This window comes from Streptomyces sp. NPDC055099 (assembly GCF_053607685.1).
In genome coordinates this window covers 112,919-170,589 of sequence record NZ_JBSGUA010000016.1, presented here as the reverse complement: position 1 = coordinate 170,589, position 57,671 = coordinate 112,919, and the positions used below count along the sequence as shown (strand labels likewise).

Here is a 57,671-nt window from a genome sequence, read left to right as displayed (position 1 = left end):
GGCCTGGGTGCGCACGGGCAAGGAGCACTACCTCAGGGCGACCAAGTTCTGGGGAAAGCTGTTCCTGATCAACATCGCGATGGGCGTCGTCACCGGCATCGTCCAGGAGTTCCAGTTCGGCATGAACTGGTCCGACTACTCGCGCTTCGTCGGTGACGTCTTCGGGGCGCCGCTCGCCTTCGAGGCCCTGATCGCGTTCTTCTTCGAGTCGACCTTCATCGGCCTGTGGATCTTCGGCTGGGACAAGCTCCCGAAGAAGCTGCACTGCGCCACGATCTGGATCGTCTCCATCGGGACGATCCTGTCGGCGTACTTCATCATCGCGGCCAACGCCTTTATGCAGCACCCGGTCGGCTACAAGATCGTGGAGCGGGACGGCACCAAGCGCGCGGAGCTCACCGACTTCGCGAAGGTGCTCTTCCAGGAGACGACGCTGGTCAACTTCTTCCACGTCATCTCGGCGGCCATCCTGGTCGGCGGCGCCTTCATGACCGGCATCGCGATCTTCCACCTCCGCAAGAAGCAGCACATCCGCACCATGCGGATGTCGATGCGGCTCGGCCTGGTCACCGCGTTCGTCGGCACCCTGCTCACCGTGGTCAGCGCCGACACCCTCGGCAAGGTCATGTACGAGCAGCAGCCGATGAAGATGTCGGCCGCCGAGGCACTGTGGGAGTCGGAGAAGCCGGCGCCGTTCTCGCTCTTCGCGTACGGCGATGTCTCCGAGGGCCACAACAAGGTCGCCATCGAGGTCCCCGGGGTGCTGTCCTTCCTCGCCAAGAACAACTTCAGCGCCGAGATCCCCGGCATCAACGACCTCAACAGGGAGGCGCAGGAGAAGTACGGGCCCGGCGACTACCGGCCCAACATCCCCACCGCCTACTGGTCCTACCGCTGGATGATCGGCTTCGGCGGGGTCTCGATGGCCCTGTGCACCGCCGGCCTCTGGCTCACGCGGAAGAAGTTCTGGCTCGCTCCGGAGCACCGTACGGGCGCCGACGACGTGCCGAAGCTGATGCTCACCAAGAACAGGGAGCTGGCGCCCAAGCTCGGCAACTGGTGGTGGCGGCTCTCCCAGTGGACGCTGATCTTCCCCCTCATCGGCACGGCCTGGGGCTGGATCTTCACCGAGACCGGGCGGCAGCCCTGGGTGGTCTACGGCGTCCTGAAGACCCAGGACGCGGTCTCGCCGGGGGTCTCGCAGGGTGAGGTGATCACCTCGCTGGTCGTCTTCACCGGGATCTACGCGATCCTCGCCGTGATCGAGGTGAAGCTGCTGCTCAAGTACATCAAGGCGGGTCCGCCCGAGCTCACCGAGGCCGACCTCAATCCGCCCACCAAGATCGGCGGCCCCGGCTCGGGATCGGGCTCCGATGACGACGCCGACGCCGACCGGCCCATGGCCTTCTCGTACTGAGGGAGTTGATCGACATGGAACTTCACGACGTCTGGTTCGTGCTGATCGCAGTCCTGTGGATCGGCTACTTCTTCCTGGAGGGCTTCGACTTCGGGATCGGCATCCTCACCAAGCTGCTCGCCCGTGACCGGACCGAGAAGCGGGTCCTCATCAACACCATCGGTCCCGTCTGGGACGGCAACGAGGTGTGGCTGCTCACGGCGGGCGGCGCGACCTTCGCCGCCTTCCCCGAGTGGTACGCGACGCTCTTCTCGGGCTTCTATCTGCCGCTCCTGATCATCCTGCTCTGCCTGATCGTGCGCGGCGTCGCCTTCGAGTACCGGGCCAAGCGGCCCGAGGAGAAGTGGCAGCGCAACTGGGAGCAGGCCATCTTCTGGACCTCGCTGATCCCGGCGGTGATGTGGGGCGTGGCCTTCGCCAACATCACGCGCGGCGTGAAGATCGACGCCCACAAGGAGTACGTGGGCAACTTCTGGGACCTGCTGAACCCGTACGGCATCCTGGGCGGCCTGGTCACCCTGACGCTGTTCACCTTCCACGGCGCGGTCTTCGCCTCGCTCAAGACGGTGGGGGACATCCGGATGCGGGCGCGGAAGCTGGCGCTGGGGCTCGGCCTGGTGACCGCTGTCCTGGCGCTCGGATTCCTGCTCTGGACGCAGGCGGACAACGGCGACGGCAAGAGCCTGGTCGCGATGGTCGTGGCCGTGGTCGCGCTGGTCGGTGCCATCGGGGCGATCAGGATGGGGCGCGAGGGCTGGTCGTTCGCGCTGTCGGGCATCACGATCGCGGCCGCCGTCGCGATGCTCTTCCTGACGCTCTTCCCGAACGTCATGCCGTCGTCGCTGAACGAGGAGTGGAACCTCACGGTCACCAACGCCTCGTCGAGCCCCTACACCCTGAAGATCATGACCTGGTGCGCGGGCATCGCGACGCCGATCGTGCTGCTCTACCAGTCGTGGACCTACTGGGTGTTCCGCAAGCGGATCGGAACGCAGCACATCGCGGATGCCGCGCACTGAGTGCTTGAGCCTCTGTCCCTGAGGCTTGCGTTCTGATCCCTGAGTTCTTCGGCAGTCTTCTTCCGGTCCCTCGGAGGGTGTGTTTCACGTGAAACCAATCGACCCGCGTCTGCTTCGGTACGCCCGCGCCACTCGGTTCTTCCTGGCCGCGGTGGTGGTCCTCGGCGTCGCCGGGGCGGGCCTGGTCGTCGCCCAGGCGATGCTCATCGCCGAGATCGTGGTCGGGGCCTTCCAGAAGGGGCTCGCCCTCGGTGACCTGCGGACACCGATCGTCCTGCTCGTGGTCGTCGCGGTGGGGCGGGCGTTCGTCGCCTGGCTGACCGAGCTCGCCGCTCACCGGGCGAGCGCCGCGGTGAAGTCGGAACTGCGGGGGCGGCTGCTCGACCGGGCGGGGCAGTTGGGCCCCGGCTGGCTGAGCAGCCAGCGGACGGGTTCGCTGGTGTCGCTGGCCACACGCGGCGTGGACGCACTCGACGACTACTTCTCGCGCTATCTGCCGCAGTTGGGGCTCGCGGTGGTGGTCCCGGTGGCGGTGCTCGCGCGGATCGTCACCGAGGACTGGGTGTCGGCGGCGATCATCGTCGTGACGCTGCCGCTGATCCCGGTCTTCATGATCCTGATCGGCATGGCGACCCAGAACCGGATGGACCGTCAGTGGCGGCTCCTCTCACGTCTGTCGGGACACTTCCTCGACGTGGTGGCGGGCCTGCCGACCCTGAAGGTGTTCGGGCGCGCGAAGGCCCAGGCCGAGTCGATCCGGCAGATCACGGGCGAGTACCGGCAGGCGACGATGCGGACGCTGCGCATCGCCTTCCTGTCGTCCTTCGCGCTCGAACTCCTCGCGACCCTGTCGGTGGCGCTGGTAGCGGTGACCATCGGGATGCGGCTCGTCCACGGCGACATGGATCTGTACGTGGGCCTGGTGATCCTGATCCTCGCGCCCGAGGCCTATCTGCCGCTGCGCCAGGTCGGAGCGCAGTACCACGCGGCGGCGGAGGGGCTCTCCGCCGCCGAGGAGATCTTCGAGGTTCTGGAGGCTCCCGTACGGGTCACGGGAGACGCCGCCGCGCCTTCGGGGACGCTGAGCGTGGAGGGCGTGACGGTCCGGTATCCGGGGCGGTCATCGGACGCGGTGTCCGGGGTGTCGTTCGCGGTGGAGCCCGGTGAGACCGTGGCTCTGGTCGGGCCCAGCGGGGTGGGCAAGTCGACGCTGCTCGACGTGATCCTCGGGTTCGTCGAGCCTGCCGAGGGGCGGGTGCGCGTCGGGGGCGTCGACCTGGCCGAGGTCGCGCCGGAGCGGTGGCGGGAGCGGATCGCCTGGGTCCCGCAGCGACCGCACCTGTTCGCCGGGTCCATCGCGGAGAACGTACGCCTCGCGCGGCCGGACGCGGACGATGCTTCCGTGCGCGACGCGTTGGAGTCGGCGGGGGCCTGGGAGTTCGTGTCCGCGCTGCCGGGTGGCGTGGGGACGCCGCTCGGGGAGGACGGTGCCGGCCTGTCCGCCGGGCAGCGGCAGCGGCTGGCCCTGGCGCGGGCGTTCCTGGCCGACCGTCCTGTGGTCCTGCTGGATGAGCCGACGGCCGCTCTGGACGGGGAGACCGAGGCCGGGGTCGTCGAAGCGGTGCGGCGGCTGGCCGTGGGGCGGACCGTGCTGCTCGTCGTGCACCGGCCGGCGCTGCTGGCGGTGGCGGACCGGGTCGTACGGCTCGGCGCTGCCCGGCAGGGTGAGCCTGAAGTGGCGCTTTCGCGGGCAGCGGTGGTGGCGGAGGTGGGCGACGGGTCCTTGGGGCGCCCCAAGGCGTCCGCAGGGGCCCCGGAGCCGCAGGGCGCCCCGGTGGACGCGTACGAGAGTCCCCGGGCGAAGGGTGACGTCCTCGCTCGGGTGCGGGGTGCCGCGCAGGCGCGTAAGGGCAAGCTCGCGCTCGCCCTGCTCCTGGGTGCCCTGGCGATCGGCAGCTCCGTGGGGCTGATGGCCACCTCCGGGTACCTGATCAGCCGGGCGTCGGAGCAGCCGCCGGTGATGTACCTGATGATCGCCGTGACGGCGACCCGCGCCTTCGGCATGGGCCGTGCCGTCTTCCGCTACGCGGAGCGCCTCGTCTCGCACGACGCCGTCCTGCGGATGCTGGCCGACACCCGCGTGGCCGTCTACCGGCGCCTTGAGCGCCTGGCCCCGGCGGGGCTGAGGAAGACCCGCCGCGGTGACCTGCTCTCCCGCCTGGTCGCCGACGTGGACGCCTTGCAGGACTACTGGCTGCGCTGGCTGCTGCCCGCGTCGGCCGCCGCGGTGGTGGGTGCCGGAGCGGTCGGCTTCACCGCCTGGCTGCTGCCCGAGGCCGGCGCCGTCCTCGCCGTCGGTCTGCTCCTCGCCGGGGTGGGCGTACCGCTGCTCTCCGGAGCCGTCGCCCGCCGGGCGGAGCGCAAGCTCGCCCCCGCGCGCGGGGCACTGGCCACCCGCGTGGCCGATCTGCTCACCGGTACCGCCGAGTTGACGGTCGCGGGCGCCCTGACCCGGCGCACGGCCAAGGCGAAGGAGGCCGACGCCGAGCTGACCCGGATCGCGTCACGGACGGCCACGGCCACCGCGCTCGGCGACGGGTTCGGCGCGCTCGCCACCGGACTCACCGTGACCGCCGCCGCTGCCGTCGGCGTACAGGCGCTGCACGACGGTCGGCTCAGCGGCGTGGCGCTCGCCGTGGTCGTCCTCACTCCGCTCGCCGCCTTCGAGGCCGTCCTGGGGCTGCCGCTCGCCGTCCAGTACCGCCAGCGCGTCAGGAAGAGCGCCGAGCGCGTCTACGAGGTCCTCGACGCCCCCGAACCCGTACCCGAGCCCGCCGAGCCCGCGCAGCGCCCGCAGACGCCCTTCCCGCTCCGTGTCGAGGGGCTGCACGCCCGGTACGAGGGGCAGGACCGGGACGCGCTCGCGGGTGTCGGCCTGACCCTGGAGCGCGGGCGGCGCATCGCGGTGGTCGGCCCCTCGGGTTCCGGCAAGACGACGCTCGCCCAGGTGCTGCTGCGCTTCCTCGGGGCGAGCGAGGGGACGTACAGCCTGGGCGGCACGGACGCGGCCACCCTCGACGGGGACACCGTGCGTGAACTCGTCGGGCTGTGCGCCCAGGACGCGCACATCTTCGACAGCTCCGTACGCGAGAACCTGCTCATCGCCCGGAAGGGTGCCACCGACGACGAACTGCGCGGCGCACTCACGCGGGCCCGTCTGCGGGAGTGGACCGACTCGCTCCCGGAGGGGCTCGACACCCTGGTCGGTGAGCACGGGTCCCGTCTCTCCGGAGGCCAGCGCCAGCGCATCGCCCTGGCCCGCGCGCTGCTCGCGGACTTCCCCGTCCTCGTCCTCGACGAGCCGGCCGAACATCTCGACCTGCCGACCGCCGACGCCCTCACCGACGATCTCCTCGCCGCCACCGAGGGCCGGACGACGCTGCTCATCACGCACCGGCTCGCCGGGCTCGACGCGGTGGACGAGGTGATCGTCCTGGACGCGGGGCAGGTGGTGCAGCGCGGTGCGTACGCCGACCTCGTCCTCGTGGACGGGCCGCTGCGGCGCATGCTGGAGAGGGAGCGGGCGGCCGACCTGCTGATGACGGCCGCCGCATAGGGAGCGAGAGTGAGGGGGCCCGTGCCAGGCCGCGTGCCCAGCTCGGAGTATGCCCCGACTTTCCTCGCCAAATAGGACTAACTACTCTCAAAGGCATGTCAGCGCCCTCGGCCTCCGCAGCCTCCCCGCAACCCGACGGCTCATCGGACGCCATAGAGGCCGCGAAGAAAGCGACCCGCAGCCTGCAGGGCCTCTCCCCCGAGCTCACCGCGCGCGTGCCGCAACTTCTGGAGGCGATGCGCTCCGTAGGCGCCGGGCTCGAACTGCACACCACGCTCGACCGCATCTGCGAGACGGCGGCCGAGCTCGCGGACGCCCACTACGCGGCGATCGGCGTCGTCTCCGAAGACGGCAAGGGGCTCTCCGACTTCGTCCACGTCGGCATCGGCGAGGAGGCCGCCGAGCGGATCGGGCGGCTGCCCGACGGGCACAAGGGGCTGCTCGGCGCCCTCATCCACCAGCCGGAGACCCTGCGCCTCGCGGATCTCTCCGCCGACCCGCGCTCATGCGGCTTTCCGGCACACCACCCGCCCATGCGGACCTTCCTCGGCGTCCCCATCCGCGTACAGGGTGAGATCTTCGGCAACCTCTACCTGACCGAGAAGCGAGGCGGCGGCGACTTCAACGAGTACGACGTGCACATGGTCCGCGTCCTCGCGACGGAGGCGGGCATCGCCATCGGCAACGCCCGCCTCTACGAAGCGGCCATGCAGCGCGAACGCTGGATCGACGGCTCCGTGGCGGTCACCACGGCACTGCTCGCGGGCAGCGACTCGGAGGAGGCGCTCGCCGTCGTGGCCGAACAGGCCCGCCATCTCGCCGACTCGGCCGCCGGGATCGTGCTGCTGCCCGACGAGGAGGGCGGCATGGAGATCGTCGCCGTCTCCTCCGACGAACCCTCCGGAGTGCTCGGCGTGGTCGTCCCCCCGGAGAGCCGCATCATCACCGATCTGCTCGCCGGGGACTCCGTGTTCCTCGACGACGCCGCCACGGACCCGCGCGTCATGACCGACCTGGCCCGCGACTACGGACCCGTCATGATGCTGCCGCTGCAGAGCGACGGCCGCGTCATGGGGACGCTCGTCACGCCACGCGCGCGTGGCGCCCGGCCGTTCAGCGAGACCGAGCGGACCCTCGCCACCCAGTTCGCCTCGCAGGCGGCGCTCGCGCTGATGATGGCCGAGGCGCAGCGCGACCGGGAACGGCTCGCGGTGTACGAGGACCGCGACCGGATCGCACGCGACCTGCACGACCTCGTGATCCAGCGCCTGTTCGCCACCGGGATGATGCTGGAGAGCGCGCAGCGCAGGTCCGTCGTGCCCGAGGTGCAGACGGGGGTGGGCAAAGCCGTCGACGAGCTGGACGTGACGATCCAGGAGATCCGGACGGCGATCTTCGCCTTGCAGCAGGGTCCGGCCGAGGCTCCTTCGGGGCTGCGTACGCGGGTCCTTCGCGAGGTCAACATGGCCGCGGTACCGCTCGGCTTCAAGCCCACGCACCACTTCGTGGGCGCCGTCGACACCGTGGTCGGCGAGCTCACCGGGAAGAACCTCATCGCGGCCCTGCGCGAGGCGCTGTCCAACGCGTTCCGGCACGCGCGGGCCGATCGCATCGACGTGGTGGTCGACGCGACGGTGACCCTGCCCGACGGGCAGCAGGGCGTACGCCTGACGGTCTCGGACGACGGCGTCGGCATCGCGGAGGGCGGCCGGCGCAGCGGCCTGAAGAACCTCAAGAGGCGCGCGGAGTCGCTCGGCGGGGACAGTTGGTACGGGCCGGGCATCGGCGAGGACGGCGGGGGCACGGCCGTGGTGTGGCAGGCGCCTTACTAGGAGGGGCGGGGGTCCCTGACCAGGAGGGGCGGGCGCCCCTGATCAGGAGGGGCGGGGGTCCCTGTTCTGATGATCCAGCCCAGGGACCGGTCCAGTCGTGGGTCTCGCTACAGGTCCTGCTGTTCGCTCAGGATTCGTTCGATGACGACCGCCACGCCGTCCTCGTTGTTGGCGACCGTACGGCCGGACGCGGCGGCGAGCACGTCCGGGTGCGCGTTGCCCATCGCGAACGACGTGCCCGCCCAGGTGAGCATCTCGATGTCGTTCGGCATGTCCCCGAAGGCGACGACCTCCGCGGGCGTGATGCCGCGCTCGGCGCAGCACAGCTCCAGCGTGCTGGCCTTGGAAACTCCCGGACCGCTGATCTCGAGCAGGGCGCTCGGGCTCGACCGGGTGATCTCGACCTGGCCGCGCACGGCCTCACGGGCCACGACCAGGAAGTCGTCGGGCGCGATCTCGGGGTGGAAGGCGAGGACCTTCAGGATGGGCTGGGTCGCGTTGTCAGAGTCCTCGGCGAGCAGTTTCTCCGCGAGGGCGACGCTCTCGCCCGGCTCCAGGTGCAGGGGCGGGTAGGTCGGCTCGTGGTGCAGTCCGCCGGTCCGCTCGACCGCGAAGGACGTGCCGGGGGCCGCCGCGCGCAGCAGCCGGACGACGTCGAGCGCGTCCTCGCGCCGCAGTTCCCGTACCTTCACGAAGCGATGGCCGCCCGACCCGTCGTGCAGGTCGACCACGGCCGCGCCGTTGCCGCAGATGGCCAGCCCGTGGCCGTGCACGTGAGCGCTGACGACGTCCATCCAGCGTGCCGGGCGGCCGGTCACGAAGAAGACCTCGATCCCGGCCCGTTCGGCGGCGGCGAGTGCGGCGACGGTGCGGTCGGACACGGACTTGTCGTCACGGAGAAGGGTGCCGTCCAGGTCCGTGGCGATCAGCCGGGCCTTGGGCCGGTGGGGGGCGGAGGCGGCCGGGGTCTTGGGCCGTGGGGTAGCTGAGGTCACGCCACCGATTGTCCCGCACCTGCCTGCACGGGCGTGCGCTGGGGCGCACATCTGAGTGCCTTTATGCCCCTGCTGTGCTGCCTCCCAACTGCACGAGCGCCTCCGTGGCGATCCGCTCGAAGAGCTTCTCGTCGGCCGCGAAATCCGTTCCCGGCAGCGGCCAGTGGAGCACGACCTCGTTGAAGCCCAGCTCAGCGTGGTTGCCGGCGAAGTCGACGAAGGCGTCGAAGGAGTCGAGGGGGCGGTCCGGGGTGAACCCGGTGAGCAGGATCTTGTCGAGTTCGGCGACGTCCCGGCCGATCGCGTCGCAGGCCGCGGCCAGCTTGTCGGCCTGTCCGCGGATGGCTTGAAGTGATTGCTCCGGGGTGCCGTTCTCGAAGAGCTTGGGGTCGCCCGTGGTCACCCACGCCTGCCCGTGGCGCGCGGCGAGCTTCAGGCCGCGCGGTCCGGTGGCGGCGACCGCGAAGGGCAGCCGGGGGCGCTGGACGCAGCCCGGGATGTTGCGCACCTCGGATGCGGAGTAGTACTCGCCCTCGTACGAGACGACGTCCTCGGTGAGAAGGCGGTCGAGCAGCGGCAGGAACTCGCCGAAGTGATCGGCCCGTGCGCGCGGGGTCCAGGGCTCCTCGCCCGCCTTGAGCAGTGCGGTGGCGTCGAAGCCGTTGCCGCCCGCGCCGATGCCGAGGGTGATCCGGCCGTCGGACACGTCGTCCAGCGTGATCAGGTCCTTGGCGAGGGTCACCGGGTGCCGGAAGTTCGGCGAGGTGACCAGGGTGCCGAGGCGCAGCCTGTCTGTGGCGGCCGCGGCGGCGGTCAGGGTCGGCACCGCGCCGAACCAGGGCCCGTCGCGGAAGGTCCGCCAGGAGAGGTGGTCGTAGGTGTACGCGGTGTGGAACCCCAGCTCCTCCGCCCGCTGCCAGCGCTCCTTGCCCCCCTCGTGCCAGCGGCGGACGGGCAGGATCACGGTGCTCAGACGCAAACTCATGTATCAGAGCGTAAGCCCCTGGAAACCGCGTCCTCGCAGCTCGGCCGGGTCGGGCCGGTGTCTGTGGGGGGAGGTCAGTGCCCGGCCGGGAAGCGGAGATATTCGGGGGGCACGGCGTCGGTGAGCCAGACGCCGTTGGCGCTGACCTGGAAGACGTGTCCGTCGCGGTGCATCGCGCCCGTGTCGACGGAGAGAACGACAGGCCGTCCACGGCGGGCGCCGACGCGGGTGGCGGTCTCGCGGTCGGGCGACAGGTGCACGGCGTGACGGTTCATGGGCCGCAGGCCTTCGGCGCGGATCGCGGCGATGTTGTGGACCACCGTGCCGTGGAAGAGATACGCGGGCGGGGTGGCCGGAGGCAGGTTCAGGTCGACGTCGACGGAGTGGCCCTGACTGGCACGGATACGGCTGCCCTCGATCGCGAAGCGCTGTTTGTCGTTCGTGGCCACCACGTGGTCGAGCTCGCCGCGCGTGAAGCGGAAACCGTGGGCCGCGGCTGCCGCGACGAGGGCGTCGATCTCCACCCAGCCGTTCTCGTCGAGCGTGAGACCGATTCTCTCCGGCTGATGGCGCAGGTGCTTGGAAAGGTATTTCGACACCTTCACGGTGCGCCGCTCGTCCGGCGCGTCCGCGGAGGGGGCTTCTCTAATCATCCGTTCAGCCTCGCGTCGAACCGTTCTCCCCGCACTTCATTTTCGTCCACCGACTTTTCATCCGACTCTTTTGGTCCACAGGTTTGATCCACAACCAAGTCCGGTTATCCACAGGGGTATTGGCGATTCTGTGGACAACTCACAGCTGATTCACACCTTTTGATCAACAGGGGTTGCATTGCCCCGACTTGCCGCAAGTGCGTCCAACGTCCTGGCCTGAACCTCGCGTTCAGCGGCGGCTGCTACGAAGGCCGCAGCGTTCTCCCGGCCAACCAGCGCCTCCACAGCCTGCATTGTCGTCGCCGGCAGGGCTACCGGCAGCGGCTCATTCGTACGTTGAGCCGGTTGCCCCGCGGCTAGGTGGTGCTGCAGGTGTCGCGTGGCGAACAGGCGCATGGCGCGGGCAAGTTCGGCGTCGACGGATTGCTGGGCCAGCGGCCTCAGACGCCGGACGAGAGCGGCCGCCTCCGCCGCATCCGCCTCGCTCGGCGGGTGCTGACCGAGATAGCGCGCGAATACATGCTCGGTGGTGAACTCCAAGAAACGGGCGGCTATGTGCTCGACCTGCCCCCTCAACTCCCGCAAATGGCCCGAGATCGCGGACAGCGGAACCCCGGCGGCGTGCAACTCCACCGCCACCGCCAGCTCTTGAGGGCTCGGGACCAGGAATTCGTCGTCGCGTCCCGGCACGGGCTCAAGCACGCCGAGCGCGATCGCGTCGGCCACCGCGGCCTCGTCCGGCTCTCCGCCGAACGCCGCGTCCAGCTCCGCCCGGGTCATCCGGTCGGCCTTCTCGTCCGTCCACGGACCGCCGACCTCGGCCACGAGGCCCAGGACGCCACCGAGCCCCCGGCCCGCGTCCCAGGCCTCGAGCAGCTCCTTGATGGAGGCCAGGGTGTAACCCCGCTCCAGCAGGTCGGCGATCTGTCTCAACCGGGCCAGATGCGTGTCGCCGTACACATTGGCCCGGCCGCGCCGCTCGGGCCGGGGGAGCAGGCCGCGGTCCTGGTAGGCGCGGATCGTGCGGACCGTGGCGCCGCTGCGGTGCGCCAAGTCCTCGATGCGGTACTCCGCCGGCCTGGGCGCGGTGCCGTGATCCACGAGTCCCTGCCCGGCGTCCGACTGCTCGTCCACGCTCCCCGCCTCCGTAAACCCTCGTGCTAGGCGATGGCCGCTCGGCCGACCGCACCGGCCGCGGCCCGTGCCGCGGGCGACTCCGCCAGATATTCGACGGCCTTGCGCAGCGAGCCTTCCTGCGAGGGATGGTACGACCGCCGCAGGTAGCGGGGTATGGCCGTGCCGATCTCCCGCCAGGTGGGCAGCAGCCCCTTCCTGACGGCCTTGTTGTGCTCCGCCAGGGAGTAGCGGACGCGCCCCGCGAGCTGGGGGTCCCGGCGCATCAGGTAGGCGGTGCCCCAGAGCCACAGGTACAGCATCACGGGCGCCGTGACCGTCATGCCCGCGATGCGGCGGGCATAGCGGGGCAGACCTTCGCCGCCGCAGTGCTGGTACATGTCGAAGGCGACCGAGCGGTGCTCGACCTCCTCCGCGCCGTGCCAGCGCAGCAGGTCGAGCATGACTTCGTCGGCCTCCGCGCGGTCCAGACCCTCGGCGTGCAGCACCCAGTTCCCCAGGACCGCCGTGAACTGCTCGATCGCCGCGACGACCGCGAGGCGGAACCGCAGCCACTCCCGCGTCGGTATCGGAGCGCCCAACGGCGGCGTCTCGCCGAGGAGTTTCTCGAAGAGGAAGTCGACGTACTTGGTGAACGCGGCGGTGTCGAGCCGCTGCGCCGCCAGGTGGTCGAGCACATGCGCGTGCTGCACGCTGTGCGTGGCCTCCTGGCCCATGAAGCCCTTGACGTCCTTCAGCAGCTGCGGATCGGTGACCAGGGGAAGGCCTTCCTTGAAGACCTTCACGAACCACCGCTCCCCCGCGGGGAGAAGCAGATGCAGCACGTTGATCACGTGGGTGGCGGTGGGCTCGTCCGGTATCCAGTGCAGCGGGGTCCGCTCCCAGTCGAACGAGACCCGGCGCGGAACGATCGTGTAGTGCTCTTCGAGGTCGTGCTCCTCGGTGTTCGTGCCGGTGCTCTTCTCCATGCTCACAGCGGCGGCTCCAATCGGGCTATCGCGCGCAGGGCCCTGGGCGTGAAGCGGGACATGAGGTGGGCGCCACGGGCCTCCGGGGTGACCGGGACCACGGCCTGGTTCTTGACGACCGCGCGCAGGATCGCGTCCGCGACCTTCTCCGGCGGGTAGTTCCGCAGGCCGTACAGGCGCGAGGTCTTCTTCTGGCGGCGCTTCTCCTCCTCGGCGTCGACGCCGGCGAAGTGCGTGGTCGCCGTGATGTTCGTGTTCACGAAGCCCGGGCATATCGCGGAGACCCCGATGCCCTGGCCCGCCAGCTCCGCGCGCAGGCACTCGCTGAGCATCAGGACCGCGGCCTTGGAGGTGCTGTAGGCGGGCAGGGCCTTGGACGGCTGGAATGCCGCCGCGGACGCGGTGTTGACGATGTGGCCGCCCTGGCCGCGTTCGGCCATCTGCTTGCCGAAGAGCCGGCACCCGTGGATCACGCCCCACAGATTGACGTCGAGGACCTTCTTCCAGTCCTCGGCGCTCGTGTCGAGGAACGATCCGGAGAGCCCGATCCCCGCGTTGTTCACCAGGACGTCGACGATGCCGTACTCCCGGGCGACCTTCTCGGCGAGCTTCTCCATGGCCTGCTCGTCGGAGACGTCGACCGCCTCGCCCCAGGCCTCGGGGGCCCCGATCAGGCGCGACATCTCCGCCGTGCGGGCCGCGCTCTCCGCGTCCCGGTCGACGGCCACGACGCGTGCGCCCGCCTCGGCGAACGCGAAGGCCGTGGCCCGGCCGATGCCGCTGCCCGCCCCGGTGACCAGGACCAGCTGGCCGCCGAAGCGATCGGCGTGCTTCCCCGTGGCCACACTGTCGTTCGTGGGCACGCCGTCCTCGTTCGACGTCACGAAGTCGGTGATCCAGGCGGCCAGTTGGTCGGGGCGCGTGCGGGGCACCCAGTGCTTGGCGGGGATGCTGCGGCGCACCAGCTCCGGGGCCCACAGCTCCAGCTCGTCGTAGAGCCGCTCCGACAGGAAGATGTCGCCGGACGGCGTGATGAGCTGGACGGGGGCGTGCGCGTACGCGTCGGCGCGGGGCCTGCGCATCCGGGCGCGGACGTTGTCGCGGTAGAGCCATGCTCCGTGCGCGGCGTCCGACGGCAGCGACGCCGTCGGGTAGTCGCCCGCGGGCACCTTCTCCATGCGCTGGAGGATCTTCGGCCACTGCTTGCCGAGCGGCCCGCGCCAGACGAGTTCGGGGAGCACCGGCGTGTGCAGCATGTACACGTACCAGGACTTGGCGCCCTGGCCGAGGAGCTGGCCGACCTTGCGGGGCGTGGGCCGGGTCATCCGCTTCTTGATCCAGTGCCCGAAGTGGTCGAGCGAGGGCCCCGACATCGAGGTGAAGGACGCGATGCGCCCCTCGGTGCGCTTGACCGTGACGAACTCCCAGGCCTGTACCGAGCCCCAGTCATGACCGACCAGATGCACCGGCTTGCCCGGGCTCACCGCGTCCGCGACGGCCACGAAGTCATCGGTCAGCTTCTCCAGGGTGAAACCGCCGCGCAGCGGCTTCGGAGCCGTCGACCTGCCGTGCCCACGCACGTCGTACAGCACGACGTGGAAGCGGTCGGCGAGGCGCTCGGCCACCTCCGACCAGACCTCCTTGGAGTCCGGATAGCCGTGCACGAGCAGCACCGTGGGCTGCGTCGGGTCGCCGAGCTCGGCGACGCACAGCTCCACCCCGCCCGTGCGCACCCAGCGCTCGCGGGCGCCCTTGATCCCCTTGGTGATTCCTCCCGTGGTCATGCGGCGGCCCTCTCTTCAGCCCAGCGCCGCACATGCGGCAGATCGTCGTCCAGCCAGAACGCGCTCTGCTCGGGGTCCCTGGAGTCGGTGACGACCAGGATCTCCTCGAACTTCGCGCCCGTACCCCTGAATCCGAGGTGCGGTTCGACCGCCCAGAGCCCCTTCTGGGGCGGGTGGTCGGAGAATTTGTACGGCGACCAGAGCGGCGACCAGCCGTCCCGGTGGCCGTGGATCGCATCGCTCGCGAGGCCCTTCAGGGACTGCGTGCCGAAGCCGAAGACGTTCGGCGACAGCCGGCGCTCCTTGACCCGGTCGACCTTGTGCGCGATGACGCCGAAGGGATACGCGCGATGACGGTTGGCATAGCCCTGGCGCACCATGAGCCGGTCCACGTCCTCATAGATCTCGCGCAGCGGGCGGCGCTCACGCACCTCGCGCAGGAGCAGCTCGCGGTGCGCTTCCAGGTCGGCGAGCAGCTTGTCGTGCACGGGGTTGAGGCCGAGGCAGCCCGAGTAGCCGATGTCCGCCGTGTAGCCCTTGTAGACCGGGGCCATGTCGAGGATGAAGGGCATCCCCGGCTCGAGCCGGCGGTTGGTGGGGAAGAACTGCAGCGGTATCCGGAAGTTCACGAACGCCGTGCGGTCCCCGAACCAGGCGAAGGGCAGGTGGAACCAGTCCCGCACACCCCGCTCACGCAGCCAGTCACGCTGCATGCGAGCGGCCTCGCGCTCGGTCACCCCGGGCCGGAGCTGCGCCGCGACCGCCTCCGCGCATTCATACGCGAGGGTCTGGACTTCCCTGAACCCCCGCAGTTCCGCGGAGAGTTCACCTGCCACTGCTGAGGTCATGCCACCGTCCGTCCGTGTCCGGTCCATCGCAGTACGCGTCCGTAACTTGACACTGATGAATGTGACAATGCTCGGCGGCTACGTCAATAGCTGTGCACGAGCCGGGCCCGACTCCAGGGTCGGCTGCGGGACATCCCCCAGGGGTCGACCTCAGGAGGACCCCTACGGGCCCGTAATACCGGAGAGTGAGGTGAGGACAAGACCCTGGTCTGACGCTCGATGTGGCCTGCGCCACTACCTTCGAATCGTGACTGTGATCGCGACCGAAAGCCTGAGCAAGCGGTTCCCGAGGGTGACCGCGCTTGACCGGCTCTCCATGGATATCGGGCCCGGTGTGACCGGCCTCGTCGGAGCCAACGGAGCCGGCAAGTCCACACTGATCAAGATCCTGCTGGGTCTGTCCCCCGCCACGGAGGGGACCGCCGCCGTGCTCGGCCTCGACGTCGCCACCAGTGGGGGCCAGATCCGTGAGCGCGTCGGCTATATGCCCGAGCACGACTGCCTGCCGCCCGACGTCTCGGCCACCGAGTTCGTCGTCCACATGGCGCGCATGTCCGGGCTGCCTCCCACGGCGGCCCGCGAGCGCACCGCGGACACCCTGCGGCACGTCGGTCTGTACGAGGAGCGCTACCGCCCGATCGGTGGCTACTCGACGGGCATGAAACAGCGCGTCAAGCTCGCGCAGGCCCTCGTCCACGACCCCGACCTGGTCTTCCTGGACGAGCCGACCAACGGCCTCGACCCCGTGGGCCGCGACGAGATGCTCGACCTCATCCGCCGCGTCCACACGGACTTCGGCATCTCCGTCCTGGTCACCTCACACCTCCTCGGCGAGCTGGAGCGCACCTGCGACCACGTCGTCGTCATCGACGGCGGCAAGCTCCTTCGATCCAGCTCCACCACCGACTTCACCCAGACCACCACGACGCTGGCCGTCGAGGTGACGGACACCGACGAACACCCCGAGGGCACCAAGGTGTTCCGCGACGCGCTGCAGGGACGGGGGGTCGCCACCCACGAGGGAAGCGGCCTGCCCGGCGCCGGGCACACCGTGCTGCTCGAAGCGACCGGCGACGAGACGTACGACCTGGTCCGCGACCTGGTGGCGGACCTCGGCCTCGGCCTGGTCCGGATGGAACAGCGCCGGCACCACATCGCCGAAGTCTTCCAGTCCGAACAAACCGAGCAGCCCGAGCAAACCCAGCAACCCGAGCAGACGGATGCGCGGAAGGAGGCGGTCCGCCATGGCGGTTGAGCAGCCCCCGGCACACGCCGGTCAACAGACACAGATCCACAACATCGGCTATCGCAACTACGACGGCCCGCGCCTGGGCCGCGCCTACGCCCGCCGCTCGCTCTTCTCACAGAGCCTGCGCGGGGCGTACGGACTCGGCCGCTCAGCCAAGTCCAAGGTCCTCCCCATGATCCTCTTCGCGGTGATGTGCGTACCCGCCGCGATCATGGTGGCGGTCGCCGTGACCACCAAGGCGAACGAACTCCCCGTCGAGTACACCCGATACGCGATCCTGCTGCAGGCCGTCATCAGTCTCTACCTCGCCGCCCAGGCTCCCCAGACGGTCTCCCGCGACCTGCGGTTCAAGACCGTCCCCCTCTACTTCTCCCGCCCCATCGAGCACAGCGACTACGTACGCGCGAAGTTCGCGGCGATGGCCTCGGCCCTCTTCATCCTCACGGCCGCACCACTGCTCGTCCTCTACGTGGGGGCGCTGCTCGCCAAGCTCGACTTCGCCGACCAGACCAAGGGCTTCGGCCAGGGGCTCGTCTCCGTGGCACTCCTCTCGCTCCTGTTCTCCGGCATCGCACTCGTCGTCTCGGCCGTCACTCCCCGCCGCGGCTTCGGGATCGCCGCCGTCATCGCCGTACTGACCATCAGCTACGGAGCGGTGTCCACGGTCCAGGCCATCGCCCACGAACAGGGCAGCACCGACGCCCTCGCCTGGCTCGGCCTGTTCTCGCCGATCACGCTGATCGACGGCGTACAGTCCGCCTTCCTCGGCGCGACCTCCGCCTTCCCCGGAGGGGAAGGCCCCTCGTCCGGCACGGGCGCGGTCTACGTGATCGTCGTCCTCGCCCTCATCGCGGGCTGCTACGGCGCACTGCTGCGCCGCTACCGAAAGGTCGGGCTGTGAGCACGATCAACATCGACCACACCAGCCGCTGGTTCGGCAACGTGGTGGCGGTCAACGACATCACGATGAACGTCGGACCGGGCGTCACCGGCCTCCTCGGTCCGAACGGCGCGGGGAAGTCCACCCTCATCAACATGATGGGCGGATTCCTCGCCCCCTCCACCGGCAGCGTCACCCTCGACGCCAAGCCGATCTGGCGCAACGAACAGATCTACAAGGACATCGGCATCGTCCCCGAGCGCGAGGGGATGTACGACTTCCTCACCGGGCGCGAATTCGTCGTCGCCAACGCCGAGTTGCACGGCCTGGACAAGCGGGCCGCGCACAAGGCCCTCGCCACCGTCGAGATGGAGTACGCGCAGGACCGCAAGATCTCGACGTACAGCAAGGGCATGCGGCAGCGCGTGAAGATGGCGTCCGCCCTCGTCCACGAACCCTCCGTGCTCCTGCTCGACGAACCGTTCAACGGCATGGACCCGCGCCAGCGCATGCAACTGATGGACCTGCTGCGGCGCATGGGGGACGAGGGCCGCACGGTCCTGTTCTCCTCGCACATCCTCGAAGAGGTCGAGCAACTGGCCTCGCACATCGAGGTGATCGTGGCCGGACGGCACGCGGCGAGCGGTGACTTCCGCAAGATCCGGCGCCTGATGACCGACCGCCCCCACCGCTACCTCGTGCGTTCCAGCGACGACCGTGCCCTGGCCGCCGCCCTGATCGCGGACCCGTCGACGGCGGGAATCGAAGTCGACCTCAAGGAAGGCGCCCTGCGCATCCAAGCCATCGACTTCGGACGCTTCACCGCCCTGTTGCCACGCATCGCCCGCGATCACGACATCCGGCTCCTCACGGTCTCGCCCTCGGACGAGTCCCTCGAGTCGGTCTTCTCCTATCTCGTCGCGGCCTGAAGGGAGCCATCGTGTACGACCCCACTGTCGCCCGGCTCACCTACCGGGCCCTGCTCGGCCGCCGCCGGGCACTGATCCTCCTGGCCCTGCCCGTCCTGCTGGTCGTCATCGCCGCCGCGGTCCGCGGATTCAACGGCGCCGACGACCAGGTCGCCTCCGACCTCCTCGGCGGCTTCGCGCTCGCCACGATGGTGCCGATCATCGGCGTCATCGCGGGCACCGGAGCCATCGGCCCGGAGATCGACGACGGCTCCGTCGTCTATCTCCTCTCCAAACCGGTCAAGCGGCCCACGATCATCACCACCAAGCTCACCATCGCCATCGCCGTCACCATGGCCTTCTCCGCGATCCCGACGTTCATCGCGGGCATGATCCTGAACGGCAACGGTCAGCAGATCGCCGTGGCGTACACGATCGCCGCCCTGGTCGCCTCCATCGCGTACGCGGCGATCTTCCTGCTCCTTGGCACGATCACCCGGCACGCGGTCGTCTTCGGGCTCGTCTACGCCCTCGTGTGGGAGACCCTCTTCGGGTCGCTGGTCCCTGGCGCACGCACCCTCAGCGTCCAGCAGTGGTCGCTCGCCGTCGCCCAGAAGACGGCGGGCGGCGACCTGGTCACCTCGGACGTCGGACTGCCGGCCGCCACGGCCCTCCTTGTCGGCGTCACGGTCCTCGCCACCTGGTACGCCGGACAGAAGCTGCGGTCGCTGACGCTGGCCGGGGAGGAGTGAGTAATTCGGTGGCGGGCAAAACGGGGCGCGGGCACAGTAGTTGTGTCACCGCGCCACGACCCTGGCGCCCGCCGACCGGGAGAGGAGCCGACGTGTCCTTCACCAGTCCGTCGAGTTCCCGGCAGGGCAGCCCGCGGCAGGCTTCGGAGTAGTCACTCGCTCCGTAGAGCCCCGCCCACGGGGGAGCTGCCCGGGGCGGCCGCTTCGAGCGCGCACCTCGCTGCGCGGGCCGCCCACCCGACCACGCAGCGAGCCGGGCACCGCCATGCGGTGCCCGGCTCACTGCGTACTGCCCGCAAGCGCTAGCCGAGAAGCTTCTCCAGCACCGCCGCGATGCCGTCGTCCTCGTTCGACGTCGTCACCTCGTCGGCCACCGACTTGAGCTCCTCATGGGCGTTGGCCATCGCCACGCCATGGGCCGCCCAGCCGAACATCGGTATGTCGTTGGGCATGTCCCCGAAAGCGATCGTGTCCGCGGCCTTCGCGCCGAGGCGGCGTGCCGCGAGAGACAGGCCCGTCGCCTTGGAGAGGCCGAGGGGAAGCAGCTCGACGATGCCTTCGCCGGCCATCGTCACGCCGACCAGGCCCCCGGCCACCTGACGCGCCACCGAGGCGAGCTCGTCGTCGCTCAGGCCCGGGTGCTGGACGTACACCTTGTTCAGCGGAGCGGCCCACAGCTCGGCGACATCCGTGAACGGGACGGCGGGCAGCGGGCCGTCCTGCACCACGTACCCAGGGCCGACGATCACTTGGCCGTCGAGGCCGTCACGGCTCGCGGCAAGGGCCAGCGGACCGATCTCCGCCTCTATCTTGGCGAGGGCGATACCGGCGAGCTGCCGGTCGAGCGTGACCGACGTGAGCAGCCGGTGCTCGCCCGCGTGATAGACCTGCGCGCCCTGCCCGCACACCGCCAGGCCGTCATAGCCCAGGTCGTCGAGGATGTGCCGGGTCCAGGGCACGGCACGGCCGGTGACGATGATGTGCGCGGCGCCCGCCGCGGTGGCCGCGGTGAGCGCGTCGCGCGTACGCGCCGAGACCGTGTCGTCGGAGCGCAGGAGCGTTCCGTCGAGGTCGGTCGCGACGAGCTTGTACGGGAAGGACGGCGTGGCGGGAGCAGGGTGGCTCACTTGTTGATGGGCTCCAAGATCTCTCGTCCCCCCAGGTACGGACGCAGCACCTCGGGCACCCACACGGAGCCGTCGGCCTGCTGGTGGTTCTCCAGAAGGGCGACGATCGTGCGCGGGACGGCGCAGAGCGTGCCGTTCAGCGTCGCGAGCGGCTGCGTCACCTTCTTGCCGTCGCTCTCGTCGCGCATCCGGATCGACAGACGGCGCGACTGGAAGCTGTCGCAGTTCGACGCGGAGGTCAGCTCGCGGTACTTGCCCTGCGTCGGGATCCACGCCTCGCAGTCGAACTTGCGCGAGGCCGAGGCGCCCAGGTCACCCGTGGCCACGTCGATCACCTGGAAGGGCAGGCCGAGGCCCGTCAGCCACTGCTTCTCCCACTCCAGGAGCCGCTGGTGCTCGTTCTCCGCGTCCGCCGGGTCGACGTACGAGAACATCTCGACCTTGTCGAACTGGTGCACACGGAAGATGCCGCGGGTGTCCTTGCCGTACGTACCGGCCTCGCGGCGGAAGCAGGGCGAGAAGCCCGCGTACCGCAGGGGCAGCTTGTCGGCGTCGATGATCTCGTCCATGTGGTAACCGGCGAGCGCGACCTCGGAGGTGCCGACCAGGTAGTAGTCGTCCTTCTCCAGGTGGTAGACGTTCTCGGCGGCCTGGCCGAGGAAGCCCGTGCCCTCCATGGCGCGCGGGCGGACCAGGGCGGGCGTCAGCATCGGGATGAACCCGGCCTCCGTCGCCTGCGCGATCGCCGCGTTCACCAGGGCCAGTTCGAGCAGGGCGCCGACACCGGTCAGGTAGTAGAAGCGCGAGCCGGAGACCTTCGCGCCGCGCTCGACGTCGATGGCGCCGAGCAGCTCGCCGAGCTCCAGGTGGTCCTTGGGCTCGAAGCCCTCGGCCGCGAAGTCGCGCGGGGTGCCGATCGTGTCGAGGACGACGAAGTCCTCCTCGCCGCCGACCGGGACGTCCGGGTGGACCAGGTTGCCCAGCTGGCCAAGGAGGCGCTTGGTCTCCTCGTCGGCCTCGTCCTGCGCGGCGTTGGCCGCCTTGACGGCGGCGGAGAGTTCGCCGGCCTTCTTCAGGAGCTCGGCCTTCTCGTCACCCGAGGCCTTGGGGATGAGCTTGCCGAGCGCCTTCTGCTCGGAACGGAGCTCGTCGAAGCGGAGCCCGGACGACCTGCGCCGCTCGTCGGCGGAGAGCAGGGCGTCGACAAGCGCGACGTCCTCTCCACGGGCGCGCTGGGAGGCGCGAACACGGTCGGGGTCCTCACGGAGCAGGCGAAGGTCAATCACCCCACCAGGCTACCGTCGAGCGGTTCCGGCTCTCGACTCGATATTCCCCTGCGATGCGTTATGACCGATTTGCCGGAATGGGAATTCCCGTCGCGGTCCATCCCGTGACGTGCCTCGCGAGTGCCGGGCCCAGAGTCAATGAAAAGGGTCCCATTCCCCGAAATGGGGCAGAGGGGACTCGCCCCCTTGACTCGATCCCCTTGTGGGAGGCGGGACTTGGAGCCTCGTTGTCCACAGGAATATCCCCTGCCGAAAAGTTATCCACAGGCTGTGCGAAAGATCTGTGGATGCCGGAAGAGATCGTTCCGAAAGCCGCATGCACGACGAAGGATTCCCGACCCAAACCACCCTCACACCCACTTTCGAGTGGAAATGGTTCGCTCCAAAGAGTTGATCAATGGAAAAGGGTGGACGAGGGGTGACGTGCGTGACTGTGGACGGAGTTGTGGGTTGTAGGCCGATTTGTCGACCATGTCACGCTTCGTTGTCGACTTGTCCCCAGGTCGAGAACGACCCCTGTGGATAACTTTGTGGACAACGTAAATCAGCAGGTAAGACCGCCCGCCCGACCCGATCGCCCGACCCGATCGCCCGACCCGAGGGTCGGCTCAGAACCGGCCGTCCTGGCACTGGGTCAGCCAGTCCGACGCCGCGAGGAACTCGCCGTCGGTGGTACCCGGCCGCGGCGGCCGCAGATCGGCGGGTGACACTCCCGCACGCGGGTACGACCCGAGGAACCGCACCTGCGGGCAGATCCGCTTGAGGCCCATCAGCGCCTCGCCCACACGACGGTCCGTGATGTGGCCTTCGGCGTCCACGGAGAAGCAGTAGTTGCCGATGCGCTGGCCGGTGGGCCGCGATTCGATCCGCATCAGGTTGACGCCGCGTACGGCGAACTCCTGGAGCAGTTCGAGCAGGGCGCCGGGATGGTCGTCGCCGAGCCAGATGACCACCGAGGTCTTGTCCGCGCCGGTCGGCGCCGCCGGGCGCGCCGGACGGCCGACCAGGACGAAGCGGGTCTCGGCGGTCGCCGCGTCGTGGATCTCGCTGACCAGCGGTTCCAGGCCGTACGTCGCCGCCGCGAACTCGCCCGCGAAGGCCGCGTCGTAACGGCCCTCCTGGACCAGGCGCGCACCGTCCGCGTTCGAGGCCGCCGACTCCCACAGGGCGTCCGGCAGGTTCGCGGCCAGCCAGTTGCGGACCTGCGGCTGGGCCACCGGGTGGCCGGTCACCGTCTTGATGTCCTTGAGCTGCGTGCCCGGCCGGACGAGCAGCGCGAAGGCGATCGGCAGGACGACCTCGCGGTAGATCATCAGGGGCGCGCCCTTGGCGAGCTCGTCGACGGTGGTGGTGACCCCGCCCTCGACGGAGTTCTCGATCGGCACCAGCGCCGCCGCCGCGTCGCCGTTCCGGACCGCGTCCAGCGCGGCCGGCACGGACACCATCGGGACGAGCTCCCTGGTGGCCGCTTCCGGGAGCGTACGGAGGGCGGCCTCGGTGAAGGTGCCCTCGGGGCCGAGGTAGGTGTAGCGCATCGCCGACATACCGTCACCCTAATGGCCTGCCCGTGGCACGGCTCACGCGTCTCACCAAGCGACGCCCGCCTCACCCACGCGTGACGCCCGGGGCTACCCCTCCAGCAGCCGCTGCCCCACGTACTCGCCCTTCGCTGCCCCGCCCGGCACCGCGAAGAGCCCGCTCGCCTCGTGCCGGATGAACTCCGACAGCGCGTCCCCGCGGTCGAGCTTGCGCTGCACCGGCACGAAGCCGCGGAGCGGGTCGGCCTGCCAGCACACGAAGAGCAGACCCGCGTCCGGCTCCCCGTCCTTGTCGAAGCCGTCGTGGTACGAGAACGGGCGGCGCAGCATCGCGGAGCCGCCGTTCTGGTCGGGGCGGGTGATGCGGGCGTGGGCGTTGAGGGCGATGACGTACTTGCCGTCCGCGTCCGCCTTCTCCAGCTTCGGCTCGGTGGTCTCCGTGCCGCCGGTCAGCGGTGAGCCGTCCGACTTGTGGCGCCCGATGACCGCCTCCTGATCCTTGACGCCGAGCTTCTCCCAGTCGTCGAGGAGCATCCGGATGCGGCGTACGACGACATACGAGCCGCCGGCCATCCAGGACGGGTCTCCCGTGGCGGGCACATAGATCCGCCGGTCGAAATCGTCATCCGACGGCTTCGGGTTGTTCGTGCCGTCGATCTGGCCCATCAGGTTGCGGGTGGTCATGGGCTGCGCGGTCGCGCCGGGCGAGCGGTTGAAGCCGTTCATCTGCCAGCGCACCCGCGCCGCGTCGCCCGCCTCCTTCTGGAGCGCGCGCAGTGCGTGGAAGGCGACGAGCGGGTCGTTCGCGCCGATCTGCACCCACAGGTCGCCGTCGCTGCGCGCCTTGTCGAGGTGGTCGGACGAGAAGTCCGGCAGCGGGTCGAGCGCCGACGGGCGCTGCTTCTCCAGGCCGGTGCGCCCGAAGAAGCTGTGCCCGAAACCGAAGGTGACGGTCAGCGACGACGGGCCGGCGTCCTTGGCGACATCCGTGTCCTCGCCTGCCGGGGCCTTGCCCGCCATCAACCGCTCGGCCGTCGCCGACCAGCGGCGCAGCAGCGCGGCCGCTTCCTTGCGCCCCGCGCCCGCCTTCAGATCGAACGCGACCAGATGACCGCGGGACTGGACGGGCGTGGTGATGCCCGGCTGATGTTTCCCGTGAAACATGACCGTGTCCGCGCCAAGTGACGCCAGCGACGCCGCCTTCCCCGGGGTGTCCGAGGGCGCCGCGGCATACCCGGCCGCGCCGCCCGCCGCTCCGAGCGCGAGACCGGTGGCGCCGGCGGTGCCGAGCAGCCGCCGTCTCGAAATCCCGTTGTCCGCCATGGTGGTTCCGTTCAGCCGATCTGCGCGTTCTTGTTCACGGTCACTTGGTCGATGTCGGAGGTGCGCACCGTCACCGCGACCTTCCAGTTGCCCGCCATCGGGATCTGGACCCCGCTGGAGCTCCAGTGTCCGGTGGCGATGTGGTCCGGGACGACGGGCAGCGGCCCGACATCCTTCGACTTGAGGGTGAACGACACCTTCACCTCGGGGATGTCGAAGGCGCTGCCGTTCGGCCGCTTCACGAAGATGTGCATCTCGTTGCTGCCGGTGCGGCCGGGGTCCAGGTCGAGCTGCAGGGTGCCCTTGCCGTCCTCGGAGCCCGTGTCGAAGGGGATCTTGAGGGTGAGCGAGCCGGTCCGCTGGGCGGCCGCGGCCGTCTTCGAAGCCGCCGCTTCCTCCTCCGTGCGCGCCGGCTCGGTCGAGGTGAGGACTGTGGTGACGGCGAGCAGGACGACGGCGACGCCCGCCTCGGCGAGCACGGAGCGCCGCAGTCCCGACCGGTTCGGGTCGGCGTCGCGGATCCGCTTCTCGCGGGCGGTGGTCATGGCTGCCTGCTGGCGGGCGAGTTGGGCGGCGCGCTTGGAGTCCTTGGGCCCCTTGGACTCCTTGGCATCCTTGGAGTCCGCGCCGGTGCTCCCGGCGGGCACCGTCACCGGCTTCTTCTCCACACGCTTGGCCGCCGAGCGCTTCTCGGCGTGCTTTTCGGCGCGCTTCTCGACGACGGCCGCCGCGGCTGCCTCCGGCGCCATGTCGCCCGCCTGGCCCGCGATCCGCGCCGTCCAGCGCCGGGAGATCCAGGCGATGCCGACGAGGACGACCACCAGGCCGACCTTGATGAGGAGCAGCTGTCCGTACCACGTACCGGTGAGCGCCGACCACGTGCCGACCTGGCGCCAGGACTGGTAGAGCCCGGTCGCCGCCAGGGCGACGACGCTGCAGAACGCCACGCGCGAGAAGCGCCGCACCGCCCCGGCCTCGACCGAGGGCGCGAAGTAGAGGGCGACGACGAGCGCCGCGAGCCCGCCGAGCCAGGCGGCGACGGCCAGCAGGTGCACCACGTCCACGGGCATGGCGATACCGGCCTGGATGCCGGTCGAGGCGTGCTCGGCCATGGCCCAGGTCGCGCCGAGCCCGACGGCGACGACACCGCCGCCGATCGCGAGCCCGAAGGTGAGGTCCCTGCGCTCCTTGGGGTCGGTCCGCTTCTCGTACGCGCCGAAGAGCACCGCGATGAAGAGCGCGGCGGCGGCGAGCAGCAGCAGCCGTGAGACCAGCGCGGCGCCCGTCTTCGTCTGGAGCACGTCGCCGAGCTTGGCCATGTCGAAGGCGTCGGCGATCTTCCCGGAACCGGTGTAGGGCGCGCGGAGCAGCAGCATCACCAGGGTGGACGCGGTGAGCGTGACCCACCCGGACACCACGAGGCGCTGCACGGGGCGTACGCCGGCGCCGCGCGGCCAGCAGCCCAGCACGAAGGCGGCCCCGCCGACGACGAGGATGAACCCGGCGTACGACAGGTAGCGCGTGAAGTCGTAGAGCCCGCCCACGAACCCGCCGCCCGCCTCCTGGTCCGGCAGCGCGACCTTCGTGTCGGAAGGCGCGCCCACGGAGAAGGTGTAGGCCCCGGAGATGGGGTGGCTGTCGGCGGAGACGACTTGATAGGCCACGGTGAAGGTGCCGTCGGGCAGCCCCTTGTGCAGCTTCACGCCGTACGTGTTCGAGCCGAGGTCACTGGTCTTGCCGGTGTCGACGCGCTTGCCGGCCGGGTCGAGCACCCGTACGGAGCCGTCGGACATGGCGACCTTCTCGGAGAAGGTCAGCGACACGCTGGTGGGCGCCTGGTCGACCACCGCCCCCTGCTTGGGGTCGCTGCCCGTCAGCGCGGCATGGGCGGAGGCGGGCGCCGCCGTGGCCAGCAGGGCGCCGAGGAAGACGGCGACGACGAGCAGGAGCCGTCCGACGCCGGGGGTTATCCCGAGGCGGGCGGCGGCCCCGGAGCGAGCTCCACGGCGGGGAGCGATGGTCTGCATCAGCGATCAGTCCCTCAGTGCGACGCGTGCTTGCCGGGCTTGGGGTTGTACGTGGCGGCCTTCACCGGAACCTCGACTTCGATGGGGTCCGACTTCTCGAAGTGCAGCGTCACGGCGACCTTGTCGCCCTGCTTCGGCTTCTGCTCGAGTTCCTCGAACATGAGGTGGTTGCCGCCCCGCACGAAGTCGAGCTCACCGTTCGCGGGCACGTCGAACGACTTCTGCTCCTTCATCGCGTTGCCCTTGGTGCTGTGCAGCGTGACCTTCTTCGCGATCCCGCTGGTGACCGAGGTGAGCTTGTCGGCGCCGCCCTTGTTCGTGACGGTGAAGAACCCGGAGGCCATGGTGTCCATGGCGGGCTCGGGCATGAAGGCACCGGAGACCTTGAGCTCGGGCTTGTCGGCGCTCTTGCCGGTTTTGTCCGCGGACGCCTCCGAGCAGCCCGCGAGGGCGAGCCCCGCGGTCAGGGCCAGGGCGCCGCCGACGAGAGTGCGGCGGTTCACGGGGTCGCTCCCTTGACGATCTTGGGGAGGTCCTTCGTGTAGTCGTCCACGGTGGTGTCCTCGCCGTACAGCACGTACCCGGCGTCGGTCTTCGGCGAGAACGCGATGACCTGCGTGCCGTGCATCGAGACGACCTTGCCCTTCTCCTTCTTGGAGGGCTCGATGCTGATGCCGAGGGTGCGGGCGCTGCCCTGGATGGTGTCGAAGTCGCCGGTCAGACCGATGAAGTCGGTGTCCTGGGCCTTGAGCCACTTGCCGAGGGCCGCGGGGGTGTCGCGCTCGGGGTCGGTGGTGACGAAGACGACCTGGAGCTTGTCCTGTTCGGCCTTGGGCAGTGCCTTCTTGGCGACGGCGATGTTGCTCATCGTCAGGGGGCAGACGTCCGGGCAGTTGGTGTAGCCGAAGTAGACGAGCGTCGGCTTGCCCTTGGTCCGCGCGCGCAGGTCGTACTTCTTGCCGTGCGTGTCCGTGAGGACGAGGTCCGGCTTCTCGAAGGGCTTGTCGAGGATGGTCGCGGCCTTGTCGCCGTTGGACTCGACGGAGACGTCCGCGACGGGCTTCTTGCCGTCGTCACCGCCACCGCAGGCGGACAGGGTGAGGGTGGCCGCGGCCAGCATGGCGGCGGCGAGCAGCTTCTTCTTGCGCATACGAAAATGTCCCAGATGTGAGGGGGGCCCGGGCGCACCGGGGGCAGGCGAAACGCCCCCGGTGCGGCCCGAAGGGTGGCTCAGCTGTTGGCGCGCCGACGTCCGGCGAGCACGCCGAACGCCACACCGGCGGCGCCGACGACGATGCCGACGATGCCGAGGACGCGGGCGGTGGAGTCGCTGCTGTCGGCCGAGGCGGTCTCGCTCTCGTCGCCGGACTTCGCGTCTTCCTTGGCGTCGTCGTGCGAGGCGGCGGCGCCGTGGCCGTCCTCGGACGCGGCGGTCAGCGCGAGGGCCGGCGCCGGGTGCTCCGGCTCCTCCTGGCCCTTCTGCTGCGGCTCGATCCAGCGGACGACTTCCTTGTTGTCGTACGTCTGGACGGCCTTGAAGACGAGCTCGTCGGCGTCCTCGGGGAGCGCGCCGATGGACAGCGGGAACTTCTGGAAGGAGCCCGGCCTGACGCCCTTGCCGTCGGCGGTCCAGGTGACCTTGGAGACGGCCTCGTCGATCTTCTCGCCGTGCATCTCGAGGGGCTTGTCGAGCTTGGTCTTGGTGACCTTCGCGGTCCAGCCGGGGACGTCCTGCGTCATGACCGAGGCGAGCGGGTGGTCCTCGGGGAAGGACACCTCGAGCTTGGTGGTCGAGGCGTCGTCCATCTCGTTCGGCACCTTGAAGTTGACCGTGGCGTAGCCGCCCTTGGCGGCCTCACCCTCGGCCGAGACGCTGACGTGCGCGAAGGCGGGGACGGACAGGAGCAGGACGGCGGAGGCGGCGACGCCACCGACGACGGAGACGCGGGAGGCCTTCACGGTGGACAGCGCAGACAGAACAGACATGGCGGAAACACTCCACTTTCAGCGGTGATGACCAGCACCGCCGATCAGGTCGGCAGCGGTGATCAGGGGGAGAGTGCGCGCGGCGGCGAACCGAGCGGGCACGCGCGCGTGGACGCCGCCGGCCGTGAGGCACCTCTCCGTAGTGCTGCGGTAGGAGTGCGTCGCGTCAGGCAGCGAGTGCGAGTGCGGCGGTGGCCGGCGGCCCTCGCCTGATCACCGTGTGCTGGAGCGCGGTGGTGTGCGGCTTCGGCGGCCCCAGGAAAGCCGTGCGGGGCGCGCGAAGATCGGCGCCGGGAGCCCCGGGCAGCCCGGCGCGGAGGGCGCGTACGAGACCCAGCGCCGCGCGCAGGGAACGGACGAGCGCCCCCTCGGCGACTCCATACGCCCCGTGTGCCGAGAGCCGCACGAGGCGGAGCAGCGCGACGTCGCCGCGGCGCAGCAGCCATCCGGCGGCGACGGCGGCGAGTACGTGCCCCAGGAGCATCGGAAGCGACGGGAGCAGCGACATGGAGCCCATCGCGGCGTCCGCCGTGGTGGCCGGAGCGCTGTGGTGCGGGGGGTGGCCCGCGGCCCCGGCGCCCGGTTCCATGCCGGCCGTCGTCAGGATCCGGTGGGCCTGGGCGGGGCTGAGGGTGGCTGCTCCGGCCCCGCACACCAGACGCGCGGCCCGCTCCACCATGGAGGGCTCGGCGGACGCCACCGCGGCGCCGCCGTGCTGGCCGACACCGAAGAGCGCATGCAGGCCCACCTGCCCGGCAGCGAGTACGGCGGCGATGCCCGGCAGTGACCGCTCACGCCCGGCGAGCGGTGCCGCCACGGCGAAAACGGCGACGAACCCGACGCCCAGCGTCCACAGCGGGACGGCGGCGCAGGAAGCGAGCACATGGCCCCCGGCGGACAGCACGACGCAGAGCACGGCGAACACCGCGGCTCTCAGCAGCCGGAGATCGACTCCGGCGCGCGCTTCGCGCTGGTGGGGGGCAGTCATGGCCGGAACATCATTGCACTGGGCCCAACCGCCGCATACGGCAGGTCCGCAAGCTCCCATGGATGCCGATGAGTGACGATCGGTGCCCATCGGCGCCGAATGGGTGCCTTTGGAGGGGCTCGAAAGAGGCTCGTGAGAGGCGTGTCTACACCGTCCCCGGCCATCCGCGCGTCGGCCGTATGGGCGGCATCACGTCAACTGCGCGCTTATACACGGGCGCTTGCGGCAATACGTATCGGTATGTCGAGCCGCGGCCAGGAGGCTGGAGCATGAGCATGTGGTGGTCTCTCCATTTGCGGCGCGAAGCTGCGAGCGTCCCGCTGGCCCGCCGCTTGCTGATGGGCACGATGGAGACCGCGGGGGTGGATCCCGACGTCTCGTACGACCTGTCGGTGGCTCTCAGCGAGGCCTGTGCCAACGCGGTGGAGCACGGCGGCGACGCGGTGCCCCCCGAGGGGGCGGCCGGTGCCTATCGGGTGACGGCCTACCTGGACGGCGAGAAGTGCCACATCGAAGTGGCCGACTCGGGCCCGGGATTCGTCCCCGTCGCGCAGCCCGCATCCGACACCGCCGAGCACGGGCGCGGTCTGTACCTCATCCAGGAGCTCGCCGACCACGTGCACTTCGGCGACAAGCCGGGGGGCAGGGGCGGCACGGTGATCAGCTTCGACAAGATCCTCAAGTGGCGCGAGGACACGCCGCTCGTCACGGCCTGAGGAGCGCCCCGGACGACCTGGGGGCCACCCGGCGGCTCAGCCGGGCGGCAGCGCCCTGCACAGGGCCTCCAGGGCCGCTCCGTAGGCGTGCTCCGGCGGGGTGGAGTAGCCGACGACCAGACCATCGGGTGCGGGCATCGTGGCCTCCGGGTGACGGAACTCGGCGAGGCCCTCCACGGCGAGGCCCTGCCAGGAGGCCGCCTTCGCCGTGGACTGTTCGGTGCCGGGCGGCAGCCGCAGGACGGCGTGCAGGCCCGCGGCGACTCCGGTCGGGCTGATGTGCGGGGCGTGCGTGGCCAGGGCGGCGACGAGCTGGTCGCGGCGGCGGCGGTAGCGCTGACGCATCCGGCGGATGTGCCGGTCGTAATGACCCGACTCGATCAGCTCGGCCAGCGTGAGCTGGTCGGTCACACTCACCCACCCCTCTCGTTCGCCCTTCGCCGCGAGCACTCCGTCGACGAGGTGTTCGGGCAGGACGAGCCACCCGATGCGCACCCCCGGAGAGAGGCTCTTGCTGACCGAGCCCATGTAGACGACGCGTTCGGGATCCAGGCCCTGTACGGCTCCCACCGGCTCCCGGTCGTAGCGGAACTCTCCGTCGTAGTCGTCCTCCAGGACGAGGCCGTCGCGGGTGCGCGCCCAGTCGATCACCGCCGCGCGGCGGGCCGGATGCAGGGGGCCGCCGGTCGGGAACTGGTGTGCGGGCGTGAGCAGCACGCCCCGAGTTCGCTGACTACTGGTCAATTCCTCGACACGGGCGCCCTTTTCGTCCAGGCCCAACGGGACCGTCCGTACGCCCGCGGTGGCGAGGATCGACCGATGGAAGCCGAGACCGTACGACTCCACGGCGATGGGGTATCCCCTGCTCGAGCGAAGCCGAGAGCTTGGGGAAGGATTCTGCAGCATCCCGCCTCCCCCGCTCCCGAACAACAGCCGCAGGGCGTGCGCGACCCCGGAGCACACCACGATCCGCTCCGGGGCGGTACGCACCCCGCGGACGCGCCCCAGATAACCGGCGAGCGCCCGGCGCAGCTCGACGCGCCCCTGCGGGTCACCCGGCCCGAAGGCCTCGTTCGGCGCGGAGTTGAGGGCGCGCCGGGCCGCGGCCAGCCAGGCGGTGCGCGGGAAGGACGCGGCGTCGGGCCGGCCCTGGCGCAGGTCGTACGCCGGTGGGGCGGGCGTCGCGGGCCGGGTGGGCGCCCGCTTGGGGACGCGGGTGCGGGTGGGCGGCGCCGCACGCTCGGCCACCCGGGTGCCGGAACCCTGCCGCGCGGTCAGCCAGCCCTCGGCGACCAGCTCGGCGTAGGCGTCGGCGACGGTGTTGCGGGCGATGCCCAGATCGGCGGCGAGGGAGCGGTAGGGCGGAAGCCGCGTCCCCGGAGCGAGCCGCCCCTCGCGCACGGCGTCCCGCAGAGCGCGGATGAGGACAGCCCGGCGGCCACCCGCCCCGGAGAGCTCCAGGTGCAGGTCACTCCCGATGCGCTCCGCCAGATTGACCCACGATTCCGCCATGGAAATGCACCCTATCCAAGGTCGATTCCACCCGTAGATTCATGGTCATGACGAACACGCAGACCGCCACGCAGACCGCTGCCGGAACCACCGCGCAGACCCTCACCACCCCTGCCCGCCTCAACTTCGCCAAGGCCGCCCCCAAGGCCTTCAAGGCCGTGATCGGACTCGACGCCGCCGCCCGCGACGGCCTCGACCCGGCCCTGGTCGAGCTGATCCAGATCCGCGCCTCGCTGCTCAACGGCTGCGCGTACTGCCTTCACATGCACACCTCCGACGCGCGCAAGGCGGGCGAGGACGAGGCACGGCTGCACATGGTGGGCGTCTGGCGCGAGGCCAGGAACTTCTTCACGGAGAAGGAGCAGGCGGCCCTCGACCTGACCGAGGCCGTCACGCTCGTCCAGGGCGGTGTCCCGGACGACGTCTACGCCCGCGCGGCGGCGCACTTCGACGAGACGGAGCTCGGCCACGTCCTGGCCCTGATCTTCGCCATCAACACCTGGAACCGCATCGCCCTGAGCACCGCCAAGGTGGCGGGCGAGGATGAGCGCTAGGCCCTCCCGGGGAACGCGAAACCGGGCCTCTTCTTTAAAGAAGAGGCTCGGTTCCTGAGAAAAAGACGAAGAAGACTGTCAGCCCTTGAGCTCGGCCATCCACGCCTCGACGTCATCCGCACGGCGCGGCAGCGCGGCCGACAGGTTCTTGTTGCCGTCGGCCGTCACGAGGATGTCGTCCTCGATCCGCACGCCGATGCCCCGGTACTCCTCCGGGACCGTCAGGTCGTCCGCCTGGAAGTACAGGCCGGGCTCGACGGTCAGGCACATGCCGGGCTCCAGGACGCCGTCGGCGTACGTCTCACGGCGCGCGGCCGCGCAGTCGTGGACGTCCATGCCGAGCATGTGGCCGGTGCCGTGCAGGGTCCAGCGGCGCTGGAGACCCAGCTCCAGGACGCGCTCGACCGGGCCCTCGACCAGGCCCCACTCCACGAGCTTCTCGGCCAGCACGCGCTGCGCGGCGTCGTGGAAGTCGCGGTACTTCGCGCCGGGCCGCACCGCCGCGATACCGGCCTCCTGGGCCTCGTACACGGCGTCGTAGATCTTCCGCTGCAGCGCGTCGAAGCGGCCGTTGATCGGCAGCGTCCGCGTCACGTCGGCGGTGTAGTACGTGTGCGTCTCCACACCGGCGTCGAGCAGCAGCAGCTCCCCGGAGCGCACGGCGCCGTCGTTGCGCACCCAGTGCAGCGTCGTGGCGTGCGGGCCTGCCGCGCAGATCGAGCCGTAGCCGATGTCGTTGCCGTCGACGCGGGCGCGCAGGAAGAACGTGCCCTCGATGTAGCGCTCGCTGGTCGCCTCGGCCTTGTCCAGGACACGCACGACGTCCTCGAAGCCGCGGGCCGTCGAGTCGCACGCCTTCTGCAGCTCGCCGACTTCAAACTCGTCCTTGACCAGACGGGCCTCGGAGAGGAAGACGCGCAGTTCCTCGTCGCGCTCGGCGGTGACCTTGTCGGTCAGCGCGGCCTCGATGCCCGCGTCGTACCCACGGACGACGCGGACGGAGCCGGTCGCCTCGCGCAGCCGCCCGGGCAGCTCACGCACGTCGGACGCCGGGATGCCGTACAGCGTCTCGGCCTCGGTGAGGGAGTGCCTGCGGCCGACCCACAGCTCGCCCTGGCCGTCCAGCCAGAACTCGCCGTTCTCGCGGTTGGAGCGCGGCAGCAGGTAGATGGTGGCCTCGTGGCCGCTCGTGCCGTCCGCGAAGTCCGTCGGCTCCAGGACGAGGACGCCGTCCTCGGTCTGGTTGCCGGTCAGGTACGCGTACTCGACGGAGGCGCGGAAGGCGTACTCCGTGTCGTTCGAGCGGGTCTTGAGATTGCCCGCGGGGATCACGAGGCGCTCGCCCGGGAAGCGCGCGGAGAGCGCGGCACGGCGGGCGGCGGTGTGCTCGGCCTGGGCGATCGGCTGCAGGTCGTGCAGCTCCGTGTCGGCCCATCCGGACTTCATGTTCTCGGCGAGCTCGTCGGAGACGCCCGGGTACAGGCCGTTCTTGCGCTGCTTGATCGGCTCTTCCTCGGACTCGATCTCCAGGTCTTCCGGGGTCTCCGGGTTCTCCCGAATGAGCTCCTCCGACACGATCTGCCTCCTATGTACGACACTGGGCCCCCTCCATCGTACGGGCGTACGGAAGGGGGCCCAGGGCCGGAAGGCCCATTACATGCCGTAGAGCGGGGGTCACTCGAAACGGGCCGCGAGGAGAACCACGTCCTCGTCGCTCTCGACCGCGTCGAGCCCGTCCGGCAGCACCGTCCGCAGGATGTGGTCGACGAGCGCGTCCGGGTCGTCGCGGACCTGCTTGGGCACGCTCGCCGCCGCGGCGTGCAGCCGCGCGAAGGCACGGTCCATCGGGTCGCCGGTGCGGTGCAGGAGGCCGTCCGTGTAGAGCAGCACTGTTTCTCCCGGTGTCGTCTGGAACTCCACGCTCGGCGCCTCCCAGCAGGCGAGCATCCCCAGGGGTGCCGAGAGCGAGGTCTCCACGAACTCCGTGCGCCGCTCACCGATCACCAGGGGCGGGCTGTGGCCGGCTCCCGCCAGGACGATCTTGCGCAGCGCCGGTTCGCAGTAGGCGAAGAGGGCCGTCGCGGACCGCGCGGGCTCGGTGAGCCGCAGCAGCAGCTCCAGATCGGACAGTACGGCGACCGGGTCCTCGCCCTCCATCACGGCGTACGCCCGCAAGGAGGCCCGCAGGCGCCCCATCGCGGCGACGGCGCTCGGCCCGGACCCGGTGACGGACCCGACCGCGAGGCCGAGCGCGGCGTCGGGCAGCGGCAGCGCGTCGAACCAGTCGCCGCCGCCGAGCGCGGAGGTGCGGTGCCGGGCGGCGAGCTGCACCCCGGCGACCCGCGGCAGACGCGAGGGCAGCAGTTCCTCTCGCAACGTGGCCTCCGTGGTGCGGGCGCGGTCCAGTTCGATCAGCCGGGCCAGGTGCTCGGCGGCCTGGCGCGCGTAGAGACCGACGAGGTGGCGTTGGTGCTCGCCCGGCTCGGCGGGCTCGTCGTACAGCCAGACGGCGGCGCCGATGCGGCCCACCGTCTCGGTGGACAGGGGCAGTGCGTAGCTCGCGGCGTAGCCGAGCCGGGCGGCCACTTCGCGGTGCCGGGGGTCGAGGCTGCTGTCGGCGAACAAATCGGCGTCGACGATCTCGGTCTCGGCGCCCGGGGGCGTGGGCGGCGCGTCGAGGAGGCGCCCGAAGGCGGTGGCGGCGCGGGGGACCGTCTCGATGTGCCCGAGGTCGGCGCGGCCGAGACCGAGGCCGATGGTGTTGTCGGGGCCGAGTCCGTCGGCCGGCTCGAGGACGAGCAGGCCGCGGCGCGCGCCGACGAGGGCGGCTCCGGCGCGCAGCAATTCGTGCAGGGCCTCGTCCAGCGTGACCGTGCGCGCCAGGCGCTCGGTGAGCTCCTGGAGGGTGGTCAGATCGGAGATCCAGCCCGCGAGCCGGTCCTGGATCATGAGCGCCGGTGCGCCTTGGGCCTGCGGGGCGGGCGCGACAGTGTGGGCTGGTGGCGGAACAGTTGAATCGATTCCGGCCACTTTCGGGAGGTGCGGAGCGTTCATGGCTGACGGCTTTCCGGCCGGTGCGTATTGCTCAATAGCATCGCAAACCCCCATGTCATTCTGCGCCGCTAGCAATGTTCTCCACATCTACACGCACTGGTTAGGGGATGTCCAGCATTGTCCAGCCGGGATTCCTGGTGTCCGTGGGAATTCTGTGACGTTTCGCGATCTTGAGAAGTTGGCTCAAAAGTGCCTGAGGCGACGGCTTATTGCGATCGACTGGGATTGTTCAACAAGGGGTACTCCCAAGCCCTCAGGCATGGGAGGCGCGTCACAGCGGCCGTGATGGGTACGTACTCGGTGATGACCAGGGGCAGTTGAGATCAGCCCGGAACCTGGTGACGGACCCGGGCGTCTTAACTCACGACGACCGTGCCCCATCCTCCCGTGGGGGAGGCGGCGAAGAAGTACGCGGGACAGCAAACGCCAGGCACCGCCACCCCACGCCACGCTAACGCTCGGCCCTAACGGGTTCCCCATGCCGCAGGCTGGGGTGTGATGCGCCAGTTCTACGCACAGCGAAGTGATCCACACATGGTGTGATGTGGCCCGCCGTGTTCCTCGGCGTGTAAACGGAAAGGAACGAGCGCTCATGCGCGAGATCCTCGGAAGGCGAAGCAGGCTCCTTGCCAGGCTCACCGGCAGGAAGTCTGACCAGAGTCCCGGTCTGATCGGTGCGGCCCTGACCTCTGCCACGGCGTGGAAGTGGCCCGTGGTTCCCGGCGTCGGACTCGACCGGCGAGACGGCACCCGCTGCGCCTGCCCCGACCCCGACTGCACGGTGCCAGGAGCCCACCCCCTCGACCCCGGCCTGCTGGCCGCGACGACCGACGAGCGCATGGTGCGCTGGTGGTGGACGAACCGCCCGGACGCGCCGATCGTGCTCGCCACCGGCGGTGGCGCCCCGTGCGCCGTCAGCCTGCCCGCCATCGCGGGAGCGCGGGCCCTGACCGCGCTCGACGAGATGGGCATCAGGCTCGGGCCGGTCATCGCGACCCCCGCGCGCCTCTTCCTCCTCGTCGCGCCGTACTCCATGGAGCAGTTGGGCGACCTCCTGTACGCGAAGGACTACGTACCGGGCTCGCTGCGCTTCCACGGAGAGGGCGGATATCTCGCGCTGCCGCCTTCCGAGACGGGCCAGGGGACGGTGCGCTGGGAGCGGGCCCCGCTGCCCGGCTCGGCGGCGCCGTGGGTGCCCGATGTCGAGGCCGTGGTGGACGCGGTGGTCGACGCGCTCACTCGTACGGGTGTGAGCGCGCCCGAGTTGTAGGGGAAATGGGCGCGCGGGGAGCCGGGCGCCCGTCAAACGTCGTTACTGTCAGGCCTCATGAACCCCCGCCTGATCGCGCTCACGGGCGTCGTGGCCATTACGGTTCTCCTGCCGCTCGCCGGCGCCTACGCGGGGCCCGTGGGCGACGGTGACGCCGAAGCCAGGCCGACGGAGCGGCCGGCGGACGCGGCACCGGGGGCGGCACCGGATCGCGACGCGAAACAGCCCTCTACGGAGAAGCCGACTTCGCGGCGCTCCACTACGGAGAGCGCCGCTTCGGGCGACCGGTCTCCGGACGACGCGTCGATGCTCACGGGGCTCGGCCTCGACAGCGCCGCGCAGTGCGGACCCGAAGTCACCTCCCCCAAGGGCATCGAGGCCCAGACGTGCGTCCTGACCCAGGGGCGCGACACATGGGGGCGCACGTACTACCGCAACACGACCGGCGATGAGCTGAGCGCCGTACTGAGCGTTATGGCGCCGGGTGGGCGCACCGTGCAGATGCATTGCGCGGTCGGCGCGGCGGACGAGCCGGGGGCGTGCGAGACGCCTCGGGAGCGTACGACGGGGAATTCAGCGGCGTATTCGGCGGTGGCGGAGTTCGCTGACGGGAGTGGCGGACCGTTGCTCCTGCGCTCGGGAAGCAACTCCGCGCGGCCGAAGGCCAGTTGAGTCAGCAGGTCGGGCCGTGCAATCGGCCGGACATGGAAGCGCCCGGTTGCTGGCGACGGGGGATGCACCAGCAACCGGGCTACCTGAACGGTAACAAGAGATCTGCTCTGGGCAAATTCGATCTCGGATATCCGGACAGGGATTCACCTGCGACGACAGGGAGTTGTGACAGGAGTCACCCCTCCCCTTCCGACTGACTGGTGGGTCAGCTCAACGTCACCTGGCGGTTGGTGAGACCGCCGCGCGCCCGGCGCTCCTCCGGCGTGAGCGGGGCCTCGCTGTCCAGCGCCGTCGCGAGCCGCTCGGCGAACTCCGCGGCGGGCTTCTCGATGTCCTCGGCGCCCATTCCGGTCGGCAGGTCCCACACCGGGACCGTCAGACCGTGCGCCCGGAAGGACCCGACCAGACGGGTGCCCTCGCCGAGGCTCGACGTGCCGGCCGCGTGCAGCCGCGCGAGCGCGTCGAGGAGCTGCTCCTCGGGGTGCGGCATGACCCAGCGCAGGTGGTTCTTGTCCGGGGTCTCGCACCAATAAGCGCAGTCCACGCCGGAGAGCCGCACGGTCGGGATGGCGGCGGCGTTCGCCCGCTCCAGGGATGCGGACACCTCCGTCGAGGCGTTCTCCGAGTCCGGGACCCAGAACTCGAAGCCCGTGTGCACGATCGGCTCGAATGTGCCGTCGGGGTCGAGGAGATCCTGCAGACGCGGCCCGTCGGCGGGGGCGCGGCGAGCCTGTACCGGAGAGCCGGGCTCGGCGGTCAGGGCGCGCTGGAGCGTGTCGGCGAGGTCGCGGCTGATGTCGCCGGACGCGGTGTCGTTCTGCAGGCCGAGCAGGACCGAGCCGTCGTCACGGCGCAGCGCGGGCCAGGCCATCGGCAGGACGGTCGCCAGGGACACGGAGGGCACGCCGTCCGGCAGCCCGTCCTTGAGGGGCAGTTCGACGGTCGCCGCCGGGACGAGCTCGCGCAGAGCCACCCAGTCGCCCTCGCCGGGCAGACCTTCGAAGGGGCGGTGCACCAGCTCGGTCGCCGCGTGTGCGGCGGCCCGGCCGTGACAGGCCTTGTAACGGCGGCCCGAACCGCAGGGGCAGGGTTCGCGGGCACCGACGACAGGGACCTGCCCGTCCGTCAGCTGCGGCTGCTTGCCCTTGGTCTGAGGGCGCTTCTTGGCCATCTTGGGTGTCTCCCGGATGCGGCTTTCCAGCGTGGCTCTTCGTACGTCTTGGGCGTACGGGCGCGAGCCTAGCCGCTCACCGTCAAGGCATCGGGTTTCGGCCTCGATCGGACGGAGCCGTCATCGGAGCCTTCCATCGGGAGCCGTCATCGGCGGCCTTCAGTTGAAGTGGGCGCTCGACGTCACCGCTCGCGGTCGTCGAAAGGGTCCGCGAACGCGAGGTCGGGTATCGCCGAGCCCGCGGGGGCCGCGACGCGCGTAGCGAAGTCCTCGTGGCAGTGCCCGGCTTGTACGACGACCCACACCGTGACCTCGCCGTGGATGTCGTCCCGCACACCCCAGGTCTCGGCGAGGGCCGTGATGATGTTGAGCCCGCGCCCACCGTGCGCGGTGACCGAGGGTGTGGCCGGAACGGGGCGGGTCGGGCCACCGCCGTCCGTCACCTCGACCGTCAGCCTGCCTGTCGTGTCCACGCGCCAGGCGGCCCGGACATCACCGTCACCCACCATTCCCTCGCCCAGTGGCCTGCCGTGCCGGCAGGCGTTGCTGAGCAATTCCGAAAGGATCAGTACGGCATCGTCGACGACCGATTCCGGCACCCCGTGTCCGCGCAGTTGATCGCGCATCCGGTGCCTTGCTTCTCCCACGCCCGCCGGGCCATGGGGTACGGCCATGCTCGACGACGCGGGCACCTCCCGTGCCACCACCAACGCCACCCCCGAGACCTCCTTCGCCCCACGCCACGGTGTGAATGCCCCAATGGACTGGACCGGAAACCGGCCAATCCTTGTGCGGTGACGCACTCGTATCGATCGAATACGGACCGAACGCGCCGGTGCACTCCCCGTAACCGATGGGATCGGGGTTAGCGGCGGCCCAACTGGGACAGCACCTGTTTGGGGCGATTGGTGATGATGGCGTCGACGCCGAGTTCGGCGCAGAGCTCCACGTCCTCGGGTTCGTTCACGGTCCACACGTGCACCTGGTGTCCCGCGCGCTTGAGTTTGGCGACGTAGGCCGGGTGATTGCGGACGATCCGCATGCCGGGACCGGCGATCCGGACACCTTCGGGAAGGCGCCCGTCACGGTGGCGCGGCGAGACGAACTGCATCAGGTAGACCGTCGGCAGGGTGGGGGACGCGGCCCGCACGCGCTGGAGGGAGCGCGCGGAGAAGCTCATGACGCGTACGGGCGAGGGGCCGTCGGCGGGTGGGGCATCCAGACCGAAGCGCTTCAGTAGAAGAAGCAGCCTTTCCTCGACCTGACCCGCCCAGCGGGTGGGGTGCTTGGTCTCGATGGCCAGCTGGACATCGCGCCCCGACGCGTTGCTTTCGGCCACGAGCTCGAGGAGCCGCTCCAGCGTGAGGACGGAGGTGTCCTCCCAGTCGGGGAGTTCGTCGGCCTCCCCGTGGTTGTTCTTCCAGGAGCCGAAGTCGAGGGTGGCGAGATCGGCGAGCTCCAGGGCCGACACAGCTCCCCGGCCGTTCGACGTCCGGTTCACGCGGCGGTCGTGGACGCAGACGAGGTGCCCGTCCGCGGTGAGGCGTACGTCGCACTCGAGAGCGTCGGCCCCGTCGTCGACCGCCTTCTTGTAGGCGGCCAGCGTGTGCTCGGGGGCGTCTTCGGAAGCTCCGCGGTGGGCGACGACCTGGATCTGTTGCTGTCGTGCGAGGGTCACCGCGTCATGGTGCCATCACGGGGTACTCGAAGGCTTGCCCAAGGTGTCGCACACAGAGCCGGATCCACAGGATCGGCTTATGGTGCCCTGACAGCCCATGGGAAAAGCTGACTGCAGACAGATGCACAGTTGGGCACAGCCAGGCCGTGACCGAGAACGACAGCGTGGACCGAGGAGAAGAGCTGTGAGCACCGAGAACGAGGGCAACGAGGTACCCCCGGCCCCGTCAGCGCCCCCTGCGCCGGTGGAGTCTCCCGCTGCTTCCGCCGACCCCGTGACGCCCGCCTCCGGAGCACCCGACCCCGTGACGCCGCCCGCCGCCCCCGGCCAGGAACCGTCGGCGCACCACGCTCACCCGCACGCCGGTACCACCCCGGGCGCGCCCTCGCACGCCTCCGGTGCCGGAGCGTGGCCGCCTCCGCCGCCGCCCGCCGTTCCCTCGTACGCCCAAGGGGGCGGCTCCGGCTCCGGATGGGGCGCGTCGTACGCGGCGCAGCACCCGGAGGGGGCCAAGCCCGCGGGCCGGCGCGGTGGCCTGATCGCCGCGGTGCTCGTGGCCGCCCTCGTCGCGGGCGGAGTCGGCGGCGGCATCGGCTTCTGGGCGGCCGACCGGAACGACAACAGCACGGGTTCGACCACGGTCTCCGCGTCGAACACGCCGGCCGACCTGAAGCGTGACCCCGGCACGGTCGCCGACATCGCGGGCAAGGCGCTGCCCAGCGTCGTCACCATCGAGGCCCAGGGCGGCAACGGCGAGGGCGGCACGGGCACCGGCTTCGTATACGACAAGCAGGGCCACATCCTGACGAACAACCACGTCGTGGCCTCCGCGGCCGACGGCGGAAAGCTCGCGGCCACGTTCTCGGACGGCAAGAAGTACGACGCCGAGGTGGTCGGCCGCGCCGAGGGCTACGACGTGGCGGTCCTCAAGCTCAAGAACCCGCCGTCGAACCTGAAGCCGCTCCCCCTCGGCAACTCCGACAAGGTGGCGGTCGGCGACTCGACGATCGCCATCGGCGCCCCCTTCGGCCTCTCGAACACGGTCACGACCGGCATCGTCAGCGCCAAGGACCGCCCGGTGACCTCCAGCGACGGCGCGAGCAGCAAGAGCTCGTACATGAGCGCCCTGCAGACCGACGCCTCCATCAACCCCGGCAACTCCGGCGGCCCGCTGCTCGACGCGGGTGGCGCGGTCATCGGCATCAATTCCGCGATCAAGCCGGCGGAGAGCGGCGGCGGCCTCGGCGGAGGCGGCCAGTCCGGCTCCATCGGCCTGGGCTTCGCGATCCCGGTCAACCAGGCCAAGTACGTCGCCCAGCAGCTGATCAAGAACGGCCAGGCGGTCTACCCCGTGATCGGCGCCTCGGTCTCCCTGCAGGAGAACACGGGCGGCGCCACGATCTCCCGGGAGGGCGCGAGCGGTACGCAGGCGGTCACCCCGAACGGCCCCGCGGACAAGGCGGGCCTCAAGCCCGGTGACGTCATCACGAAGCTGGACGACTCGGTGATCGACAGCGGCCCGACCCTGATCGGCCAGATCTGGACCCACAAGCCGGGCGACACCGTCGAGATCACGTACAAGCGCGACGGCAAGGAGCACAAGGTCGACGTGGTCCTGGGCGAGCGCAAGGGCGAGAGCTGACCCGCTACTCTTGTCCCCGCACCGCCCTGAACGGCGGTGCGGGGTGGGTTGCCCGAGCGGCCTAAGGGAACGGTCTTGAAAACCGTCGTGGCGCGAGTCACCGTGGGTTCAAATCCCACACCCACCGCACTTCTTGAGAGCCCCTGACCAGCGGAATCGGTCGGGGGCTCTCGCCTTTCCCGGGAGTGCGCGGCCGAGCGTGGGCGCGTAGGTCACCTTGGATGAACCTGGTACTCCACGTGGACGCTGCGCGGCGAGCCTGGGAGAAGGCGCGGGTGGATTGAGGTGTCGTTTCGCTGCAGAGGATCACTGGATCAACCCAAAAGGAGATAACCGTGTTGCAGCGCATCGCATCCGCTCTCGCCGTGGCCACCGTGGCCGGGTTCCTGGCCGCCGGCACCGCCGTCGCCTCCGACGGCCCGACCGGCACCCTCGACGAGGGCCGCTACGCAGGGCAGTCGTTCACCAACATGGGCGGCCCCTACGGCATCACCACCGCCGGCCAGACGGAGGGCGGTCACCGCGACGCCACCGCCCTCAACGGCGTCTTCGACGGGTTCAACGACTGACGGCTTCTCCGTCGGTCGGGGGGTGTCTCTCACTGAGAGGCACCCCCTCCTTGTGTCCCGGACGCTGCGCCTTCGTCCGGGGGTGGTGCCAGCAACACCCCGGAGAGGCCGGGTCACCGTATGTTCCGGGCCGCTCGGATTCGCGAACGTGGAGGACGTCAGCACGGCACGTCCCCGGCACGTCCCCACCGCGAAGATTCGAGGCCCGTCATGAGCACCAGCGCACTGCCTTACCCAGCCGCTCCCGTCGCTCCTGTTGCTCCTTCCGTTCCTGTTGTTCCTTCCGCTGAGCGCGCCCCGGAGGCACCGGGTTTCTGGCGGGCGCCGTTCGCCGCCTCGACGTACCGGGAGATCGGCTACACGGTGGCGTCGCTGCCCATCGCCATCGTGGGCTTCACCTTCGCCGTGACGATGTTCTCGCTCGGCGTTGGCCTGTTCGTCACCGTGCTCGGACTGCCGGTCCTCGCGGCCGCGCTGGCCGGGGCGCGGGGCCTCGGAGCGGCGGAACGGGGGCGGGCCCGGAGGATGCTGGGGCTCGATGTCGCCGGGCCGGCTGCCGTGGGGACGCCGCCGGGCGCGGGTGTGTGGGCCGGGATGCGGGCGCGGCTCGCGAACGGTGCGGGCTGGCGGGCGCTGCTCTTCCAGGTCGTGATGTTCTCCTCGCGGGTGATGTCCTTCGTGCTCAGCGTGACGTTCCTGGTCACCGGCTGGGTGGTCGCGCTCCTTCCGGCGTACTCCTGGGTGTTCCCGCGGTACGTCGACTGGCCCGGCTACCGGGTGTTCGACTACACCTCCGGCGGTGAGCGTCACGCGTTCTACCTGGAGTCGCCGGTGCAGATCGCCGGGGCGTCCCTGGTCGGCCTCGTCATCGTCTTCCTCACCCCGAAGCTGGTCCGCGCCCTGACGAACATCGACCGCGCCGCGGTGCGTTCGATGCTCGGGCAGCCTCAGCGGTAAGTGCGCCGGGGAACGCGGTAAGGGGCGTCCGCCATTGCGGGCGTCCCTTACCGCGTCATGTTCGGCCCGTACTGCGCCATGTTCGGCCCGCCGTCACGCGTGTCCCGTCAGCCGTTCCGCCGACGCGATCGTCGAGCGGGCCTCGCGCTCCGTGAGGCCCACCTGGAGCGCGGCGGAGACGAGTTCGGGGGCCAGGGATTCGCCGATGCCGTTCTCGTAGGCGCGGCAGGCGGCCCAGAACAGGCGGGTGTTGCGCTGGCCCTCGTGCGCGGCGAGGACGAACTGGACCAGGCCCTGACCTCGATGGGCCGGGGCCGGCATCTGCGGGAGCGTGGGGTGGTGGGCGCGGGCCGGGGGTGTGAGCAGGCGTAACAGCGCGGGAGGGCAGCTCGCCGGGGGGAGGTGTGCGGTGCCGGCCACGGTGCTGTAGACGCCGTGTTCGGTGCGCGAGCCGGGGCCGACGAGGTAACCCCCGGCGCCCCTGATGTCGATGCCGGGGGCCAGGCGTCCCGCGGAATTGGGGACGACGGCTTCGGGCGGGCCCGTGAGCCAGATGTGACGGCCTCCGCTGGGGGTCGCCACGACCACCGTGGCGGGGATCGTGAAGAGGTGACGCAGCGCCAGTTCCCGCAGGGCGGCCGGAGCGTCCGTACCGGACTTGGTGTCCAGGTCGATGCCGATCAGATGGTGTGGGGGCAGGCCGCACGCGATGCCGTAGCCGGTGGCCCAGGGCGCGGCGGCGAAGAGTTCGCGGATGCGCAAGGGGTCGGTCGACGCGTCGTACACGCCGTGTCCGGGGCGGCCGCATTCGCCGTGACAGGGGGTCGTTTCGGGTTGCTCGTGGTGGGGGGAGCGGAGCGCCGGCAGCTTGGTGCGGGAGAGCGGGATGACGGCGAGTCCGCGCTCGGCGGCGGACAGTGCGTGCGCGAGTACGAGTGCTGTGGCATGGCGGTCGATGGTGGCCATGACTTCATTTTCGTACAAGCGTTCGAAGAAAGGAAGGGGGGCGGGCGCGGCGCGCGGACGAAACGCGGGCGCGCCCGCCGATCTTCTGACTGTGCCGGAGCGCCTCAGCCCGTGCTGTGCCTGGGTTTGAGCCCGCTTTTGGGGGTTGAACAGGGCCTATGGGAGGCCGAAGCATGTTTATCGACTTGTACTCACGCTTGCGGGGGAATTGGGGCTTCCGGGGTGGTTCGCCGGGGATTCGGTGGGCAACTCTGGACTCGCGACGTCGTGCAGAACCCCCAAGGCGGTCGGCCAACTGCTTTGGAACAAGACGCACTTCAGGTGCTCCCGGCACATCGCCGGTGGGTGCCCCCGTAACGGAGGAAACTGACATGGTAAGCATCCGTACCGCCCGCGTCATCGCTGCAGCCGCGGCCCTGCCCCTGGCTGCCGCACTCTTCACGGGTGTCGCGACGGCCGACAACGGCTCCTTCGCGAACGACGGATCGAATGCGGGCGTGGCGACTGTCAACGGCAGCGGCGTCGGCGGCAACAACAGCGGCAACTCGTCCACGTCGCAGCAGCAGGCCGTCGGCTCAGGCGCCTCGAACCAGAACAACACCGCCCAGGTGAACGGCTCGGCGTTCACGGCGATCGACCAGTCGAACGAGAACATCGCCGTCAACTTCACCCACCTCTGGTGAGGTGACGGCGCCCCGGGGCAGCTCCCCGGGGGTCTGCTGGATGGGGTGTGTGGCGTTCTGCGCGGCGGTGCATCTGCACCGCCGCGCAGTCGTGTCCGGGGTGATCTCTTGACATCCCGACAGTTTCTGACGGACAGTCAGAAACCACTGTCGGTGCGACGCCCTTACGCGAAGGAGAGGCCGCCGCCGTGCACCTCGCCCCCACCGAACGCCAACAGCGGTTGCGCGCCGAACTGCGCTCCTACTTCCGCGATCTGATGCCTGGGGGGCCACCTCAAGGCGACGATCTTCAGGGACAGCGCCGGCTGCTGCGGCGCATCGGGGCCGACGGCATGCTCGGCCTCGGCTGGCCGGTCGAATACGGCGGACAGGGGCGCGGGCCCGACGAACAGTTCGTCTTCTTCGACGAGGCCTACCGCGCGGGCGCGCCCGTCTCGATGGTCACCCTGAACACCGTCGGGCCGACCCTCATGAAGTACGGCACCGAGGAGCAGAAGGCCAGGTTCCTGCCGCGCATCCTCAGTGGTGACCTCGTCTTCGCGATCGGGTACAGCGAGCCGTCGGCGGGCACGGACCTGGCGTCGCTGCGGACGCGGGCGGTGCGCGAGGCCGAGGGGCCCGCCGGTACGCCCGGGGAGACCGGAGGGGACAGCGGGCCCGGGGGCACGTGGGCCATCGACGGGCAGAAGATCTTCACGTCGAACGCCCAGAACGCCGACTGGATCTGGCTGGCCTGCCGCACCGACCCCGAAGCCCCCAAGCACCAAGGCATCTCGATCATCCTCGTCCCGACCGACGCGCCCGGGTTCTCGTGGACGCCGATCGAGACGGTGGGCGGTCTGACGACGACGGCCACGTATTACGACGGAATCCGCGTGCCCGCCACGAACCTCGTCGGCGAGGAGAACGGCGGCTGGGGGCTCATCACCAACCAGCTCAACCACGAGCGGGTGGCGCTCGCGGCGATCGGCATGCAGGCCGAGGATTTCTACGCCGCGGCCCTCGCTTTCGCCCGTACACCCGATCCAGTGACGGGCGAGCGCCGGATTGACGCTCCGTGGGTCCGGTCCAGGCTGGCCGAAGCGCAGGCCCGGTTGGCGGCAACGCGCCTGCTCAACTGGCGTTTGGTGGGCGATGTGGGGGCGGGCGCGCTGGCGCCGGGAGACGCGAGCGGCGTGAAGTTCGCGGGAACCGAATCGGCGGTGGAGGTGTACCGAATATGTCAGGAAGTCACGGGCGACGCGGGTCTGGTCCGGTCCGGTTCACCCGGCTCCCTGACGCTCGGGGCAGCGGCTGAGGGGGAGTTGGAGCGGATGAACAGGGCGGCACAGATCAATACGTTCGGGGGCGGGGTGAGCGAGGTGCAGCGGGAGATCGTGGCGGCGATGCGCCTCGGCATGCGGAGGGGACGGCGATGACCGATCTTTCGTACGAGGCGCTGAAGGTCTTCGAGGGGCGGGCGGCCGCCACCTCGGGCGAGGGCAAGGACCCGGTCAACGAACCGATGATCCGGCACTGGTGCGAGGCCATGGGCGACACGAACCCGGCTTATACGGGGGCGGATCCGATCGCGCCGCCGACGATGCTCCAGGCCTGGACGATGGGCGGGCTCTCCGGGCACCAAGGGCGTTCGGCCGCGTACGACGAGTTGTTCGCGCTCCTGGACGGCGCGGGATACACCTCCGTCGTCGCGACGGACTGCGAGCAGGAGTATCTGCGGCCGCTGCGGCCGGGGGACGAGATCACCTTCGACGCGGTCATCGAATCGGTCTCGGAGCGCAAGACGACCAAACTGGGCACGGGCCATTTCGTCACGACCCGGATGGACGTCAGAGCGGGCGGAGAGCCGGCGGGGACCCACCGCTTCCGCATCCTCAAATACGCACCCGCGCGGCAGAAATCCCGGGACAAGCGGCCCCGCCCGGTGATCAACCGGGACAACGCGGGGTTCTGGGAAGGCGTGGCCCGGCATCAGCTCCTCATCCAGCGCTGCGGGGGCTGCCGGACACTGCGCTTCCCCTGGCTGCCGGGCTGCAACGCCTGTGGGTCGCTCGTGTGGGACACGGTCGAGGCGAGCGGCGAGGGCACGGTCTATTCGTACGTCGTCATGCACCACCCGCCCTTCCCGGCCTTCGATCCCCCGTACGCCGTCGGGCTCATCGACCTGGCGGAAGGCGTGCGCATGGTCAGCAATGTGGTGGGGGTGCCCAGCGACAAAGTGCGGATCGGGCAGCCGGTCCGGCTCGAATTCCAGCGGTTGGACGCGGAATTGAAGCTCCCCGTGTTCCGGGCGGTCGAGAGCATGGCGGGGGGCGAGGTCTGACATGGACTTCACACCCACGGAGGAGCAGGCCGCGGCACGGGACCTCGCCGCCGAGATCTTCGGCGACCTGGCCACGCCCGAGCGGCTCACGGCGGCGGGGCCGGAGTCGGACGCCGAGCTGTGGAAGGCGCTGTGCGCGGCGGGGCTGCTGGGTGCGGTGGAGGAGGTCGGGCTGCTCGGCCTCGTGCTGCTGCTGGAGGAGCAGGGGAGGACGACGGCCCAGGTCCCCTTCGCGGCGAGCTGCGTCTATGGGGTGCTCGCGGTGGCCGCGCACGGCACGGAGGAGCAGCGGGGGCGATTGCTTCCGGGACTGCGGGACGGTACGGCGGTGGCGGCCGGGGCGTTTCCGGCGCGGGGTGGCGTGGTGGCCGTCGCGGAGGGGGCGCCGGGGGGCGGGTCGGCCGGGTCAGCTGGGGAGTCCGGGGCGACTGGCGGGCTGGCCGGGGTGCCCGCCGGAGAGCTGACGGGAACGCTGACCGGGGTGGTGCCCTGGGTGCCGTGGTTGCGGGATGCCACGGAGGCCCTGGTGGCGGTGCGTGAGCCGGAGACGCGGGGCGGCCACAGCCTGTGGAGGGTGCGGGTGGCCGACGCGGAGACCGAGCCCGTGGAACTGACCGCGCCGTGGGCGGCGGGGCGGTTGGTCCTGGACGGGACACCCGGGGAGCGGATAGGAGGAGGCGGGGCGTACGAGGACGTCCTGGCGAGCGCGCGGACCGCATTCGCGGGACTGCAGGCCGGGGTGTGCGCGGGGTCGCTGGCCCGCGCGGTGGCGCACACGAACGAGCGGGAGCAGTTCGGACGCCCTCTCGCGGCCAAGCAGGGAGTCCAACTCCGGGCGGCGGACGCCCATATGGACACCGAGGCGATACGGGTCACGGCGTACGAGGCGGCGTGGCGGCGCGACGCGGGCCTGGCGTACGGCACCCATGCGCTGACCGCCGCGTGGTGGGCATCGGAGGGCGGAAAGCGTGTCGTGCACGCGGGCCAGCATCTGCACGGAGGCATGGGCGCCGACCTCGACCATCCGGTGCACCGGCACTTCCTGTGGGGGCGGCAGCTGGACGCGTACCTGGGGTGCGGCAGCGAAGTGCTGGCAGAAATGGGGGATTTGATCGCGCAGGACGCGCAGGGCCCACAGGTCGGGGGCCCGCAGGCGCCGCAGGCCTCGCGCGAGGGGGCGGCATGACGGGGGCGACACCCAGGCAGGAGGAGGGGCGACATGACGGGGGACGGGACGACGTGATCGGGAGACAGCAAGCCGCAGCAAGCCAGCAAGCCGCAGCAAGTCAACAAGCCGCAGCGAGACAGCGCGCCACAGCTAACCAGCAAGCCGCAGCAAAGGGAGGAGAAGTCGTGCGGGTCGGGGACGAGCTGCCGGAGCTCACCATCCCGGTCACCCGGACACTGATCGTCTCCGGTGCGATCGCCTCGCGGGACTACCAGGACGTTCATCACGACGCCGTGGCGGCGCAGGAGAAGGGGTCCCCCGACATCTTCATGAACATCCTGACCACGAACGGCCTGGTGGGCCGGTACATCACCGACCACTTCGGTTCCGGTGCGGTCCTCCGCAAGGTGGCGATCCGTCTCGGGGCGCCCAACTACCCCGGGGACACGATGGTGTTGACCGGCTCCGTGGAGCAGGTCGACGGGGACACGGCCACGGTGAGGGTGGTCGGTGCCAACGGCATGGGCAAGCACGCCACCGGCACGGTCACGGTCACCGTGCCGGGTGGGGGAAGAGGCAAGGAACACGGCGGGGCCTCGGCAGGGGGCGCGGCATGAGCGTACGTACGCGTGACCTCCTCGGCGGGAAGGCCGCCGTGGCCGGGATAGGAGCCACCGAGTTCTCCAAGGAGTCGGGGCGCAGTGAGCTCAGGCTCGCCGTGGAGGCGGTGGGCCTCGCGCTCGACGACGCCGGGCTGAGTCCCGCCGACGTGGACGGCATGGTCACGTTCACCATGGACACGAATCCGGAGATCACCGTCGCGCAGGCGGCCGGCATCGGGGAGCTGTCGTTCTTCTCGCGCGTCCACTACGGCGGTGGTGCCGCTTGTGCGACCGTGCAGCAGGCGGCGCTGGCGGTGGCGACCGGGGTGGCCGAAGTCGTCGTCTGCTACCGCGCGTTCAACGAACGGTCGGGCCGCCGCTTCGGTTCGGGCGTGCAGCACCGGGAGCCGTCGGCGGAGGGGGCGGCGCTCGGCTGGTCCCTGCCGTTCGGGTTGCTGACCCCCGCCTCCTGGGTGGCGATGGCGGCCCAGCGCTATCTGCACACCTACGGCCTCACCTCCGATGCCTTCGGCCATGTGGCGGTCACCGACCGGAAGTACGCGGCAACCAACCCGGCGGCCTATTTCCACGGGAAGCCGATCACGCTCGCCGACCACGCCGCCTCGCGCTGGATCGTCGAGCCGCTCAGGCTCCTGGACTGCTGCCAGGAGACCGACGGCGGGCAGGCCATCGTCGTGACGAACGTGGAGCGGGCCCGCGATCTGCCGAAGCCGCCGGCGGTGATCACGGCGGCGGCCCAGGGGGCGGGCCGGGCGCAGGAGCAGATGACGAGTTTCTACCGCGACGACCTGAGCGGGCTGCCGGAAATGAGTGTGGTGGCGAAGCAGTTGTGGCGCAGCTCCGGGCTCGCGCCCGGGGACATCGACGTGGGCATCCTCTACGACCACTTCACTCCGTTCGTGCTGATGCAGCTGGAGGAGTTCGGTTTCTGCGGGCCGGGTGAGGCGGCGGACTTCGTGGCCGGGGAGACGCTGCCGCTGAACACGCACGGAGGGCAGCTCGGGGAGGCGTATCTGCACGGGATGAACGGCATAGCGGAGGCGGTCCGGCAGGTGCGCGGCACGGCCGTGAATCAGATACCGGGCGCGGCGCGCACGCTGGTCACCGCGGGCACCGGTGTCCCTACATCAGGGTTGATTCTGGCGGCGGACGGCTGAACGCGGCGCGTGTCCCGGGCACGGCGGAGGCTCTGGGCCCTTCACTCGGCGTATGAGCTGCCGAAAGCTGATGATGGGACTTGTCGTCTCCGCCACCCTCTCCGCGACCCTCGCCGCCGCCGTCCCGGCTCCGGCTGCCCCAGCCGCTCCGGCTCCGGCTGCCCCAGCCGCGCCGCCGACCCCACCGGCTCCGGCTGACCCGGCTGCCTCCGTCGGGTGGCCGGCCGGGGTGTCGACCTTCCGCGGGCGGGCCTTCGACACCTGCCTCGCTCCGTCCGCCGACACGATGCGCCGCTGGAAGTCCTCCAACTACGGGGCGGTCGGCGTCTACTACGCGGGCAGAGGCCGGGCCTGCAAGCGCCAGCCGAACCTGAGCCGGGCCTGGATGCGCACGGTGCGGGCGCAGGGGTGGAAGGTGCTGCCGGTGTACGTCGGTTCGCAGTCGCCCTGCGTGACGGCGAAGCACAAGAAGAACGTCCGCATGGGGCGGTACCCCGTGCGGCAGGGGACACAGGAGGGACGTGACGCGGTACGAAAGGCGAGGGCACTCGGGATGAGGAGGCTCAGCCCGCTCTACCTGGACATGGAGTCGTACACCTACCGTCAGAAGTGGTGCGCGCACGGCACCCTGGCGTTCGTGCGGGCGTGGAACCGTGAGGTGCGCAGGTTCGGGTACGTTCCGGGCTTCTACAGCAGTGCGAGTTCCGGCGTACGGCACATGGAGACGGCGCGGCGGGCGGGGGTGCGGGATCTGCCGTCGGTGATGTGGTTCGCGCGCTGGCACACGCGGCCGCACCTGTACCGCGAGCCGGTGCTGCGGCGCGACGCGTGGCGCCCTGAGCGGCGCATTCACCAGTACGCGGGCAACGTGAAGGAGAGGCACGGCGGGCGCACGCTCAAGATCGACAGGAATCTCGTGCACGCGCCGGTGGCCCGCGTCGGCTAGTCCTTGGGCGGGCACGCGCGGGCCGGGAGCGCGACCCTCTCAGGGATGAACCCTCAGGGGTGTGCTCCGCCTCCTCCACCTTCAGGAGGTGGGGCTACCACCCCGCGTACAACCTGAGGCGGACACGGCTTAGGGACCTGCGGCCGATCCGCTGAAGTAGGGGGCGCTTCTAGCGTGGAGCCATGACCGTATCCATGGTGCCCATGTGCACCAGCGCATCGAAGGCCGCGACGCGGACAGCGAGTCCTTCGGCGTATCCGTCGTTCGCGTCGTACGTCCGGGCACGTCAGCCCGTGTTGCTGCGCACCGCGCGCTCGCTGACCGCGAATCCCAGCGATGCCGAGGATCTGCTGCAGACCGCCCTCACCAAGACCTATGTCGCGTGGGACCGGATCGAGGACCACCGGGCGCTCGACGGGTACGTGCGCCGGGCCCTCCTGAACACCCGGACCTCGCAGTGGCGCAAGCGCAAGGTCGACGAGTTCGCGTGTGAAGAGCTGCCCGAGCCCGAGGTGACGCCGGTCGCGGACCCGGCCGAGCAGCAGGTGCTCAGGGACGCGATGTGGCGCGCGATCATGAAGCTGCCCGCGCGGCAGCGGGCGATGGTCGTCCTGCGGTACTACGAGGATCTGAGCGAGGCCCAGACCGCCGAGGTGCTCGGGGTGTCGATCGGCACGGTCAAGAGCGCGGTGTCGCGTGCGCTCGGCAAGCTGCGCGAGGACCCGGAGCTCACGCCGGTCCGCTGACCTCGGTCCGCTCACGCCGGTCCGCTGACCTCGGTCCGCTCACGCCGGTCCGCTGACCTCGGTCCGCTCACACCGGTCCGCTGACCTCGGTCCGCTCACACCGGTCCGCTGACCTCGGTCCGCTCACGCCGGTCCGCTGAGTTCCCGGACCGCCGGTGCCGTGGTCGGTGACAGCGTGGTCACGGGTGGGACCTTTCTTCTCCCGACCTAGTGACATACCGTGCGGTATGCGGCAAGAATCTGGCGAGCCCTACTGCCAGGTAGGTCATCCGGGAGCCGCCCTGGATGAATGCCGCGCGCCCATCGGGAGGACGCCGTGCTGAGCACGATGCAGGACGTACCACTGACCGTCACCCGCATCCTCCGGCACGGGACGACCGTGCACGGGTCGTCGCAGGTCACCACGTGGACCGGCGAGTCCACCCCGCAGCGCCGCAGCTTCCGCGAGATCGGCGAACGAGCCGCCCAGCTGGCGCACGCGCTGCGCGAGGACCTCGGCGTCGACGGCGACGAGCGAGTCGCCACTTTCATGTGGAACAACGCCGAGCACGTCGAGGCCTACTTCGCGGTCCCCTGTATGGGCGCCGTGCTGCACACCCTCAATCTCCGGCTGCCCGCCGACCAGCTGACCTGGATCGTGAACCACGCGGCCGACCGCGTGATCATCGTCAACGGCTCCCTCATCCCGCTGCTCGCGCCCCTCCTCCCGCAGCTGCCGACCGTCGAACACCTGGTGGTCTCGGGCCCCGGCGACCGTTCGCCGCTGGCCGGAATCCAGGCGCGGGTGCACGAGTACGAGGACCTGATCGCCGCCAAGCCCACGGCGTACGACTGGCCTGAGCTGGACGAACGTACGGCCGCAGCCATGTGCTACACCTCCGGCACCACCGGAGACCCCAAGGGCGTCGTCTACTCCCACCGCTCCATCTACCTGCACTCGATGCAGGTCAACATGAGCGAGTCGATGGGCCTGACGGACGCCGACACCACGCTCGTCGTCGTCCCGCAGTTCCACGTCAACGCCTGGGGCCTGCCGCACGCGACGCTGATGACCGGCGTGAACATGCTGATGCCGGACCGTTTCCTGCAGCCCGCCCCGCTCGCCGAGATGATCGAGACCGAGCGGCCCACGCACGCGGCCGCCGTCCCCACCATCTGGCAGGGGCTGCTCGCCGAACTCACCGCGAAGCCGCGCGACGTCAGCTCGCTCGGCCAGGTCACCATCGGCGGCTCGGCCTGCCCGCCCTCGCTGATGGAGGCCTTCGACAAGCTGGGCATGCGGGTCTGCCACGCCTGGGGCATGACGGAGACCTCCCCGCTCGGCACGGTCGCCCGCCCGCCGGCCAAGGCCCTCGGTACCGACGACGAGTTCGCCTACCGCCTCACCCAGGGCCGTTTCCCGACCGGCGTCGAGGCCCGCCTGGTCGGCCCCGGCGGCGAGTACCTGCCCTGGGACGGCGAGTCCGCGGGCGAGCTGGAGGTGCGCGGGCCGTGGATCGCGGGCGCGTACTACGGCGGCGCGGGCGGCGAGGAGCTCAAGCCCGAGGACAAGTTCAGCGCGGACGGCTGGCTGAAGACCGGCGACGTCGGCGTGATCAGCCCGGACGGCTTCCTGACGCTCACCGACCGCGCCAAGGACGTCATCAAGTCGGGCGGCGAGTGGATCTCCAGCGTCGAACTGGAGAACGCGATCATGGCCCACCCGGACGTCGCGGAGGCGGCCGTCGTCGCCGTCCCCGACGACAAGTGGGGCGAACGCCCGCTCGCCACGGTCGTGTTGAAGGAGGGCGCGAACCTCGAGTACGCCGCCCTGCGCGACTTCCTCGCGGGCACCATCGCCAAGTGGCAGCTGCCCGAGCGCTGGGCGATCGTGCCGGCCGTGCCCAAGACGAGTGTCGGCAAGTTCGACAAGAAGGTGCTGCGCAAGCAGTACGCGGCCGGGGAACTGGACGTCACCAAGCTCTGACGGCAGACGCGTTGCGCCGCTCCCCCTCAGCCGGGGGAGCGGCGCAACGCGCATGTCCGAAGGCCGGAGGGCTAGTTCGTGCCGATCTTCGCAAGCAGGTCCACGATGCGGCCCTGCACCTCGGTGCTCGTCGACCGCTCCGCGAGGAACAGCACCGTCTCCCCCGCCGCGAGCCGCGGCAGCTCCGTCTCGTCGACGGCGGCGGTGTAGACGACGAGCGGGGTGCGGTTCAACTGACCGTTCGCACGCAGCCAGTCGATGATCCCGGCCCGGCGACGGCGCACCTGCATCAGGTCCATCACCACCAGGTTCGGCCGCATCTGCGCCGCGAGCGTCACCGCGTCCGCGTCGCTCTCCGCCCGCGCGACCTGCATGCCACGCCGTTCGAGCGTCGCGGTCAGGGCGAGCGCGATCTCCTCGTGCTCCTCGATGAGCAGGACACGCGGCGGGTGCTGCTCGCTGTCGCGGGGCGCGAGGGCCTTCAGGAGTACGGCGGGGTCGGCGCCGTACGCCGCCTCGCGCGTCGCCTGGCCGAGGCCCGCCGTGACGAGCACGGGAACCTCGGCGGCCACGGCGGCTGTGCGCAGCGATTGCAGGGCCGTACGCGTGATCGGTCCGGTCAGCGGGTCCACGAACAGGGCCGCGGGGAACGCCGCGATCTGGGCGTCGACCTCCTCGCGGGAGTTCACGATGACGGGACGGTAGCCGCGGTCGCTCAGCGCCTGCTGGGTGGTGACGTCGGGCGCGGGCCAGACGAGCAGGCGGCGCGGGTTGTCCAGCGGCTCGGGCGGCAGTTCGTCGTCCATGGGCTGCGGCTGGGGCCGGTTGGCGACCTCGACGGCGCCGCCGGGGCCGTCCAGCGGCTCCGGGCCCTCGTCGGCGTTCTCGTCCGGGGCGCCGATGGCGTACGCCCGTCCCGCGCCCTCGCTGGAGGAGGCGATACGGGACTGCGGGTGGGCCGGTTGCGCCTGGGGGTGCGGGCGCGCCGCGGCCTCGGGGCGGTCATCGCCCGCGAGGGCGGGGGGAGTGGACAGCCTGCGCCGCCGCCCCGAACCTCCCACGGAGCCACCGAGGGAACCGCCCTGGGTTCCGCCCTGGGTTCCGCCGAGGGTGTGGGACTGCGTCTGACCGGGAGCCGGGGGCGCCGCGGGAGCTGCGGGCTGGGCAGGCTGGGCGGGCGCCTGCTCAGGGAGCGGTCCGGCGGTGGGCGGCTGCGGGGCAGGGGCGGGCTGCGGTGCCGGAGCGGGCTGTGGGGCCTGCTGGGCCGGGGGCGCCTGCGGAGGCTGCGGTGCTGTCACCGGTGCAGCCGGTGCAGCCGGTGCAGCCGGAGTGCCCGGAGCTACCGGAGCACCTGCGGCACCCGGCGTTCCTGGAGTACCCGGCGTTCCTGGAGTACCCGGAGTACCCGGAGTACCCGGAGTACCCGGAGTACCCGGAGTACCCGGAGTACCCGGAGTTCCCGGAACCTGCCCCCTCCCCTGAAGCCCGAGACGGCGCTGCTGCTGCTCGGAGATCTGCTGGCCGAAGGGCACGCCCTGCCCGAGCGTGCGCACGCTGATCGAGCGCCCCTGCGTCGAGTTGGGGTCGCCGGGCGCGGCCTCGGCGGGCAGCGGCTGCGCGGCCCGCCCGCCCTGGGTCCCGCGCTCGGGCGGGAGTGCGACACCCCTGCCGGGCGTGTGGACGCCGCGTGCCGGAGTGCCTTCGGCGTACGTCGTGGGCTGTGAGGGAACACCGGCGGGCGGCGTACCTTGCGCGCCCCCCGCAGGACCGGCGGGCGCGGGTGCGGGTGCGGGCGCTCCGGGAGCGACAGGCGCCCCCGGCGCGGCGGAAGCGGAAGCGGCAGCAGCGACAGAGGGCGCCGCCCCCTGCTCCAGCCCCTGCTGACCCTGACCCAAGCCCTGACCCAAGCCCTGGCCCTGGCCCTGCTCCAGCCCCTGCTGACCCTGACCCTGTGCCGCACGCGACCGGCGGCGGCCCGTCGGGGCGTCCGCGGGGTGCGGCTGCGGCGGGGTGTGGTCGTCGGCCGGGTGGTGCAGGGCCGCTTCGTGCTGCCCCGTGTCGTCCTGGTCCGCAGAGGCCGGCGGCAGCGCGAAGACGCGCCCGCTGGGTGCCTCCTCGGCGGCGGCCCGCTCCTTGGCGGCGGCCAGCGCACGGCGACGCCGCCCCGTCGGACGGGGCGAGCCCTCGCCCGGGTCACCGGCGACCGCCACAGCCGTCCCGGCCCCGGAAGCACCGCTCCCGGAAGCACCGCTCCCGGAGGCGTCGCCCGAAGGCAGAGCGGGCGGCAACGCCAGTTGGTCGTCGTTCCGTCGAGCCCGTTGCCCGGAAGCGGCAGGGGCCACCCCTCCCGCGGGAACCGGTACGCCCTGCGGCGGCACCGTCTCCCCCAGAGCAGCGGACCCGGCAGCATGCTCAGCGGCAGTCACGACGGAGCCCACGGAATGCACGGAACTCCCAAGGCCCTCCGCAGCGCTCGGCCGCCCGCGCCGCCGCCCCGTACCACCGGCAGCCTGCGTACCCGCGCCCAGCGCCGACGCCTCCGAAGCCACCGGCACCTCAGCCGAAGCCGTGCCCTGAGCCGCGCCCTCCGCGTGGGCCTGCCCCTCGGCAGCCCCAGCAGCCTCCGCCGCCCGCCGACCCCGACGCCGCCCGGTCCCACTGGGAGAAGCCGAGCCCCCCTCGGGGACGGCACCCCCCGAAGTCCCACCGTCGGAAGCCCCGGCGGAAACCCCGTCGGCAACCGCACTCTCCAGGAACGAGTCGACGGAGGGACCAGCCGCCCGCCGCGCCCGGCGCCGCCCGCCACCCGTCGCAGGCGAAGCCTGCGCGGGCACCACGACCGAAGAACCGACAGGACCGTCCGCGCCATCCGCAACCGCAGGCGCGGGCGCGGGCGCAACGGTCCCGCCCCCCGCACCGATCGGCACCTCAAGTACGTACGCGTTGCCGCTCATCCCCGGCACCTCGTGCGTCTGCAGCACGCCGCCGTGCGCCCGCACGATGCCCCGGACGATCGGTTCGTGCACCGGGTCTCCCCCGGCGTACGGCCCCCGCACCTCGATGCGGACGACCTCGCCGCGCTGGGCCGCGGCCACGACCACCGTCGAGTCCACGTACCCACCGGGGGCCACGGCCGAAGGGGCCGCCCCGGCCCGTGCGTTGCCCGTGGCGTCGATGCCCGCCACGTCGGCGACCAGGTGGGCGAGCGCCGTGGCGAGCCGCCCCGGGTCCACCTCGACCTCGATCGGCGGCGCGTGCACCGCGAACTGCGCGCGTCCGGGCCCGATCAGCTCGACCGCGCCCTCCACACCGCTCGCGACGACGGCGTCGAGCATGACCTTCGCGCGCGACAGCTCGTCCGCGCCCGAGTCGAGCAACTGGAAGCCGAGGACATTGTCGACAAGGGTGGTGATGCGCGCGTATCCAGCCGAGAGGTGGTGAAGCACCTGATTCGCCTCGGGCCACAACTGCCCGGCGTCGTCCGCCGCGAGAGCAGACAGCTCGCGCCGCAGCTCGTCGAGCGGGCCACGCAACGACGAACCGAGCACGGCGAGCAGCTGCTCGTGCCGCGCGGCCAGCGCGTCGTACCGCGCCTTCTCGCGCTCGGCGAGCTCCTCGAACCGGTCCTTCTCGCGCTCGGCGAGCGCCGCGTACCGCTCCTGCTCGGCGGCGATCTCCTCGGCGCGCTGCTCGGCGGCGGCGGCGAGTTCGGCCGCGTGCCGCTCGGTCGCCGCGCGCAGCTCCTCGGTGCGCCGCTCGGTCGCGGCCTGCATCTCCTGCGCGTGCGCCGCGAGGGCGGCCTCGTGCTCCTCGGCCAGCGCGTCGTAGGGCCGCCGGTCGGTGAACGTCATGACCGCGCCGACGAGCTGATCGCCGTCCCGCACGGGGGCTGTCGTCAGGTCGACGGCGACCCGGTCGCCGCTCTTGGACCACAACACCTGCCCGCGCACCCGGTGCTTGCGCCCGGAGCGGAGTGTGTCGGC

At 70.8% G+C, this 57,671-nt stretch carries 48 protein-coding genes and 1 tRNA gene (2 of these 49 running past the window's edge); 25 read left to right on the top strand and 24 right to left on the bottom strand.

The features are described 5' to 3' along the window. The 4 genes from ACWFRU_RS32915 to ACWFRU_RS32900 form a co-directional block, all read left to right on the top strand. On the top strand, positions 1-1,417 hold the 3' portion of the coding sequence (locus tag ACWFRU_RS32915; protein WP_453691800.1) for a cytochrome ubiquinol oxidase subunit I. Its footprint begins 122 nt before the window's first position; the window shows 1,417 of its 1,539 coding nt (coding positions 123-1,539); its start codon lies beyond the left edge, outside the window; it ends in the stop codon at positions 1,415-1,417. A 14-nt stretch (positions 1,418-1,431) separates the two neighbouring features. After that, positions 1,432-2,436, top strand: coding sequence for a cytochrome d ubiquinol oxidase subunit II (gene cydB / locus ACWFRU_RS32910; RefSeq protein ID WP_453691799.1), 1,005 nt, complete (start codon positions 1,432-1,434; stop codon positions 2,434-2,436). A gap of 88 nt (positions 2,437-2,524) precedes the next feature. Next, on the top strand, positions 2,525-6,052 hold the full coding sequence (gene cydD, locus ACWFRU_RS32905; protein ID WP_453691798.1) for a thiol reductant ABC exporter subunit CydD: 3,528 nt from the start codon (positions 2,525-2,527) through the stop codon (positions 6,050-6,052). A 95-nt stretch (positions 6,053-6,147) separates the two neighbouring features. Beyond that, a complete protein-coding gene (locus ACWFRU_RS32900) occupies positions 6,148-7,884 on the top strand; it encodes a GAF domain-containing sensor histidine kinase (RefSeq protein WP_453691797.1) in 1,737 nt (578 codons plus the stop codon). Positions 7,885-7,991: 107 nt separating this feature from the next. On the opposite strand, the gene ACWFRU_RS32895 is transcribed toward ACWFRU_RS32900, so the two are convergent. The 7 genes from ACWFRU_RS32895 to ACWFRU_RS32865 form a co-directional block, all read right to left on the bottom strand. After that, a complete protein-coding gene (locus tag ACWFRU_RS32895; protein WP_453691796.1) occupies positions 7,992-8,879 on the bottom strand; it encodes a Cof-type HAD-IIB family hydrolase in 888 nt (295 codons plus the stop codon). A gap of 61 nt (positions 8,880-8,940) precedes the next feature. Continuing rightward, entirely contained in the window at positions 8,941-9,864 is a 924-nt protein-coding gene (locus ACWFRU_RS32890) for an LLM class flavin-dependent oxidoreductase (protein ID WP_453691795.1), read from the bottom strand. A gap of 74 nt (positions 9,865-9,938) precedes the next feature. Beyond that, positions 9,939-10,517: an RNA 2'-phosphotransferase gene (locus ACWFRU_RS32885; protein ID WP_453691794.1), complete on the bottom strand. Its 579-nt coding sequence runs from the start codon at positions 10,515-10,517 to the stop codon at positions 9,939-9,941. Positions 10,518-10,667: 150 nt separating this feature from the next. Beyond that, positions 10,668-11,651: a MerR family transcriptional regulator gene (locus ACWFRU_RS32880; RefSeq protein ID WP_453691793.1), complete on the bottom strand. Its 984-nt coding sequence runs from the start codon at positions 11,649-11,651 to the stop codon at positions 10,668-10,670. A 26-nt stretch (positions 11,652-11,677) separates the two neighbouring features. After that, the gene (locus tag ACWFRU_RS32875) at positions 11,678-12,619 is read right to left on the bottom strand and encodes a metal-dependent hydrolase (protein WP_453691792.1); all 942 of its coding nucleotides are present in this window, start codon (positions 12,617-12,619) and stop codon (positions 11,678-11,680) included. Positions 12,620-12,621: 2 nt separating this feature from the next. Continuing rightward, complete coding sequence (locus ACWFRU_RS32870) at positions 12,622-14,403, bottom strand: SDR family oxidoreductase (protein WP_453691791.1); 1,782 nt, start codon at positions 14,401-14,403, stop codon at positions 12,622-12,624. Beyond that, entirely contained in the window at positions 14,400-15,251 is an 852-nt protein-coding gene (locus ACWFRU_RS32865; RefSeq protein WP_453691790.1) for a M24 family metallopeptidase, read from the bottom strand. The genes ACWFRU_RS32870 and ACWFRU_RS32865 overlap by 4 nt, the downstream gene beginning before the upstream one ends. Before the next feature lie 253 nt (positions 15,252-15,504). On the opposite strand from ACWFRU_RS32865, the gene ACWFRU_RS32860 reads away from it, so the two are divergent. From ACWFRU_RS32860 to ACWFRU_RS32845, 4 genes are read left to right on the top strand one after another with little or no spacing between them, the layout of a single operon-like run. Next, positions 15,505-16,506, top strand: a complete 1,002-nt coding sequence (locus ACWFRU_RS32860; RefSeq protein ID WP_453691851.1) for an ABC transporter ATP-binding protein — start codon at positions 15,505-15,507, stop codon at positions 16,504-16,506. Further along, a complete protein-coding gene (locus tag ACWFRU_RS32855) occupies positions 16,496-17,401 on the top strand; it encodes an ABC transporter permease (RefSeq protein WP_453691789.1) in 906 nt (301 codons plus the stop codon). The genes ACWFRU_RS32860 and ACWFRU_RS32855 overlap by 11 nt, the downstream gene beginning before the upstream one ends. Beyond that, on the top strand, positions 17,398-18,309 hold the full coding sequence (locus ACWFRU_RS32850; RefSeq protein ID WP_363210273.1) for an ABC transporter ATP-binding protein: 912 nt from the start codon (positions 17,398-17,400) through the stop codon (positions 18,307-18,309). The genes ACWFRU_RS32855 and ACWFRU_RS32850 overlap by 4 nt, the downstream gene beginning before the upstream one ends. A gap of 11 nt (positions 18,310-18,320) precedes the next feature. Beyond that, positions 18,321-19,040, top strand: a complete 720-nt coding sequence (locus ACWFRU_RS32845; RefSeq protein WP_453691788.1) for an ABC transporter permease subunit — start codon at positions 18,321-18,323, stop codon at positions 19,038-19,040. A gap of 302 nt (positions 19,041-19,342) precedes the next feature. Here ACWFRU_RS32845 and ACWFRU_RS32840 read toward each other — a convergent pair whose 3' ends face one another. The 9 genes from ACWFRU_RS32840 to ACWFRU_RS32800 all read right to left on the bottom strand — a co-directional run bounded on the left by ACWFRU_RS32840 (position 19,343) and on the right by ACWFRU_RS32800 (position 29,315). After that, entirely contained in the window at positions 19,343-20,167 is an 825-nt protein-coding gene (locus ACWFRU_RS32840) for an HAD family hydrolase (protein ID WP_453691787.1), read from the bottom strand. Further along, positions 20,164-21,453, bottom strand: coding sequence for a serine--tRNA ligase (gene serS, locus ACWFRU_RS32835; protein WP_453691785.1), 1,290 nt, complete (start codon positions 21,451-21,453; stop codon positions 20,164-20,166). Before serS ends, ACWFRU_RS32840 begins: the two co-directional genes overlap by 4 nt. Positions 21,454-22,061: 608 nt before the next feature. Beyond that, positions 22,062-22,997, bottom strand: coding sequence for a prephenate dehydratase (gene pheA, locus ACWFRU_RS32830; protein WP_453691783.1), 936 nt, complete (start codon positions 22,995-22,997; stop codon positions 22,062-22,064). Positions 22,998-23,081: 84 nt separating this feature from the next. Then, on the bottom strand, positions 23,082-24,314 hold the full coding sequence (efeB, locus tag ACWFRU_RS32825; protein ID WP_453691781.1) for an iron uptake transporter deferrochelatase/peroxidase subunit: 1,233 nt from the start codon (positions 24,312-24,314) through the stop codon (positions 23,082-23,084). A gap of 11 nt (positions 24,315-24,325) precedes the next feature. Beyond that, a complete protein-coding gene (locus tag ACWFRU_RS32820) occupies positions 24,326-26,341 on the bottom strand; it encodes a copper resistance CopC/CopD family protein (RefSeq protein ID WP_453691780.1) in 2,016 nt (671 codons plus the stop codon). Between the two features lie 14 nt (positions 26,342-26,355). Beyond that, complete coding sequence (locus ACWFRU_RS32815; RefSeq protein ID WP_453691778.1) at positions 26,356-26,844, bottom strand: copper chaperone PCu(A)C; 489 nt, start codon at positions 26,842-26,844, stop codon at positions 26,356-26,358. Beyond that, positions 26,841-27,491, bottom strand: a complete 651-nt coding sequence (locus ACWFRU_RS32810; RefSeq protein ID WP_453449174.1) for an SCO family protein — start codon at positions 27,489-27,491, stop codon at positions 26,841-26,843. The genes ACWFRU_RS32815 and ACWFRU_RS32810 overlap by 4 nt, the downstream gene beginning before the upstream one ends. Positions 27,492-27,571: 80 nt before the next feature. After that, positions 27,572-28,300 carry a YcnI family copper-binding membrane protein gene (locus ACWFRU_RS32805; RefSeq protein WP_453691850.1) on the bottom strand — a complete coding sequence of 243 codons (729 nt, stop codon included), beginning with the start codon at positions 28,298-28,300 and terminating at the stop codon, positions 27,572-27,574. Positions 28,301-28,493: 193 nt separating this feature from the next. Next, positions 28,494-29,315 carry a hypothetical protein gene (locus tag ACWFRU_RS32800; protein WP_453691777.1) on the bottom strand — a complete coding sequence of 274 codons (822 nt, stop codon included), beginning with the start codon at positions 29,313-29,315 and terminating at the stop codon, positions 28,494-28,496. 269 nt (positions 29,316-29,584) lie between these two features. Here ACWFRU_RS32800 and ACWFRU_RS32795 point away from each other — a divergent pair, with 269 nt between their 5' ends. Further along, positions 29,585-30,031: an ATP-binding protein gene (locus tag ACWFRU_RS32795; RefSeq protein WP_453691775.1), complete on the top strand. Its 447-nt coding sequence runs from the start codon at positions 29,585-29,587 to the stop codon at positions 30,029-30,031. Positions 30,032-30,067: 36 nt separating this feature from the next. Here ACWFRU_RS32795 and pdxR read toward each other — a convergent pair whose 3' ends face one another. Further along, entirely contained in the window at positions 30,068-31,543 is a 1,476-nt protein-coding gene (gene pdxR / locus ACWFRU_RS32790; RefSeq protein WP_453691773.1) for a MocR-like pyridoxine biosynthesis transcription factor PdxR, read from the bottom strand. Positions 31,544-31,590: 47 nt separating this feature from the next. Here pdxR and ACWFRU_RS32785 point away from each other — a divergent pair, with 47 nt between their 5' ends. Next, entirely contained in the window at positions 31,591-32,097 is a 507-nt protein-coding gene (locus ACWFRU_RS32785; RefSeq protein ID WP_453691772.1) for a carboxymuconolactone decarboxylase family protein, read from the top strand. Positions 32,098-32,175: 78 nt separating this feature from the next. Here ACWFRU_RS32785 and ACWFRU_RS32780 read toward each other — a convergent pair whose 3' ends face one another. Next, positions 32,176-33,672 carry an aminopeptidase P family protein gene (locus ACWFRU_RS32780; protein WP_453691770.1) on the bottom strand — a complete coding sequence of 499 codons (1,497 nt, stop codon included), beginning with the start codon at positions 33,670-33,672 and terminating at the stop codon, positions 32,176-32,178. A gap of 99 nt (positions 33,673-33,771) precedes the next feature. Beyond that, complete coding sequence (locus ACWFRU_RS32775) at positions 33,772-35,205, bottom strand: PP2C family protein-serine/threonine phosphatase (protein WP_453691768.1); 1,434 nt, start codon at positions 35,203-35,205, stop codon at positions 33,772-33,774. Positions 35,206-35,743: 538 nt separating this feature from the next. On the opposite strand from ACWFRU_RS32775, the gene ACWFRU_RS32770 reads away from it, so the two are divergent. Both ACWFRU_RS32770 and ACWFRU_RS32765 read left to right on the top strand, forming a co-directional pair. Continuing rightward, positions 35,744-36,421: a bifunctional DNA primase/polymerase gene (locus ACWFRU_RS32770; RefSeq protein WP_453691766.1), complete on the top strand. Its 678-nt coding sequence runs from the start codon at positions 35,744-35,746 to the stop codon at positions 36,419-36,421. Between the two features lie 57 nt (positions 36,422-36,478). Further along, positions 36,479-37,093, top strand: a complete 615-nt coding sequence (locus tag ACWFRU_RS32765) for a hypothetical protein (RefSeq protein ID WP_453691765.1) — start codon at positions 36,479-36,481, stop codon at positions 37,091-37,093. Positions 37,094-37,298: 205 nt separating this feature from the next. Here ACWFRU_RS32765 and ACWFRU_RS32760 read toward each other — a convergent pair whose 3' ends face one another. From ACWFRU_RS32760 to ACWFRU_RS32750, 3 genes are all read right to left on the bottom strand, one after another. Then, positions 37,299-38,264: a DUF5926 family protein gene (locus ACWFRU_RS32760; protein WP_363210256.1), complete on the bottom strand. Its 966-nt coding sequence runs from the start codon at positions 38,262-38,264 to the stop codon at positions 37,299-37,301. Between the two features lie 182 nt (positions 38,265-38,446). Next, positions 38,447-39,067 (bottom strand): ATP-binding protein, encoded by a 621-nt coding sequence (locus ACWFRU_RS32755; RefSeq protein WP_453691764.1) that lies wholly within the window; start codon positions 39,065-39,067, stop codon positions 38,447-38,449. Positions 39,068-39,129: 62 nt separating this feature from the next. Then, the gene (locus ACWFRU_RS32750) at positions 39,130-39,942 is read right to left on the bottom strand and encodes a glycerophosphodiester phosphodiesterase (RefSeq protein ID WP_453691763.1); all 813 of its coding nucleotides are present in this window, start codon (positions 39,940-39,942) and stop codon (positions 39,130-39,132) included. 184 nt (positions 39,943-40,126) lie between these two features. Here ACWFRU_RS32750 and ACWFRU_RS32745 point away from each other — a divergent pair, with 184 nt between their 5' ends. The 4 genes from ACWFRU_RS32745 (at position 40,127) to ACWFRU_RS32730 (ending at position 43,110) form a co-directional block, all read left to right on the top strand. After that, positions 40,127-41,584 carry a S1C family serine protease gene (locus ACWFRU_RS32745; RefSeq protein WP_453691762.1) on the top strand — a complete coding sequence of 486 codons (1,458 nt, stop codon included), beginning with the start codon at positions 40,127-40,129 and terminating at the stop codon, positions 41,582-41,584. Between the two features lie 42 nt (positions 41,585-41,626). Next, positions 41,627-41,711 (top strand) — tRNA-Ser (locus tag ACWFRU_RS32740). 208 nt (positions 41,712-41,919) lie between these two features. Continuing rightward, on the top strand, positions 41,920-42,153 hold the full coding sequence (locus tag ACWFRU_RS32735) for a hypothetical protein (protein WP_453691761.1): 234 nt from the start codon (positions 41,920-41,922) through the stop codon (positions 42,151-42,153). Between the two features lie 210 nt (positions 42,154-42,363). Then, entirely contained in the window at positions 42,364-43,110 is a 747-nt protein-coding gene (locus tag ACWFRU_RS32730; protein ID WP_453691760.1) for a sensor domain-containing protein, read from the top strand. Between the two features lie 93 nt (positions 43,111-43,203). Here the strand turns inward: ACWFRU_RS32730 and ACWFRU_RS32725 are convergent, their stop codons facing one another. Next, complete coding sequence (locus ACWFRU_RS32725; RefSeq protein ID WP_453691759.1) at positions 43,204-44,076, bottom strand: bifunctional DNA primase/polymerase; 873 nt, start codon at positions 44,074-44,076, stop codon at positions 43,204-43,206. A 371-nt stretch (positions 44,077-44,447) separates the two neighbouring features. Between ACWFRU_RS32725 and ACWFRU_RS32720 the strand changes: the two genes are divergently transcribed. From ACWFRU_RS32720 to ACWFRU_RS32680, 9 genes are all read left to right on the top strand, one after another. After that, on the top strand, positions 44,448-44,759 hold the full coding sequence (locus ACWFRU_RS32720; protein ID WP_453691757.1) for a hypothetical protein: 312 nt from the start codon (positions 44,448-44,450) through the stop codon (positions 44,757-44,759). A 188-nt stretch (positions 44,760-44,947) separates the two neighbouring features. Next, positions 44,948-46,177, top strand: a complete 1,230-nt coding sequence (locus ACWFRU_RS32715) for an acyl-CoA dehydrogenase family protein (RefSeq protein WP_453691756.1) — start codon at positions 44,948-44,950, stop codon at positions 46,175-46,177. Further along, entirely contained in the window at positions 46,174-47,082 is a 909-nt protein-coding gene (locus tag ACWFRU_RS32710; protein ID WP_453691754.1) for a bifunctional MaoC family dehydratase N-terminal/OB-fold nucleic acid binding domain-containing protein, read from the top strand. The genes ACWFRU_RS32715 and ACWFRU_RS32710 overlap by 4 nt, the downstream gene beginning before the upstream one ends. Before the next feature lies 1 nt (position 47,083). Further along, entirely contained in the window at positions 47,084-48,268 is a 1,185-nt protein-coding gene (locus tag ACWFRU_RS32705; RefSeq protein ID WP_453691753.1) for an acyl-CoA dehydrogenase family protein, read from the top strand. A 167-nt stretch (positions 48,269-48,435) separates the two neighbouring features. Next, the gene (locus ACWFRU_RS32700; RefSeq protein ID WP_453691751.1) at positions 48,436-48,867 is read left to right on the top strand and encodes a MaoC family dehydratase; all 432 of its coding nucleotides are present in this window, start codon (positions 48,436-48,438) and stop codon (positions 48,865-48,867) included. Next, positions 48,864-50,030, top strand: coding sequence for a lipid-transfer protein (locus ACWFRU_RS32695; RefSeq protein WP_453691750.1), 1,167 nt, complete (start codon positions 48,864-48,866; stop codon positions 50,028-50,030). The genes ACWFRU_RS32700 and ACWFRU_RS32695 overlap by 4 nt, the downstream gene beginning before the upstream one ends. Positions 50,031-50,082: 52 nt before the next feature. Beyond that, positions 50,083-50,976 carry a DUF1906 domain-containing protein gene (locus ACWFRU_RS32690; RefSeq protein ID WP_453691748.1) on the top strand — a complete coding sequence of 298 codons (894 nt, stop codon included), beginning with the start codon at positions 50,083-50,085 and terminating at the stop codon, positions 50,974-50,976. A gap of 182 nt (positions 50,977-51,158) precedes the next feature. Next, positions 51,159-51,722, top strand: a complete 564-nt coding sequence (locus ACWFRU_RS32685) for a SigE family RNA polymerase sigma factor (RefSeq protein ID WP_453691747.1) — start codon at positions 51,159-51,161, stop codon at positions 51,720-51,722. Positions 51,723-52,038: 316 nt separating this feature from the next. After that, positions 52,039-53,688, top strand: coding sequence for a long-chain fatty acid--CoA ligase (locus ACWFRU_RS32680; protein WP_453691745.1), 1,650 nt, complete (start codon positions 52,039-52,041; stop codon positions 53,686-53,688). A 71-nt stretch (positions 53,689-53,759) separates the two neighbouring features. Here ACWFRU_RS32680 and ACWFRU_RS32675 read toward each other — a convergent pair whose 3' ends face one another. Beyond that, positions 53,760-57,671 carry the 3' portion of a PAS domain-containing protein gene (locus ACWFRU_RS32675; protein WP_453691743.1) on the bottom strand. 639 nt of this gene lie beyond the right edge of the window, so the window shows 3,912 of its 4,551 coding nt (coding positions 640-4,551); the start codon falls outside the window, past its right edge; it ends in the stop codon at positions 53,760-53,762.

Bases quoted from the DNA above. Each gene is read 5' to 3' on its own strand.
- ACWFRU_RS32695 (WP_453691750.1), top strand. From the start codon at position 48,864: ATGAGCGTACGTACGCGTGACCTCCTCGGCGGGAAGGCCGCCGTGGCC.
- ACWFRU_RS32685 (WP_453691747.1), top strand. From the start codon at position 51,159: ATGACCGTATCCATGGTGCCCATGTGCACCAGCGCATCGAAGGCCGCG.
- ACWFRU_RS32855 (WP_453691789.1), top strand. From the start codon at position 16,496: ATGGCGGTTGAGCAGCCCCCGGCACACGCCGGTCAACAGACACAGATC.
- ACWFRU_RS32705 (WP_453691753.1), top strand. From the start codon at position 47,084: ATGGACTTCACACCCACGGAGGAGCAGGCCGCGGCACGGGACCTCGCC.
- ACWFRU_RS32800 (WP_453691777.1), bottom strand. From the start codon at position 29,315: ATGACTGCCCCCCACCAGCGCGAAGCGCGCGCCGGAGTCGATCTCCGG.
- ACWFRU_RS32760 (WP_363210256.1), bottom strand. From the start codon at position 38,264: ATGGCCAAGAAGCGCCCTCAGACCAAGGGCAAGCAGCCGCAGCTGACG.
- ACWFRU_RS32725 (WP_453691759.1), bottom strand. From the start codon at position 44,076: ATGGCCACCATCGACCGCCATGCCACAGCACTCGTACTCGCGCACGCA.
- ACWFRU_RS32775 (WP_453691768.1), bottom strand. From the start codon at position 35,205: ATGGGGGTTTGCGATGCTATTGAGCAATACGCACCGGCCGGAAAGCCG.
- ACWFRU_RS32885 (WP_453691794.1), bottom strand. From the start codon at position 10,517: ATGATTAGAGAAGCCCCCTCCGCGGACGCGCCGGACGAGCGGCGCACC.
- ACWFRU_RS32865 (WP_453691790.1), bottom strand. From the start codon at position 15,251: ATGACCTCAGCAGTGGCAGGTGAACTCTCCGCGGAACTGCGGGGGTTC.
- ACWFRU_RS32690 (WP_453691748.1), top strand. From the start codon at position 50,083: ATGAGCTGCCGAAAGCTGATGATGGGACTTGTCGTCTCCGCCACCCTC.
- pheA (WP_453691783.1), bottom strand. From the start codon at position 22,997: ATGTCGGCGATGCGCTACACCTACCTCGGCCCCGAGGGCACCTTCACC.
- ACWFRU_RS32730 (WP_453691760.1), top strand. From the start codon at position 42,364: ATGAGCACCAGCGCACTGCCTTACCCAGCCGCTCCCGTCGCTCCTGTT.
- ACWFRU_RS32765 (WP_453691765.1), top strand. From the start codon at position 36,479: ATGAACCCCCGCCTGATCGCGCTCACGGGCGTCGTGGCCATTACGGTT.
- ACWFRU_RS32870 (WP_453691791.1), bottom strand. From the start codon at position 14,403: ATGACCACGGGAGGAATCACCAAGGGGATCAAGGGCGCCCGCGAGCGC.
- pdxR (WP_453691773.1), bottom strand. From the start codon at position 31,543: ATGGCGGAATCGTGGGTCAATCTGGCGGAGCGCATCGGGAGTGACCTG.
- ACWFRU_RS32890 (WP_453691795.1), bottom strand. From the start codon at position 9,864: ATGAGTTTGCGTCTGAGCACCGTGATCCTGCCCGTCCGCCGCTGGCAC.
- ACWFRU_RS32875 (WP_453691792.1), bottom strand. From the start codon at position 12,619: ATGGAGAAGAGCACCGGCACGAACACCGAGGAGCACGACCTCGAAGAG.
- cydB (WP_453691799.1), top strand. From the start codon at position 1,432: ATGGAACTTCACGACGTCTGGTTCGTGCTGATCGCAGTCCTGTGGATC.
- ACWFRU_RS32710 (WP_453691754.1), top strand. From the start codon at position 46,174: ATGACCGATCTTTCGTACGAGGCGCTGAAGGTCTTCGAGGGGCGGGCG.
- ACWFRU_RS32900 (WP_453691797.1), top strand. From the start codon at position 6,148: ATGTCAGCGCCCTCGGCCTCCGCAGCCTCCCCGCAACCCGACGGCTCA.
- ACWFRU_RS32720 (WP_453691757.1), top strand. From the start codon at position 44,448: ATGGTAAGCATCCGTACCGCCCGCGTCATCGCTGCAGCCGCGGCCCTG.
- ACWFRU_RS32785 (WP_453691772.1), top strand. From the start codon at position 31,591: ATGACGAACACGCAGACCGCCACGCAGACCGCTGCCGGAACCACCGCG.
- ACWFRU_RS32795 (WP_453691775.1), top strand. From the start codon at position 29,585: ATGAGCATGTGGTGGTCTCTCCATTTGCGGCGCGAAGCTGCGAGCGTC.
- ACWFRU_RS32810 (WP_453449174.1), bottom strand. From the start codon at position 27,491: ATGCGCAAGAAGAAGCTGCTCGCCGCCGCCATGCTGGCCGCGGCCACC.
- efeB (WP_453691781.1), bottom strand. From the start codon at position 24,314: ATGGCGGACAACGGGATTTCGAGACGGCGGCTGCTCGGCACCGCCGGC.
- ACWFRU_RS32770 (WP_453691766.1), top strand. From the start codon at position 35,744: ATGCGCGAGATCCTCGGAAGGCGAAGCAGGCTCCTTGCCAGGCTCACC.
- ACWFRU_RS32820 (WP_453691780.1), bottom strand. From the start codon at position 26,341: ATGCAGACCATCGCTCCCCGCCGTGGAGCTCGCTCCGGGGCCGCCGCC.